The organism is Citrobacter amalonaticus, assembly GCF_002918555.1.
Taxonomy (GTDB): Bacteria; Pseudomonadota; Gammaproteobacteria; order Enterobacterales; family Enterobacteriaceae; genus Citrobacter_C; species Citrobacter_C amalonaticus_A.
In genome coordinates this window covers 1-57,671 of the sequence record NZ_PQMB01000002.1, presented here as the reverse complement: position 1 = coordinate 57,671, position 57,671 = coordinate 1, and the positions used below count along the sequence as shown (strand labels likewise).

55 protein-coding genes and 5 pseudogenes (1 of these 60 running past the window's edge) are annotated in these 57,671 nt (G+C 53.1%); 27 read left to right on the top strand and 33 right to left on the bottom strand.

Translation table 11 applies throughout. From position 1 onward, the window contains the following. On the top strand, positions 1-1,220 hold the 3' portion of the coding sequence (pntB, locus tag C3432_RS05660) for a Re/Si-specific NAD(P)(+) transhydrogenase subunit beta (protein WP_103775696.1). 169 nt of this gene lie to the left of the window's left edge; 1,220 of the gene's 1,389 nt are visible here — the last part of the coding sequence; the start codon falls outside the window, past its left edge; its stop codon occupies positions 1,218-1,220. Between the two features lie 135 nt (positions 1,221-1,355). Here the strand turns inward: pntB and C3432_RS05655 are convergent, their stop codons facing one another. Then, entirely contained in the window at positions 1,356-2,390 is a 1,035-nt protein-coding gene (locus tag C3432_RS05655) for an AI-2E family transporter (RefSeq protein WP_103775695.1), read from the bottom strand. Positions 2,391-2,525: 135 nt separating this feature from the next. Here C3432_RS05655 and C3432_RS28520 point away from each other — a divergent pair, with 135 nt between their 5' ends. The 3 genes from C3432_RS28520 (at position 2,526) to mdtI (ending at position 3,486) form a co-directional block, all read left to right on the top strand. Beyond that, positions 2,526-2,696: a protein YdgV gene (locus C3432_RS28520; RefSeq protein ID WP_103775694.1), complete on the top strand. Its 171-nt coding sequence runs from the start codon at positions 2,526-2,528 to the stop codon at positions 2,694-2,696. 108 nt (positions 2,697-2,804) lie between these two features. After that, positions 2,805-3,170, top strand: coding sequence for a multidrug/spermidine efflux SMR transporter subunit MdtJ (gene mdtJ, locus C3432_RS05645; RefSeq protein ID WP_181012908.1), 366 nt, complete (start codon positions 2,805-2,807; stop codon positions 3,168-3,170). Continuing rightward, positions 3,157-3,486, top strand: coding sequence for a multidrug/spermidine efflux SMR transporter subunit MdtI (gene mdtI / locus C3432_RS05640; RefSeq protein WP_103775692.1), 330 nt, complete (start codon positions 3,157-3,159; stop codon positions 3,484-3,486). Before mdtJ ends, mdtI begins: the two co-directional genes overlap by 14 nt. A 30-nt stretch (positions 3,487-3,516) precedes the next feature. Here mdtI and C3432_RS05635 read toward each other — a convergent pair whose 3' ends face one another. The 6 genes and pseudogenes from C3432_RS05635 to C3432_RS05605 all read right to left on the bottom strand — a co-directional run. Then, positions 3,517-4,338, bottom strand: coding sequence for a trypsin-like serine peptidase (locus C3432_RS05635; RefSeq protein ID WP_103775691.1), 822 nt, complete (start codon positions 4,336-4,338; stop codon positions 3,517-3,519). Positions 4,339-4,438: 100 nt separating this feature from the next. Further along, entirely contained in the window at positions 4,439-4,522 is an 84-nt protein-coding gene (locus C3432_RS05630) for a hypothetical protein (protein ID WP_099434124.1), read from the bottom strand. Positions 4,523-4,591: 69 nt separating this feature from the next. Continuing rightward, positions 4,592-4,903: an acid resistance repetitive basic protein Asr gene (gene asr / locus C3432_RS05625; RefSeq protein ID WP_146050877.1), complete on the bottom strand. Its 312-nt coding sequence runs from the start codon at positions 4,901-4,903 to the stop codon at positions 4,592-4,594. 149 nt (positions 4,904-5,052) lie between these two features. Continuing rightward, positions 5,053-5,601 (bottom strand): annotated as a pseudogene (locus tag C3432_RS05620) (carboxypeptidase M32); the annotation flags it as partial. 48 nt (positions 5,602-5,649) lie between these two features. Next, positions 5,650-6,858 carry an RNA-guided endonuclease InsQ/TnpB family protein gene (locus tag C3432_RS05615; RefSeq protein WP_103775689.1) on the bottom strand — a complete coding sequence of 403 codons (1,209 nt, stop codon included), beginning with the start codon at positions 6,856-6,858 and terminating at the stop codon, positions 5,650-5,652. An 85-nt stretch (positions 6,859-6,943) separates the two neighbouring features. After that, positions 6,944-7,873, bottom strand: a pseudogene (locus tag C3432_RS05605) (carboxypeptidase M32); the annotation flags it as partial. A gap of 130 nt (positions 7,874-8,003) precedes the next feature. Between C3432_RS05605 and C3432_RS28300 the strand changes: the two are divergent. After that, complete coding sequence (locus C3432_RS28300) at positions 8,004-8,111, top strand: KPN_01571 family protein (RefSeq protein WP_219816719.1); 108 nt, start codon at positions 8,004-8,006, stop codon at positions 8,109-8,111. 40 nt (positions 8,112-8,151) lie between these two features. Here C3432_RS28300 and C3432_RS05600 read toward each other — a convergent pair whose 3' ends face one another. Then, complete coding sequence (locus tag C3432_RS05600; RefSeq protein ID WP_103776912.1) at positions 8,152-9,405, bottom strand: MFS transporter; 1,254 nt, start codon at positions 9,403-9,405, stop codon at positions 8,152-8,154. A 92-nt stretch (positions 9,406-9,497) separates the two neighbouring features. On the opposite strand from C3432_RS05600, the gene C3432_RS05595 reads away from it, so the two are divergent. The 3 genes from C3432_RS05595 to bioD all read left to right on the top strand — a co-directional run bounded on the left by C3432_RS05595 (position 9,498) and on the right by bioD (position 12,566). Then, the gene (locus C3432_RS05595; protein WP_103775688.1) at positions 9,498-10,409 is read left to right on the top strand and encodes a LysR family transcriptional regulator; all 912 of its coding nucleotides are present in this window, start codon (positions 9,498-9,500) and stop codon (positions 10,407-10,409) included. 115 nt (positions 10,410-10,524) lie between these two features. Next, the gene (gene mlc, locus C3432_RS05590; RefSeq protein WP_103775687.1) at positions 10,525-11,745 is read left to right on the top strand and encodes a sugar metabolism global transcriptional regulator Mlc; all 1,221 of its coding nucleotides are present in this window, start codon (positions 10,525-10,527) and stop codon (positions 11,743-11,745) included. A gap of 125 nt (positions 11,746-11,870) precedes the next feature. Then, positions 11,871-12,566 carry a dethiobiotin synthase gene (gene bioD / locus C3432_RS05585; protein ID WP_103775686.1) on the top strand — a complete coding sequence of 232 codons (696 nt, stop codon included), beginning with the start codon at positions 11,871-11,873 and terminating at the stop codon, positions 12,564-12,566. Here the strand turns inward: bioD and clcB are convergent. The 12 genes and pseudogenes from clcB to C3432_RS05525 form a co-directional block, all read right to left on the bottom strand. After that, on the bottom strand, positions 12,522-13,811 hold the full coding sequence (gene clcB / locus C3432_RS05580; RefSeq protein ID WP_103775685.1) for a voltage-gated ClC-type chloride channel ClcB: 1,290 nt from the start codon (positions 13,809-13,811) through the stop codon (positions 12,522-12,524). The two genes, bioD and clcB, sit on opposite strands and share 45 nt — an antisense overlap. A 122-nt stretch (positions 13,812-13,933) precedes the next feature. Continuing rightward, positions 13,934-15,082 carry an osmoprotectant ABC transporter ATP-binding protein OsmV gene (gene osmV, locus C3432_RS05575; protein ID WP_103775684.1) on the bottom strand — a complete coding sequence of 383 codons (1,149 nt, stop codon included), beginning with the start codon at positions 15,080-15,082 and terminating at the stop codon, positions 13,934-13,936. Continuing rightward, the gene (gene osmW / locus C3432_RS05570) at positions 15,082-15,729 is read right to left on the bottom strand and encodes an osmoprotectant ABC transporter permease OsmW (protein ID WP_103775683.1); all 648 of its coding nucleotides are present in this window, start codon (positions 15,727-15,729) and stop codon (positions 15,082-15,084) included. Before osmW ends, osmV begins: the two co-directional genes overlap by 1 nt. 9 nt (positions 15,730-15,738) lie before the next feature. Continuing rightward, entirely contained in the window at positions 15,739-16,641 is a 903-nt protein-coding gene (gene osmX, locus C3432_RS05565; RefSeq protein WP_103775682.1) for an osmoprotectant ABC transporter substrate-binding protein OsmX, read from the bottom strand. 28 nt (positions 16,642-16,669) lie between these two features. After that, a complete protein-coding gene (gene osmY / locus C3432_RS05560) occupies positions 16,670-17,380 on the bottom strand; it encodes an osmoprotectant ABC transporter permease OsmY (protein WP_103775681.1) in 711 nt (236 codons plus the stop codon). Between the two features lie 293 nt (positions 17,381-17,673). Next, positions 17,674-18,288 carry a Tat proofreading chaperone DmsD gene (gene dmsD / locus C3432_RS05555; RefSeq protein WP_103776911.1) on the bottom strand — a complete coding sequence of 205 codons (615 nt, stop codon included), beginning with the start codon at positions 18,286-18,288 and terminating at the stop codon, positions 17,674-17,676. Between the two features lie 41 nt (positions 18,289-18,329). Next, on the bottom strand, positions 18,330-19,187 hold the full coding sequence (locus C3432_RS05550) for a dimethyl sulfoxide reductase anchor subunit family protein (protein WP_103775680.1): 858 nt from the start codon (positions 19,185-19,187) through the stop codon (positions 18,330-18,332). Between the two features lies 1 nt (position 19,188). Further along, positions 19,189-19,568: pseudogene (locus tag C3432_RS05545) on the bottom strand (4Fe-4S dicluster domain-containing protein); the annotation flags it as partial. A gap of 2 nt (positions 19,569-19,570) precedes the next feature. Continuing rightward, a pseudogene (dmsB, locus tag C3432_RS05540) lies at positions 19,571-20,071 on the bottom strand (dimethylsulfoxide reductase iron-sulfur subunit DmsB); the annotation flags it as partial. Positions 20,072-20,081: 10 nt separating this feature from the next. Then, positions 20,082-22,517, bottom strand: coding sequence for a selenate/tellurate reductase subunit YnfF (gene ynfF / locus C3432_RS05535; RefSeq protein ID WP_103775679.1), 2,436 nt, complete (start codon positions 22,515-22,517; stop codon positions 20,082-20,084). 71 nt (positions 22,518-22,588) lie between these two features. After that, positions 22,589-25,027 (bottom strand): selenate/tellurate reductase subunit YnfE, encoded by a 2,439-nt coding sequence (gene ynfE, locus C3432_RS05530; protein WP_103775678.1) that lies wholly within the window; start codon positions 25,025-25,027, stop codon positions 22,589-22,591. A 158-nt stretch (positions 25,028-25,185) separates the two neighbouring features. Beyond that, entirely contained in the window at positions 25,186-25,491 is a 306-nt protein-coding gene (locus tag C3432_RS05525) for a DUF1161 domain-containing protein (RefSeq protein WP_103775677.1), read from the bottom strand. Between the two features lie 106 nt (positions 25,492-25,597). Here C3432_RS05525 and C3432_RS05520 point away from each other — a divergent pair, with 106 nt between their 5' ends. Next, entirely contained in the window at positions 25,598-26,308 is a 711-nt protein-coding gene (locus C3432_RS05520; RefSeq protein WP_103775676.1) for a YnfC family lipoprotein, read from the top strand. 27 nt (positions 26,309-26,335) lie between these two features. Here the strand turns inward: C3432_RS05520 and speG are convergent, their stop codons facing one another. Together speG and C3432_RS05510 are read right to left on the bottom strand one after the other, a co-directional pair. Continuing rightward, positions 26,336-26,896, bottom strand: coding sequence for a spermidine N1-acetyltransferase (gene speG, locus C3432_RS05515; RefSeq protein ID WP_103775675.1), 561 nt, complete (start codon positions 26,894-26,896; stop codon positions 26,336-26,338). Positions 26,897-26,928: 32 nt separating this feature from the next. Beyond that, positions 26,929-27,270: a DUF1283 family protein gene (locus C3432_RS05510; RefSeq protein ID WP_103775674.1), complete on the bottom strand. Its 342-nt coding sequence runs from the start codon at positions 27,268-27,270 to the stop codon at positions 26,929-26,931. Between the two features lie 147 nt (positions 27,271-27,417). On the opposite strand from C3432_RS05510, the gene C3432_RS05505 reads away from it, so the two are divergent. The 4 genes from C3432_RS05505 (at position 27,418) to C3432_RS05490 (ending at position 32,277) form a co-directional block, all read left to right on the top strand. Next, on the top strand, positions 27,418-27,744 hold the full coding sequence (locus C3432_RS05505; RefSeq protein ID WP_103776910.1) for a YnfA family protein: 327 nt from the start codon (positions 27,418-27,420) through the stop codon (positions 27,742-27,744). A 110-nt stretch (positions 27,745-27,854) separates the two neighbouring features. Continuing rightward, entirely contained in the window at positions 27,855-28,874 is a 1,020-nt protein-coding gene (locus C3432_RS05500; RefSeq protein ID WP_103775673.1) for a Zn-dependent oxidoreductase, read from the top strand. 76 nt (positions 28,875-28,950) lie between these two features. After that, positions 28,951-30,330: an MFS transporter gene (locus C3432_RS05495; RefSeq protein ID WP_103775672.1), complete on the top strand. Its 1,380-nt coding sequence runs from the start codon at positions 28,951-28,953 to the stop codon at positions 30,328-30,330. Between the two features lie 480 nt (positions 30,331-30,810). After that, a complete protein-coding gene (locus C3432_RS05490; RefSeq protein WP_103775671.1) occupies positions 30,811-32,277 on the top strand; it encodes a mannitol dehydrogenase family protein in 1,467 nt (488 codons plus the stop codon). 39 nt (positions 32,278-32,316) lie between these two features. Here the strand turns inward: C3432_RS05490 and ydfZ are convergent, their stop codons facing one another. From ydfZ to ydfG, 3 genes are all read right to left on the bottom strand, one after another. Then, positions 32,317-32,520 carry a putative selenium delivery protein YdfZ gene (gene ydfZ, locus C3432_RS05485; protein ID WP_103775670.1) on the bottom strand — a complete coding sequence of 68 codons (204 nt, stop codon included), beginning with the start codon at positions 32,518-32,520 and terminating at the stop codon, positions 32,317-32,319. 177 nt (positions 32,521-32,697) lie between these two features. Beyond that, positions 32,698-33,384, bottom strand: coding sequence for a GntR family transcriptional regulator (locus tag C3432_RS05480; protein WP_103775669.1), 687 nt, complete (start codon positions 33,382-33,384; stop codon positions 32,698-32,700). A gap of 226 nt (positions 33,385-33,610) precedes the next feature. Then, on the bottom strand, positions 33,611-34,357 hold the full coding sequence (gene ydfG, locus C3432_RS05475; protein ID WP_103775668.1) for a bifunctional NADP-dependent 3-hydroxy acid dehydrogenase/3-hydroxypropionate dehydrogenase YdfG: 747 nt from the start codon (positions 34,355-34,357) through the stop codon (positions 33,611-33,613). A gap of 137 nt (positions 34,358-34,494) precedes the next feature. Here ydfG and dcp point away from each other — a divergent pair, with 137 nt between their 5' ends. From dcp to urtE, 6 genes are all read left to right on the top strand, one after another. Then, positions 34,495-36,543 carry a peptidyl-dipeptidase Dcp gene (dcp, locus tag C3432_RS05470; RefSeq protein WP_103775667.1) on the top strand — a complete coding sequence of 683 codons (2,049 nt, stop codon included), beginning with the start codon at positions 34,495-34,497 and terminating at the stop codon, positions 36,541-36,543. 509 nt (positions 36,544-37,052) lie between these two features. After that, a complete protein-coding gene (gene urtA / locus C3432_RS05465; protein WP_103775666.1) occupies positions 37,053-38,324 on the top strand; it encodes an urea ABC transporter substrate-binding protein in 1,272 nt (423 codons plus the stop codon). Between the two features lie 45 nt (positions 38,325-38,369). After that, a complete protein-coding gene (gene urtB / locus C3432_RS05460) occupies positions 38,370-39,944 on the top strand; it encodes an urea ABC transporter permease subunit UrtB (protein WP_103775665.1) in 1,575 nt (524 codons plus the stop codon). Further along, positions 39,944-41,017 (top strand): urea ABC transporter permease subunit UrtC, encoded by a 1,074-nt coding sequence (urtC, locus tag C3432_RS05455; protein ID WP_103775664.1) that lies wholly within the window; start codon positions 39,944-39,946, stop codon positions 41,015-41,017. Before urtB ends, urtC begins: the two co-directional genes overlap by 1 nt. Beyond that, positions 41,017-41,814, top strand: a complete 798-nt coding sequence (gene urtD / locus C3432_RS05450) for an urea ABC transporter ATP-binding protein UrtD (protein ID WP_103775663.1) — start codon at positions 41,017-41,019, stop codon at positions 41,812-41,814. The genes urtC and urtD overlap by 1 nt, the downstream gene beginning before the upstream one ends. A 9-nt stretch (positions 41,815-41,823) precedes the next feature. Beyond that, positions 41,824-42,522 (top strand): urea ABC transporter ATP-binding subunit UrtE, encoded by a 699-nt coding sequence (urtE, locus tag C3432_RS05445; RefSeq protein ID WP_103775662.1) that lies wholly within the window; start codon positions 41,824-41,826, stop codon positions 42,520-42,522. A gap of 42 nt (positions 42,523-42,564) precedes the next feature. On the opposite strand, the gene ydeE is transcribed toward urtE, so the two are convergent. Beyond that, positions 42,565-43,749 (bottom strand): efflux MFS transporter YdeE, encoded by a 1,185-nt coding sequence (gene ydeE, locus C3432_RS05440; RefSeq protein ID WP_103775661.1) that lies wholly within the window; start codon positions 43,747-43,749, stop codon positions 42,565-42,567. Positions 43,750-44,066: 317 nt separating this feature from the next. Between ydeE and eamA the strand changes: the two genes are divergently transcribed. Continuing rightward, positions 44,067-44,966 (top strand): O-acetylserine/cysteine exporter, encoded by a 900-nt coding sequence (gene eamA, locus C3432_RS05430; protein ID WP_103775659.1) that lies wholly within the window; start codon positions 44,067-44,069, stop codon positions 44,964-44,966. Positions 44,967-44,997: 31 nt separating this feature from the next. Here the strand turns inward: eamA and marB are convergent, their stop codons facing one another. The 3 genes from marB to marR are packed head-to-tail and all read right to left on the bottom strand — an operon-like array spanning position 44,998 to position 46,083. After that, positions 44,998-45,216, bottom strand: coding sequence for a multiple antibiotic resistance protein MarB (gene marB, locus C3432_RS05425; RefSeq protein WP_103775658.1), 219 nt, complete (start codon positions 45,214-45,216; stop codon positions 44,998-45,000). Positions 45,217-45,246: 30 nt separating this feature from the next. Beyond that, positions 45,247-45,630: an MDR efflux pump AcrAB transcriptional activator MarA gene (marA, locus tag C3432_RS05420; protein ID WP_146050914.1), complete on the bottom strand. Its 384-nt coding sequence runs from the start codon at positions 45,628-45,630 to the stop codon at positions 45,247-45,249. 18 nt (positions 45,631-45,648) lie between these two features. Beyond that, entirely contained in the window at positions 45,649-46,083 is a 435-nt protein-coding gene (gene marR, locus C3432_RS05415) for a multiple antibiotic resistance transcriptional regulator MarR (RefSeq protein WP_103775656.1), read from the bottom strand. A gap of 259 nt (positions 46,084-46,342) precedes the next feature. Here marR and C3432_RS05410 point away from each other — a divergent pair, with 259 nt between their 5' ends. Next, positions 46,343-47,008, top strand: a complete 666-nt coding sequence (locus C3432_RS05410; RefSeq protein ID WP_103775655.1) for a MarC family NAAT transporter — start codon at positions 46,343-46,345, stop codon at positions 47,006-47,008. Between the two features lie 37 nt (positions 47,009-47,045). Here the strand turns inward: C3432_RS05410 and C3432_RS05405 are convergent, their stop codons facing one another. Then, positions 47,046-48,242 (bottom strand): sugar transporter, encoded by a 1,197-nt coding sequence (locus C3432_RS05405; protein WP_103775654.1) that lies wholly within the window; start codon positions 48,240-48,242, stop codon positions 47,046-47,048. Positions 48,243-48,381: 139 nt separating this feature from the next. Then, positions 48,382-49,257, bottom strand: coding sequence for a putrescine utilization regulator PtrR (gene ptrR, locus C3432_RS05400; protein WP_103775653.1), 876 nt, complete (start codon positions 49,255-49,257; stop codon positions 48,382-48,384). A 101-nt stretch (positions 49,258-49,358) separates the two neighbouring features. Here ptrR and sad point away from each other — a divergent pair, with 101 nt between their 5' ends. The 5 genes from sad (at position 49,359) to C3432_RS05370 (ending at position 55,483) form a co-directional block, all read left to right on the top strand. Further along, positions 49,359-50,747, top strand: a complete 1,389-nt coding sequence (sad, locus tag C3432_RS05395; protein WP_103775652.1) for a succinate-semialdehyde dehydrogenase — start codon at positions 49,359-49,361, stop codon at positions 50,745-50,747. Between the two features lie 148 nt (positions 50,748-50,895). Next, the gene (gene glsB / locus C3432_RS05390) at positions 50,896-51,822 is read left to right on the top strand and encodes a glutaminase B (protein WP_103776909.1); all 927 of its coding nucleotides are present in this window, start codon (positions 50,896-50,898) and stop codon (positions 51,820-51,822) included. Next, a complete protein-coding gene (locus C3432_RS05385) occupies positions 51,822-52,181 on the top strand; it encodes a DUF4186 domain-containing protein (RefSeq protein WP_103775651.1) in 360 nt (119 codons plus the stop codon). The genes glsB and C3432_RS05385 overlap by 1 nt, the downstream gene beginning before the upstream one ends. Before the next feature lie 162 nt (positions 52,182-52,343). After that, positions 52,344-53,780, top strand: coding sequence for a GGDEF domain-containing protein (locus C3432_RS05380; RefSeq protein WP_103775650.1), 1,437 nt, complete (start codon positions 52,344-52,346; stop codon positions 53,778-53,780). A 251-nt stretch (positions 53,781-54,031) separates the two neighbouring features. Next, positions 54,032-55,483: a tagaturonate reductase gene (locus C3432_RS05370; RefSeq protein WP_103775648.1), complete on the top strand. Its 1,452-nt coding sequence runs from the start codon at positions 54,032-54,034 to the stop codon at positions 55,481-55,483. 387 nt (positions 55,484-55,870) lie between these two features. Here C3432_RS05370 and C3432_RS05365 read toward each other — a convergent pair whose 3' ends face one another. Then, entirely contained in the window at positions 55,871-56,551 is a 681-nt protein-coding gene (locus C3432_RS05365) for a hypothetical protein (protein ID WP_103775647.1), read from the bottom strand. A gap of 523 nt (positions 56,552-57,074) precedes the next feature. Then, a pseudogene (locus C3432_RS05360) lies at positions 57,075-57,291 on the bottom strand (helix-turn-helix domain-containing protein); the annotation flags it as partial. A gap of 122 nt (positions 57,292-57,413) precedes the next feature. Between C3432_RS05360 and C3432_RS05355 the strand changes: the two are divergent. Beyond that, positions 57,414-57,671: transposase (locus tag C3432_RS05355; RefSeq protein ID WP_146050985.1), on the top strand; the 258-nt coding region annotated here is incomplete at its 3' end.

The window sequence follows — 57,671 nt, the reverse complement described above, 5'->3', positions numbered from 1 at the left end:
TTGCGTGGATTCTGGTGGCGATGATCATCGGCGGCGCGATTGGTATTCGTCTGGCGAAGAAAGTTGAAATGACCGAAATGCCGGAGCTGGTGGCAATTCTGCACAGCTTCGTCGGTCTGGCTGCGGTGCTGGTAGGCTTTAACAGCTACCTGTATCACGAAGCGGGTCTGGAACCGATTCTGGTGAATATTCACCTGACAGAAGTGTTCCTGGGGATTTTCATCGGTGCGGTAACCTTCACGGGGTCCGTGGTGGCATTTGGCAAACTGCGCGGCAAGATCTCCTCGAAGCCGCTGATGCTGCCAAACCGTCACAAGATGAATCTGGCTGCGCTGGTGGTCTCCTTCCTGCTGCTGATTGTGTTTGTCCGTACCGAAAGCGTTGGTCTGCAGGTTCTGGCGCTGCTGATAATGACCGTCATCGCGCTGGCCTTCGGCTGGCATCTGGTGGCGTCTATCGGCGGGGCCGATATGCCGGTTGTCGTTTCTATGCTCAACTCCTATTCCGGTTGGGCGGCGGCGGCGGCAGGTTTCATGCTGAGCAACGATCTGCTGATTGTAACGGGGGCGCTGGTCGGTTCCTCTGGTGCGATCCTCTCTTACATTATGTGTAAGGCGATGAACCGCTCTTTTATCAGTGTAATTGCTGGCGGTTTCGGTACTGATGGCTCCTCAGGTGGGGACGATCAGGAAGCGGGCGAACACCGTGAAATTACGGCGGAAGAGACCGCTGAAATGCTGAAAAACGCCCAATCGGTGATCATCACTCCGGGTTATGGCATGGCGGTTGCCCAGGCGCAGTATCCGGTGGCGGAAATCACTGAGAAACTGCGTGCGCGCGGGATTAAGGTGCGTTTTGGTATTCACCCGGTGGCAGGGCGCTTGCCTGGTCACATGAACGTACTGCTGGCGGAAGCGAAAGTACCGTATGACATCGTGCTGGAAATGGATGAGATCAACGACGATTTTTCTGATACCGATACGGTACTGGTGATCGGCGCAAACGACACGGTTAACCCAGCGGCGCAGGACGATCCTAAGAGTCCGATTGCGGGGATGCCGGTGCTGGAAGTGTGGAAAGCGCAGAACGTTATCGTGTTCAAGCGTTCAATGAATACCGGTTACGCTGGCGTTCAGAACCCGCTGTTCTTCAAAGAGAACACGCAGATGCTGTTTGGCGACGCCAAAGCCAGTGTCGATGCGATTCTGAAATCGCTGTAACGTTTGATACAAAAAGCCAACGGCCTCTGCGGAGGCCGTTTTTTTTTGCACTTATTGCAGGGTTTTTCCGGTTTGATAAGCGTGATTGATTAACCCGCCCTTATTTCCCGGATGTGTGCCACGCGGCACGGTCTCTCAGTCTTTATTCATATCGCCCAGCAGGATGGCGATGCTTTGACCGCCATCACTGTGCTCAAGGGCAATCTTAACAATGATGGTCAGCGGCACAGAGAGCAGCATTCCTACCGGACCTAACAACCATCCCCAGAAGATTAACGATAAAAAGACCACCAGCGTGGAAAGTCCTAACCCACGTCCCATGATGCGGGGTTCGAGAATATTACCGAACACCAGATTAATGACAAGGAATCCCGCCAGTACTACCAGCGCATCGTATAAGCCGCCAAATACCAGCACCTGAGCGATAGGGGGGATGGCTGCCAGCACCGAACCAATATTCGGAATGTAGTTAAGCGCAAAGGCCAGCAATCCCCAGACGAAGGCAAACCGCACCTCCAGCGCAACCAGCATCCCCCAAACCACGACGCCGGTGACGAGGCTAATGGCGGTTTTCAGCACCAGATAGTGCGATACGCTGTCAATGGCGCGTTGGATCGCAGCCATACCTTCAGTCGGGCGCACCATTATCTGTTGCAGTTTGGTCGGTAGCTGTGGCACCTCCAGCAGCATAAAAACGACCGTCAGCAACAGAAGGAAAATCGATGACATGGCGTTTGAAAGTTGGGCCAGCAGGTTAGTGACTAAAATCATTGCAGCGTTAGGGTCGATGTATTTCACCAGTTCATCAACGGAGACGCCAATGCCCGCGCGCTGTAGCCACGGCTCAATGTTCTTCAGGGGAATGACCAGCGAGGAGCGATACTGCGGCAGCGTGCGCGCCAGCTCATTTAACGAGGTCCCCAGGTAGGCCAGTAGTAGCACCATTGCCAGCACAATAACCATAATCAGCAAGGAGATGGCTAACACGCGGGGCACGCGCAGTATGACCAGTCGCTGAACCAAAGGGTTGAGTACGACCGCGATAAATAACGCCAGAATAAACGGCACCACAATATCGGCTGCGAAACGGATGCCAGTAAGGATGATAACCAGCATCCCCAGCATAATAACGATTTTTAGGCCGTTCAGCGTGATGATTGGTTTTGCCATGCTAATTCCTGAAAAATTTGTCTTATTTCTATAATAATGTGATTTCTGTCATGTGGTCCTGGCAAAAATCAAACAGTTCAGGTAAAGAAGTGAAAAGGTTTTGAGTTAATTCTTAAGCTATGGTACAAATCAGGCGTGTTCAACTACCGAGGACAATTATCATCCGCGATGACGAGAAGCAACACTGCGGATAATTGTAATATTATGGACAATATGTTCAGAACCTTTTTTTCTACCACAACTCTGGTTTGCATCTCCTCCTCTTTCCTGCTTGCTGGCGAACAGCACTGGCGTAACGCGCTTTAGTCCCTTTCTTCTGCCCAGGCTGGCGCTTTGCGCTTAGCTAACTGATTTTATTTTCAGGTTTGCTGCTTTCGGCAAGCCCCGGAGATTATATTCTCAAGCAGGAGAAGCATCATGTTTTACTGGATTTTATTAGGCCTGGCCATTGCGGCTGAAATTACCGGAACGCTATCGATGAAGTGGGCCAGCGTGAGCAATGGCAACACCGGATTTATTTTAATGCTGGTGATGATTACGCTTTCATATATTTTCCTCTCTTTTGCCGTTAAAAAAATCGCCCTCGGCGTGGCCTATGCGCTGTGGGAAGGGATCGGTATTTTATTTATTACGCTGTTTAGCGTGTTGTTATTTGATGAAAGTTTATCCGCAATGAAAATTGCTGGTTTGATAACGCTGGTGCTGGGTATCGTGTTGATCAAATCAGGCACACGTAAACCACGAAAACAGGTGGAGGAGGTGACTCATGCAGCAGTTTGAATGGGTTCACGCTGCCTGGCTTGCCGTCGCGATCGTACTGGAGATCGCCGCCAACGTATTTTTGAAGTTCTCCGATGGTTTCCGGCGTAAATTTTACGGCATCCTGTCCCTCGTGGCGGTGCTGGCTGCCTTTAGCGCACTGTCGCAGGCGGTTAAGGGGATCGACCTCTCAGTTGCCTATGCGCTGTGGGGGGGATTTGGGATCGCCGCTACGCTTGCCGCCGGTTGGGTACTCTTCGGGCAGCGTCTGAATCACAAGGGATGGATTGGTGTGGTTCTGTTGTTGGCCGGTATGGTAATGATTAAACTGGCCTGATCCCCGTGCTGCCCGCAACAGCGGGCAGCGTCATTGCTGAGCCAGCGCTTCCAGCTTATCGCGAAAGCCGGTAACGGAAATTGCACGGTTGTCAGCGCGCCAGCGATCTTTCGCCGCCGGAGCTGAACTTTGCACCCCAATCAACTGCCAGCCGGCGTCGGTGTGCAACATCAGCGGCGAGCCGCTGTCACCGGGCAATGTATCGCACTGATGAGAGAGAACTGAATTTTGCGCCCATCCTGTTACGATACAGTCCTGGTGAGTATACAGCGCATTCAGATGGTCTTCCGGATAGCCGGACTGCGTCACTTTACGCCCGACATTTTTTAGCGCATCGGTCAGCTCGGCCTTATCACCTGCAAATAGCGGCAGCGGCGTAATACCGGATGGTGGATAGCGCAATATTATCAGACCAAAATCCCACGGCGCCGCGGCAGGGGGAACAATCCAGCCGTCGCCATCTGCTTTTAAGCGTTTACCCAGGCCAGGATCGACGCGACCTTCAATTCCGTGAATTTCGTAACGCCATAGCCCTTTTTGCGAGACAAAACGCAACGCAACCGCTTTATCAGGCTTGCCTTTTGGCGGCGTGAGCAGGCAGTGTCCGGCCGTCAGCGCCAGATGTGGTGAAATCAGGGTTGCGGTACATAAATTGCCGCTGGCCGTCTCCAGTTGTCCAATGGCATCCCACGGCGATTGCGTGGGATCGGCAACCTGAACCCGATCGTCCTGGCCAAAAAACAGCGTTTTGACTTCACTGGTTTCCGGCGTATCGCTGTCAGGCTTATCTGCATAAACAGCACCGGAAGAAAGACAAAGAGAACCCAGTATTACTGCAACGGTTTTACGCATATCACACTCTGGTGGGTAATTATGATTATTAAAAGCAAACCCTCAGTAAATACTATAGACGGGACGGTAGAAAAGTGGGAGTAAAATCAGAGAACTACAATCAGGAAAGATAAAAACGGGCGGCGATGAGCGCACATAAAATAAGCGTGATAAGAATGAACTCAAAGCGATAACGGCGCACCATGTTACCCTCCGAAAAAGACGGCGCTAAACAGGGGAAGCGTTCAGCGCCGTTGTATTACGGGTTCAGGACTTAAGCTGCCGGTTGAGCGGCTGGACTGGTGTGTTTCCTGGTGTGTTTTTTAGCGGCCTGCGCTTTTTGCTCCGGCGCTTTCTGTTCGGTAGTGGCTTTCGCTTTTTTAGCGTGTTTTTTAGCAGCCTGCGCTTTTTGTTCCGGCGCTTTCTGAGTTGCTGCTTTATGATGTTTTTTGTGATGCGTCGTTTTGGCCGGAGCGGCTTTCGCCGTCGGCGCAGCGGCCGGCGCCGTTGTGGTGGTTTCAGCAGCAAAAGCAGCAGAAGACAGACCCATAGCAGCGGCAACAACCAGAGCTAATACTTTTTTCATTCTCATACCCTCGATTTGGTTTTTCATTCAACCCCACTGCGGGGCCGTTGAGATAACTATATCGCTGTAAATTGAGGGTTTCCGTGAGTCATTGGTATCGGCGTGTAACGAGATGTACAATGCCGGGCTGAATGGCCCGGCACGGTAATTCAGAGATAGCGCGATTCGAGATGGGCGCGGAAATAGCGGCTACTCAGCGCTTCTCCGGTGGCCTGAGTAATGAGCTGTGCGGTGGTAAAACGGCTACCGTGCCGCCAGATATTTTGCCGTAACCAGTCAAACAAGGCGCTGAAATTGCCTTCTGCAATCTGGTTATTCAGATCCGGCAGCGCACGACTGGCTGCGCTGAATAACTGTGCAGCATACATGGCTCCCAGGGTATAAGAAGGGAAATAGCCAAATCCGCCATCGGTCCAGTGAATATCCTGCATACAGCCGTCCCGGTAATTACCCTCGGTGGACAGCCCCAGCCAGCTCTGCATTTTTTCATTCCACAGCGCCGGAATATCCTCCACTTCAATGTCGCCATTGATAAGCTGACGTTCAATCTCATAGCGTAAAATAACGTGGGCGGGATAGCTCACTTCATCCGCATCCACGCGAATATATCCCGGCTTCACGCGCTGGTTCCAGGCGATAAAGTTCTGCGTGTCGAAGGCGGGTTGATCACCAAAATACCGTTTTACGGCAGGGATTAAGTGCTTTGACATCCTCCACGCCCTGAAGGACGTGGATTCCTGCTACGTTCAGGCTGTCGCCTGAATCATTTCGGTGGGTTCCTGCTTCAACGGGCGGCCTGACTGCTCCATCCCTCCACAGGCAAGTACGGCGTGTCCCGCCGCTAAAATGTTACGAGCGCCGTTTACATCGGCGTTCGCTGTATATCCACACGCCTGACACCTGAATTTACTTTGTGACAGGCGATTTTCTTTCGCTGTATGACCGCAGCACGCGCAACGCTGGCTTGTGTACGCTGGCGGAACAGCCAGTACCTGACCGCCACGCCAGAGCTGCTTGTACTCAAGCTGGCGGCGCATTTCATACCAGCCCTGATCCAGTATCGAACGGTTTAAACCTGATTTTGCCCGGACATTGCGCCCCGGCTGGCTGACCGTTCCCGCTGCGGACCTGGACATGTTGCTTACCTTCAAATCCTCAATGACGATCATTGCGTGGTTTTTGCTGACGGTCGTTGTGACTTTGTGAAGGTAGTCCCTGCGGATATTTGCGATACGGGAATGCAGTCGCTGTATTTTACGTTTCTGTTTCTGCCAGTTGTTGCTGAATTTAACCTTACGGCTTAACTGACGCTGAAGTGTAGCCAGCTTTTTCTGGTTTTTCTGAAAACTGTTTACAGGCTCAAAGACTGTGCCATCTGACAGCGTGGCAAGTTTAGCCACGCCTGCATCCAGCCCGACCATCGATGTTGAAAGGTGAACAGGTTCAGATACTTCGTATTCTGTCTGAATGCTGATATACCACTTGCCACATGACTGGCTGACATTGACATTTTTTACAATGCCCGCGACCTGACGGTTGTTCCGGTAGCGCATCCAGCCAAGTTTCGGCAGAAAAATACGGCTGTTCCCCTGGTCGAGCTTAACGCCCTGAGGATAGCGGAATGCATCATTCTGTCCCCGTTTTTTGAAACGGGGGAAAGCAGCCCGCTTCTGGAAGAAATTTTTGTAGGCCCGTTCAAGGTCTTTCAGTGACTGTTGCAATGGCTGCGAGGGAGAATCTTTAAGCCATTGCGTTTCGGGTGCTTTTTTCCACTCAACCAACCACGAGGTCATTTTCGTGTAGGAAATATATTTATTCCCGGCCTCATGATTCTCATTCTGAAGTGCCAGAGCACGATTAAAAACGAAACGACATGCACCTGCGAAGCGCCTCATTTCACGCTCCTGCTGACCATTTGGTCTTAACTGGAATTTGAATGCTTGTAGTCGTTTCATGCCATTATTTTAAACAAAAACAGTTAGGTAGAAAACCGCGCCTTATATCCCCGACCTGAAGGATGGGGCTTTACGGCGCACTGAGTAAAAATGCGTGGCTGCGACCAAGCTGCATCTCAAAGAATAAGCTCTGGGATTCGTGGATAGCCGTTGAGCGGGCGAGGGCGATCGGTTGCCCCAGCCAATGACGCGGCAGGTTTTGCTCGTAGCGGGCATGGCCCGTTTCATGAATAACGCCAAACAGCGCGCTCAGTAGCTCATTCTCATCATAACGGGTGGTGATACGCACATCCTCCGGCACTCCGCCGCAGAATGGATGAGCGCTGATGTCCAGACGACCGGCATTAAAATCAAAGCCCAGCATCGACATCGTTGCCAGCCCCAGCTCACGCTGAGTCGCCGCAGGGAACGGCCCCTCCGGTGCGATAAGCGATTGCTGCGCCTGTTTATCCACGACCTTATTCAGCAGAGCAGGTAGCCAGCTTTTCAGATCGGCAAACAGAACGTCAAGCCGGGCGCTGGTCATGTCCGGTTCGTAAATATCCAGCAGGGCATCGTAAGGCGTACAGCCTTTGGCTTCGGCACGCAGTTTTGCCTCTTCGCGACTATATTTCACAACCTCTTTCAGATTTTGTGAGAATCCCTGCCAGTCATTTGCCGGGCGCTGGCTGCGCCAGGCATGTTCGCAACGACTCCCTGCCAGGGACTTCGCTTCTACCAGCGCCTCCGGCAGCAGCGCTGCCTGATGATGCAGGCGCGACATTTCCCGTAGGTTCGCCTGCTCAACATCGTTCAGATTTTCTTGTTCGGCAGCGGTTATCCAGCCTGCGACATCCGGTGCGGTAAGAATTTGATGTTCGAGAACACTCAGTTCCGCCAGCGCCTCACCCCTGGCCGCACTGCCGCCAGGCGGCATCATGGCAAACATATCCCAGCTGGCGATGGCAGAAAGATGGGAGAAACGGGAGAGACGCTGGAAGGTGCGGGTGAGCTGTTGGTAGCTTTTGTTGTTCATGGTTCCTCTTCAGCTGTTTACGCGGGTTTATCGCCTACCATAAGGGGTAGTTTTCGATCCCGGTAGCATTTTTTTAATAGGAAGAGGATAGAATTGCGCCCGCAAAATTAAAACAAGCGAAAACAGTACCATGAATCCACTTTATTGGGTTTTCTTTGCCCTTCTGGCGCTGGATGCCGTCAGGGAATTGACAGGGGGTTCTTCCATTCCGGGAGGGTGGTCATCCACTGCCGGATGAGAAACGTCCCCGGACACTCTGTCGCGTCCGGGGGCTCTGTTCAGACATGTAAACGGCGATGCAGCTGCGTTCCGACCAGAATCGCCAGCACCAGCAGCACCGTGATAAATCCGCCGACGCCGTTCCAGCCATAGCTGTGCCAGAATACGCCGCCCAGCGTACCTGCGATGCTGGATCCCAGGTAATAGCTGAACAGATACAGTGATGACGCCTGACCTTTGGCACGACGTGCCCGTGGCCCAATCCAGCTGCTCGCGACGGAGTGCGCCGCAAAGAATCCCGCAGAAAAAAGCAGCATTCCGGCAAAGATCAGCCACAGGGCGCTGAACAACGTCATCAACAGTCCCAGCAACATTATGCAGGTCGAAAATATCATGACCGGGCCACGACCGTAGCGCGTGGTCATCGCCCCTGCTTTTGGCGAACTCCAGGTACCGGTGAGATAGGCGACGGAGAGCAGCCCGACAACCGCCTGGCTTAATTCCCACGGGGAAAGCATCAGCCGGTAGCCAATGTAGTTGAACAGGGTGACAAACGACCCCATCAGTAAAAAGCCCTCCGCGAACAACAGCGGCAGACCCCGATCGCGCCAGTGCAGACGGAAGTTGATAAACAGCGTTTTAGGGCGGAGCGACGTCGGGCGGAAATGGCGGGATTCAGGGAGGATCTTCCAGAACATCAGCGCCGAGGCAAGGGCAAAACAACCTATTGCCGCCAGGGCAATACGCCAGTTAAAGAAGTCGGTAAAAACGCCGCTAATCAGACGACCGCTCATCCCGCCGATTGAGTTCCCGCTGATATACAGCCCCATGGAAAAGGCCACGAAGCTGGGATGGATCTCTTCACTCAGATAGGTCATGCCCACCGCCGCAACGCCGCTCAGGGAGAGGCCGATGAGCGCACGCATAATCAGAATGCCGTGCCAGCTGGTCATCACTGTGGAAAGGAGCGTACAGCAGGAGGCCAGCAGAAGTGCGGTAACCATCACCGGTTTACGCCCAATCGCATCGGAAAGCGGCCCGGTAAACAGCAGCCCAACCGCGAGCATCCCGGTTGAGATCGACAGTGAAATACTGCTACTGGCAGGAGAGACCCCAAATTCGTGCGACAGCACGGGCAGAATCGGCTGCACGCAGTAGAGCAGAGCAAACGTTGCCAGCCCGGCGGAGAACAATGCCAGGGTGACGCGCATAAACGGGGACGTACCGCGTTGTATAAACTGAACGGTCTGAGAAGCGGTTTGTTCGCCAACATCGCGTGTTGCAGCGTCATCGACAGTAGTAGTACGACTCACTTGAAATCCTTGCATAAACCTTTCTTGTAAGGGTAGGAAAATCCAAATATTCTGTCTAATATATTAATAGTCTCAAATAATACTTTTAAAATATGAATATTGAACTGCGTCATCTGCGTTACTTTGTGGCCGTTGCGGAGGAACTGCATTTTGGCCGCGCTGCCGCACGGTTAAACATTTCACAGCCGCCGTTAAGCCAGCAGATCCAGATTCTGGAACAGCAGATTGGCGCACGTTTGCTGGCGCGAACCAACCGCAGCGTGGCGCTCACCGCCGCCGGGAAACAATTTCTGGCTGACAGTCGGCAGATTCTTGGTCTGGTGAACGATGCAGCCGCACGCGCTGAGCGGCTACACCAGGGCGAAGCAGGGGAGCTACGGATTGGCTTTACCTCATCAGCCCCTTTTATTAAAGCGGTCTCCGACACGCTGTCGCTCTTTCGTCAGGATTTTCCCGATGTGCATATGCAGACCCGGGAGATGAATACCCGTGAACAAATCGCCCCACTGAGTGAAGGCGCGCTCGATATGGGGTTAATGCGCAATACGGTACTTCCGGACACTCTGGCCTGGGAAGTTGTTCTCCATGAACCTTTAATGGCGATGATCCCGCGGGAACATCCCCTGGCACAAAAGCCGGTGGTGACGCTGGCCGAACTGGTAAAAGAACCGTTTGTCTTCTTTGATCCTCACGTCGGGACGGGGTTGTATGATGAAATTTTGGGTCTTATGCGTCGTTACAACCTGACGCCGGTGATTGCCCAGGAGGTTGGGGAAGCGATGACGATTATCGGTCTGGTGGCGGCTGGGCTGGGGGTTTCGATATTGCCTGCATCATTTAAACGACTACAGCTCAGTGAAATGTGCTGGGTGCCCATCGCGGAAGAAGAGGCCGTCTCTGAAATGTGGCTGGTGTGGCCTAAGCACCACGAGCAAAGCCATGCCGCCCGTCGTTTTCGCCAACAGCTACTGACGGCAGTAAAAGGGCTTAATTTACTTAAATAAGGGCTAAAAATGTGCGGTAAATCACACGGCTAAGTAAAAAGTTGACGCCGTGTATTGAAGTGCTTCACCATAACCCACAGATTATTTCGGAGCGCGAAAATAAAGGGAGTCAGAGGTGGTTGCTGATAGTCAGCCTGGACATATCGATCAAATAAAGCAGACCAATGCGGGCGCGGTTTATCGCCTGATTGATCAGCTGGGTCCAGTGTCGCGTATCGATCTTTCCCGTCTTGCACAACTGGCACCGGCCAGTATTACCAAAATTGTCCGCGAAATGCTTGAGGCACATCTGGTGCAGGAGCTGGAGATCAAAGAAGCGGGTAGCCGTGGGCGTCCGGCCGTTGGGCTGGTGGTCGAAACTGAGGCCTGGCACTATCTGTCTATTCGCATCAGTCGGGGAGAGATATTCCTGGCGCTGCGCGATCTCAGCAGCAAACTGGTGGTGGAAGACTGTGAGGAATTACCGCTTAGCGCCGAAACACCGCTACTTGTACGCGTTATCACCCAGGTCGATCAGTTTTTCATTCGCCATCAGCAGAAGCTTGAGCGACTGACCTCTATTGCTATCACCTTACCGGGCATCATTGATACGGAAAATGGCGTCGTGCATCGTATGCCCTTTTATGATGACGTGAAAGAGATGCCGTTGGGTGAAGCGTTAGAAAAACATACCGGTGTTCCGGTCTATATTCAGCATGATATTAGCGCCTGGACAATGGCCGAGGCGCTTTTCGGCGCATCCCGCGGGGCGCGTGATGTGATTCAGGTGGTGATCGATCATAACGTTGGCGCAGGCGTGATCACTGACGGCCATCTGCTGCACGCGGGGAGCAGCAGCCTGGTTGAAATTGGCCATACGCAGGTTGACCCGTACGGTAAGCGGTGCTATTGCGGTAACCACGGCTGTCTGGAGACGATTGCCAGCATTGATAGCGTGCTTGAACTGACGCAACTCAGGCTTAATCAGTCAATGAGCTCCATGCTGCACGGTCAGCCGTTGACGGTTGACTCGTTGTGTCAGGCCGCATTGCAGGGCGATTTGCTGGCAAAGGACATTATCAGCGGCGTCGGGATGCACGTCGGACGCATCCTTGCCATTATGGTCAATTTATTTAATCCGCAAAAAATACTCATCGGTTCGCCATTAAGTAAGGCGGCCGATATCCTCTTTCCGGCTATTGCTGACAGCATTCGCCAACAGGCGCTACCCGCCTACAGTAAGCATATTGCTGTAGAGAGCACGCAGTTTTCGAATCAGGGAACCATGGCGGGCGCGGCGCTGGTCAAGGACGCGATGTATAACGGTTCTTTGTTGATTCGTCTATTACAGGGTTAACAATTTTAAACTGTTGTACGAAAATTTGCGCTAACTCAAGCTGATCCCCACGGGCATACCTTAGACTTTCTCCACTGTATTATTTTCCTGACTTATATTTTCGAAGCATAACGGTGGAGTTAGTGATGCTGAAGCGTTTCTTTATTACAGGTACAGACACTTCTGTGGGGAAAACCGTCGTTTCCCGCGCATTACTACAAGCGTTAGCGTCGGGTGGTAAAAGCGTGGCAGGCTATAAGCCTGTGGCGAAGGGAAGCAAAGAGACGCCGGAGGGTATGCGTAACAAAGATGCGCTGGTCCTTCAAAGCGTTTCGACCCTCGAGTTGCCTTATGAGGCGGTCAATCCCATTGCGCTTAGCGAAGACGAAAGCAGCGTGGCGCACAGTTGTCCGATCAATTACACCCTGTTATCTAACGGACTCGCCAGTCTGACGGAAAAGGTTGACCATGTTGTGGTGGAAGGCACCGGCGGCTGGCGTAGCCTGATGAACGACCTGCGTCCGCTCTCGGAATGGGTGGTGCAGGAACAGTTACCGGTATTGATGGTTGTCGGGATCCAGGAGGGATGTATCAATCATGCTTTACTGACGGCGCAGGCCATTGCCAACGACGGGCTGCCGCTGATTGGCTGGGTTGCAAACCGAATCAATCCGGGTCTTGCGCACTATGCGGAGATCATTGATGTGTTGAGTAAAAAGCTACCAGCCCCGTTGATTGGCGAGCTGCCGTATCTGCCGCGAGCAGAGCAGCGCGAGCTGGGTCAGTATATCCGTCTGTCAATGCTCGGCAGCGTGCTGTCGGTAGACAGAATCCTGGCGTAGCGTTCTCGACAATACCGACGCCACCACGCAGGCAACCAATAAGCCGGGGAGCAGACGATACTCTCCGGTCATTTCGCAAATCATCAGGGTAGACATAATCGGGGCATGAGTGGTTGCCGCCAGCAGTGTCGCCATGCCCGTTAACCCCAGCAGAATAGTTATCTCATCTGAGCCGGGGATCCAGACTCCCCAGAGTCGACCAGACACCATCCCAATCGACAGCCCCACGAACAACGTCGGCGTAAACACACCGCCCGGCGCGCCGGAACCGCTACTGGCAAGCACCGCCAGTAATTTGCACATGAAAATTCCGCTAATGGCGGCGAGCAGCGGTGGTGAAAGCAGGAACGACTGCACCACGCTATAGCCATTTCCCCATACCGTTGGCGTGAGCACCGACAGCAATCCGACAATAAGCCCGCCCAGCGCCAGCTGCCACGGCGGTGACAGTTTCAGTTTTAAAAATCCGCTATGGCTGGTGGTCATCAGCCACATCAACAGCGGGCCGCACAGGCCAGCAACCACGCCCGTGCTGACAATCATGGCATATTCCAGGGCATGCAATTCCCGCGTGAAATGAACCGTATAAAGCAGGGCATCACTGCCGCTCAGCAGATGGGTCGTCAGCAGCGCGAAGACGGCGGAAATCACCACCGGTCCCAGAGAGGCCAGCATCAGCGTGCCAAACAGGATCTCAGCAATAAACAGGCTACCCGCCAACGGTGCGTGATACGCGCCCGCCATCCCCGCCGCCGCACCGCATGCGATCCACAATTTCCATTCAGCCCGTGGGGTAAAGCGCTGAGCAAATGCAGAAGCCGCCAGCGCCGCTAATAAGATCATTGCCCCTTCACGACCAATTGCGCTGCCACTGGCGACAACCAGCAGTGAGGCTATCGATTTAACCAGGCTTGCCCCGTAGTCAAACTGACCATCAGTCTGAAGGGCTTCCATATAGTCCGTCGGCGCGTGTGGGCGCTGCTGATTGATTTTCTGCCATCCCCACAGCAGTATCCCCGCGGCCAGACCGCCGAGAGCTGGCGTGATGGCGCGTCGCCAGGGAGATAGCCCCGTAGCGGCGTTAACCAGACTGCCGGTGTCATTGCTTAAAAAGAGCCACTCCAGCACCAGCATGGCATGACGAAACCCGGCAACCGCCAGCGCGGCGAGAATGCCGATAAGCGCCGCAATCAACAGGCGACGAAACATCGCACGTAAATCAGGCCAGGAGTGCAGACGGTGCATGGGATGCCAGACTGGAAGATGAAAGATTTTGTTATTTTGCGGGGAAACCGCGGGGGAAGCAAAAGCACTGCGTGCGCAAATGTGGCAGGCCCGGCAAGCCAGCGTCGCTGCCGGGCACAACGTTAACTGTTTTCGTGAATATTTAGCGCCCGGCGCGTGCGGCCTGAACTGAGGTAATCGGCGATGTAATCCTGGGATATTTCGCCGTTATAGCGGCCTTCTTCATCAACGATAGGCATCCAGCTGGTATTACTTTCATACAGCTTAGAGAGCACGATTCGCAGGTTGTCTTCCGCTTTACCGGTGATTCGGAAAGGATGCGTCATATCGGCGCAGGTGCCGATGGCGTGACGCGCCTCGCGACGTTTAACAAATCCAAGCGGTTTACCTTCGTCATCAACCACGGTTATCGCACGGATATCGTTGTCGTCCATGATGCTAAATGCCTCGCTCAGAGAGGTGCCAGGACGCGCGGTCAGAGTAGGTTGTTTGTCAGTGACATCGCCAGCAGAGACCAGCAACAGGCGCTTTAAGGTGCGATCCTGACCGACAAATGACCCCACGAACTCGTTGGCGGGTTTGGCCAGCAGTTCGTCCGGACTGGCGCACTGCACAATCCGTCCCTGGCGGAACACGGCAATCCTGTCGCCCAGCTTCAGCGCTTCATCAATATCGTGGCTGACCAGCATCACCGTCTTTTTCAGCGCCCGCTGCATCTCGAGGAACTGGTTCTGGATCACTTCACGGTTAATCGGGTCAACGGCGCCAAACGGTTCGTCCATTAACAATACCGGTGGATCCGCCGCCAGGGCGCGAATCACGCCGATACGCTGCTGTTGTCCACCGGACATCTCTTTCGGATACCGGTGCAGAAACTTTTTCGCATCCATCGCCACCATCTCCATCAACTCTTCTGCGCGACTTTTGCAGCGTGCTTTGTCCCATCCCAGCATTCGTGGCACCACCGTGATGTTCTCTTCAATGGTCATATTCGGGAACAGACCGATTTGTTGAATCACATAGCCGATGTTGCGGCGCAGGGTTACCGTGTCCATCTCGTTGGTATTTTGCCCGTTAATGAGGATATTCCCGCTGCTCGGTTTAATCAGGCGGTTAATCATTTTCAGGGTCGTGGTTTTGCCGCAGCCGGAAGGGCCGAGCAGTACGCACATTTCGCCCTCCGGGACATTCAGGTTGACATTATCAACGGCCTTAAGCGGTTGGCCGTTTTTCTGTGAAAATTGTTTGGTGAGGTTTTCCAGTTTTATCATTATCGAATCCCCTTAGGTGTCAGCACGACCTGCAAACGATGCAGCAACCAGTCGAGCACAATGGCTAACAGACAAATCATTAAGGCACCGGCGATTAACATACGAATGTCGCTACCGCCAATACCGTTGAGTAACAGTAAACCCAGGCCACCGGCACCGATTACGGCGGCAATTGCCATTACGCCAATGTTCATCACCACGGCCGTTCGGATCCCGCCAAAAATCACCGGCAGCGCCATCGGGATCTCTACCCAGCGCAGGCGCTGCCAGAAGGTCATGCCAATTCCGCGTCCGGCTTCGCGTAATCCGGGGGGTAAACTGTCGAGCGCGGTATGGGTGTTACGCACGATTGGCAACAGCGAATAGAGAAACACGGCGGTAATGGCCGGCAGTGCGCCAATTCCGTGACCGATCAGCGAAAACAGCGGAATCATCAGCCCGAACAGGGCAATAGAAGGGATGGTCAGCAGCAACGTCGCGGCGCTCAGTACCGGCGTCGCCAGCCATTTATGACGCACAATCAGGATCCCCAACGGCACGCCAATGACAATGGCCAGGCCAACCGCCAGCGCCACCAGCCACAAATGCTGAAAAGTCAGGCTCGCCAGGTATCCGGCGTTATCAATCATATAGTGAATCGTATCCATAGGTGCTCCTTACAGCAGTTTCTGTTGTTGCAGGAATTCACGTGCAACCTGCTGAGGTGACTGGTGTTCGATATCGACCTTTGCGTTCAGCGTGCTGATAACGTCGTTATTTAAGTGACCGGAGAGGGTGTTTAGCGCCTCCTCAAGGCCCGGATTGGCATCCAGGGTGTCTTTACGGACAACCGGCGTGACAGCGTAACTTGGGAAGAATCCCTTATCGTCCTCCAGAACTTTGAGGTCAAATCCCTTCACACGGCCGTCGGTGGTGTAGATGAGACCGGCGTCGACAAAGCCGTCACGGATGGCGTTATAGACCAGCCCTGGATCCATCTGGCGGATCTGTGGGCGATCGAGCTGCATCCGGTAAGCCTGTTGTAATGGCTTCATCCCGTCGCTGCGTCCGGCAAATTCCAGGTCGAGTCCCAGTAACCAGTTTTTATCGGGACTGGTTTGACGTATCTGTTCAATTTTGGCCACCATTTCCGACATGGTGTTGATGTGTTCCGCTTCGGCTCGCTTACGCTGCATGGCAAAGGCGTATGTGTTGTTCATATCTGCGGGTTTTAGCCACACCAGACCCAGTTTGGCATCCAGACGTTTTACCGTGTCATAAGATTCCTGCGGGCTCATCCGCTTATTAATATGGTTAAAAATAATCAGTGAGGTACCGGTGTATTCCCAGGTCATATCGATTTGCTTGTTGATCATCGCATTGCGCGAAATCACCGTCGCGATATTGGTCTGTGGCTGAACCTGGAACCCTTTCTTTTGCAGGTACTGCACGGTCATCGCCGAGAGAATGTGCTGTTCGGTGAAGCTTTTGGTGGCGAGGATCAGTGGGGCAGCCTGCGCCTGGGCGCTGACAAACAGCGTTGCGGCGAGCCATCCCAGCAGATGCTTTTTCAGATTCATTTAGCGCTCCTTGTTCTTATCATTGTTTTCAGGCTGTGTGTGGACTCAGTAAGCGACCAAGCCAGGCAAGCAGACTATCGAGGATGAGGGCGAAGAGGGCTGTTGCAGTTGCGCCCAGGATAAGCGTTGGGAAATCATTCAGATAGATGCCCGGGAAAATCAGCTCACCGTAGCTGCTGGCGCCTATCAGGAAGGCCAGCGGCGCGGTGCCGACATTGATCGCCGTGGCAATGCGAATCCCCGATAACATGACCGGCCAGGCGGCGGGAAGCTCCACCTGACGCAGGCGCTGCCATTTCGTCATGCCGATCCCGTTTGCCGCCTCAATCAGTGAAGGCGGTACCGAGCAAAGGCCGGTGTAGGTGTTACGCACAATGGGCAGCAGCGAGGCCAGAAACAGCGCCACGATAGCGGGCGTATCACCGATACCGATGATCACCATCGCCAGTGCCAGCACCGCCAGCGGCGGTAATGTATTGCCGATATTAAAGATCTGCATAACGTATTCGGCAAATCCTCTGGCGGCAGGGCGGCTGAGTAAAATACCGGCTGGAATGCCGACCAGCAGAGCGAAGAACATTGAAGCAAAAACTAAAATCAGGTGTTGTTTACCCAGATAGAGCAAATCAACCTGACGTGATTTGATGGTTTCAAGTCCAATCCCCCAGACCAGAAACGCCAGTATCAGAATAATGACGAGGCTGAAGCCCAGCACGCGTTTCAACGTGGATGTATGCATTGCGATGTGTCTCCCTGTTTGCATGCGTTATGGCGGCGAATATCGTCGCATGTTGTTATGCCATGTATCGGCAGGGTCTTTTGAGCTATAGCAACAGGTTGGGAAGGATTCCAGCGAAGCCGCAAATTAGATTTCCGGACTGTTTATGCCCGGATGCGATTTGGCCTTATGCAATAACGGATAAGCGGGGTATGTAAAGAATTGTCTTAAAAACGAGAATTAAAAGTGACGTTGTCACACGAGGCTGAAAGTGCAGGTATCAGATAAGGCAGGAAAACCTGCCTTCAGGAGGATTAGCGGAATAGCGGTTTTGCCGCGACCGGGATCAGCAGCTGCGTCTGCCACTGCGCCAGAGTATGGCGAGCCAGCTCACCCAGGGCCTGGTAAAAAGGATGTCCGGCGTTGTCAGTAAAAACGTCAAGGAAACGGGATGACCACGGCAACAGATGCCACGCCAGCAGCTGTTCGCATTCGCTGTGTCGGGCGTTTTCGGCAAGCCATGCCGCCATCAGCAGTAATGAACCAAAGTGATCTTCTGGCTCATTTTGCTGCATCCCGAACTGGATGCCGTTTTCACGCATCCACTGGCGCAGCGCCAGCGTTGATTCACCAAAAAGTACGTTTTCACGATCAAGCCACACAGAGCCCCAGGGGGGAGATGGCAACGCATAAGGTCCGACAAATAAACGCTGATAAGCCCCGGCAAGAGATTCATCACTGCTGCGTTTAAACGCCGTTGCCAGCGGCGTCAGCGTCGCGGGTGACAGCGGCCACTGTGTCTGCCAGTCATCAGACGTTAATGCCGCAACCAGCGGAGAGGCCTCAGCACTCTCTGGCGCAAAGTAAAACAGGGCGCCGAGCACGCGTGCCGTCATGGAAAAATCGTCACGTTGTGTAAAATCAGTCATCAAAATCATCCTAAAAGTGCGGGTTTCCCCGCACGAATTTTTTAACCTGCAACCGCCATGCCGACGGTCATATGCAGGCCATAAAACAGGCCGCGGCCTGTTATTTCACCGGCAAGAACCAGGATAAGCCCCAGCAGTAACCCGGCGACATGAGGTTCTTTACGACGCACTAATGGGCAGATCCAGCACCCCAGTCCGGCGGCAAGGAGAACCACGCGCCAGACCTGCAAAGAGGCGTAATCCGGTACCAGCGCTGAGGCCTGCTGAACGGAGCTATGAATGGTCGCCAGCGACATTCCCTGCAATACAATCACCGCCACGCTGACCAGCAGCGCCAGTACGCTAATACTGGCAAACGTTGCTCCATTAAAGGTGACGCGGGATGCACGCAGCAGCAGCGCCGCAAACAGCGGCCCGCTTAATAATACCGTCATGAAAAACGCCAGCGTCGTATAGCCAGTATACCAGGTCGGTACGGTGTCAATCTGGTAAACGCGGGTCATTGCCCAAACGAAGACGATCCCGAGTACCATGCTGACCAGCAGCCAGAGTTTACCCAGTACCTCCGGCATTTTACCCAGTACGGCCACCAGCCACCAGAGGCCGCCCACGGCGAAAAAGATCGATCCGGCCGCAATCTCATTGCTTAATCCGGAGGCACCGATGCGGTTGAGTGAGTTAAACGCCCGCATCGGAGATCCCAGGTGCACGATCGATGCCAGAAATCCCAGCCCCATCACCACCCACAGAAAAAACATACCGCGTACGATACGCTGCCTGGCGGCGGCGTCGTCTTTTGCCGCAAACCAGCCAAGTCCGCTGACGATCAGCGCGCCAGCCACGCATTGCCCCAGTACCGTAAACAGCACCAGCGGCCATTCATGCCATCCACTACCCATCTTACACCTCCTTCGGATTCGCCAGATAACCGGTGGTATCTCCGGTCGGGCGGCTGTTGGCATTCGGTTTGATCACAATGCCCGGCTTCGTGAAGTGCGCCCCCGGTAACGGAGCAACAGCAGCCAGATCGCCATGTTTTTTGCGCAGTTCGTCGATGGGACCAAAATCCAGCGCACGCAGCGGGCAGGACTCCACGCAAATCGGTTTTTTACCTTCCGCCACGCGGTCATGGCAGCCGTCGCATTTGGTCATATGTCCCTTTGCCGCGTTGTACTGCGGCGCGCCGTACGGACAGGCCATATGGCAGTAGCGGCAGCCGATGCAGACATCTTCATCCACCACCACAAAGCCATCTTCCCGCTTGTGCATCGCGCCGCTCGNCAGCAGCCAGATCGCCATGTTTTTTGCGCAGTTCGTCGATGGGACCAAAATCCAGCGCACGCAGCGGGCAGGACTCCACGCAAATCGGTTTTTTACCTTCCGCCACGCGGTCATGGCAGCCGTCGCATTTGGTCATATGTCCCTTTGCCGCGTTGTACTGCGGCGCGCCGTACGGACAGGCCATATGGCAGTAGCGGCAGCCGATGCAGACATCTTCATCCACCACCACAAAGCCATCTTCCCGCTTGTGCATCGCGCCGCTCGGACAAACTTTGGTACAGGCCGGATCTTCACAGTGATTACACGCAATGGAGAGATAGTAAGCAAAGACGTTCTGATGCCAGACGCCGTTGTCTTCCTGCCAGTCGCCGCCCGCATACTCATAGATGCGGCGAAAGCTGACGTCCGGGGTTAAATCTTTGTAGTCCTTGCAGGCCAGTTCGCAGGTTTTGCAACCGGTGCAACGGCTGGAATCGATAAAAAATCCATACTGGGTTGTCATCGGTTACTCCTTATACCTTTTCAACCTGAACGAGATTACTGTGCGACGGATTACCTTTTGCCAGCGGTGAAGGGCGATGGGATGTCAGAATGTTGATAGAGCCGCCGTGGTCGAGCTGGTCGCCAAACATATCGGCTTTTAACCATGCCCCCTGACCAATCGCCGTTACGCCGGGCAGGATGCGCGGGGTAACTTTGGCGGGGATCAGCATTTGTCCGTTATTGTTAAACACCCGAACCGTATCGCCGTGCTGAATGCCGCGGGCTTTTGCATCAACAGGGTTAATCCAGATTTCCTGTGGACACGCCTGCTGCAAAACGTCGATATTGCCGTAGCTGGAGTGGGTGCGCGCTTTATAGTGGAATCCGGTGAGCTGCAGAGGATACGTTTTACGAATCGGATCGTCCCAGCCGTCAAAACCGGGGGTATAAGCGGGCAGAGGATGAATTATTTCATCCGGTTTCAGCTCCCAGGTATCGGCGATCGTTGCCAGACGCTCAGAGTAAATTTCAATTTTCCCGGAGGGGGTTTTCAGCGGGTGAGCGTGAGGATCTTCACGGAAAGCGCGGAAGGCAACATAATGTTCCTCCGGGCATTTTTTCTTGAAGATGCCGGTTTGTTTCATCTCTTCATAATCCGGCATCTCCGGATTACGTTCTTTGGTCTTCGTATACAGATATTTCACCCACTCATGCTGGGTGCGTCCTTCGGTGAATTTTTGATAAACATCCGGACCGAGGCGTCTGGCGATTTCACTGAGCATCCAGTAAATCGGTTTTCTTTCAAACTTCGGTGAGGTTGCTGGCTGTCCGAGGATCACATATCCCATGTTACCGGCGGATTCGTGGGAAATGAGGTCTTCCTGTTCCGTCGGCATCAGATCCGGCAGCAGGATGTCGCAGTACTTCGCCGATGCGGTCATAAAATGTTCAATGCCGACAATCATTTTGCACTTGCTGTCGTCCTGTAACACCTCATGAGTGTGGGCAATATCGCCATGCTGGTTAATCAGTGTGTTACTGGCATAGCACCACATGAACTTGATAGGAACATCGAGCTTCTCTTTGCCGCGCACGCCATCACGGGTGGCGGTCATGTCGGTGCCGTGATCGATGGCATCGGTCCAGGTAAATACCGATATCTGCGTTTTCACCGGATTGTCGAGCATGGACAACCACTCCACGCCGAGATCCCAGGAGCCTTCACGCGCACCGGAGTTACCGCCGTTGATGCCGACGTTACCCGTGAGCACCGACAGCATGGCGATAGCGCGGGCGGTCTGCTCGCCGTTGGAGTGGCGCTGCGGCCCCCAGCCCTGACAGATATAAGCCGGTTTCGCCGAGCCGATTTCACGAGCCAGTTGGATAATTTTATCCGCTGGAATGCTGGTGATACGGGAGGCCCATTGCGGTGTTTTGGCGATGCCATCCGGACCATCGCCGAGAATGTACGCCTTATAGTGCGCGTTACGCGGGGCGCTGGCTGGCAGGGTGGTTTCATCGTAGCCGACGCAATATTTATCGAGGAACGGCTTGTCGACCAGATCTTCGGTAATGAGCACCCAGGCGATGGCTGCGGCCAGCGCGCCGTCTGTACCTGGGCGAATCGGCAGCCATTCGTCTTCACGGCCTGCCGCAGTGTCGTTATATCGCGGATCGATAACGATCATCCGTGCCCTGGAACGTTCACGCGCCTGTTCGACGTAGTAGGTCACGCCACCACCGCTCATCCGCGTTTCCGCAGGGTTATTGCCGAACATCACCACCAGTTTGGTGTTGGCGATATCATCCGGGCTGTTGCCGTCGTTGCTACCAAACATGTAGCTCATGGCGGCGCTGATTTGCGCGGTGCTGTAACTGCCGTAGCGGCTAAGGTAGCCACCACATGAGTTCATCAGACGATAAGGCACGTTGGAGTTGGTGATATTTCCTCCGTCTACGCCAGTACCGTACAGCACGTGTACCGCTTCGTTGCCATAATCTTTCAGGATGCGCTTCAGGTTATCGCCAATGGTATCCAGCGCCTCGTCCCAGGAGATGCGTTCAAATTTGCCTTCGCCGCGTTTGCCGACGCGCTTCATGGGGTATTTTAGCCTGTCCGGATGGTTCATCCGTCGGCGAATTGAGCGACCGCGTAAACAGGCGCGGACCTGGTGATTGCCGTACATGTCGTTGCCCGTGGTGTCGGACTCTACCCAGTAAACGGTATCGTCTTTGACATGCAGACGCAGCAGACAGCGGCTACCGCAGTTAACGGTACAGGAACTCCAGACGGCTTTTTCATCGACCGGCGTGGGCGTTATTCCCCCTGCGGCGCGGGCGATTTGGGAGAAAGGAAGGGTGAAAGCGCTACTGGCCAAAGCAAGACTGCCGATCGCGGATGTTTTCACCAGACTACGGCGACTGATACTGGCCGCCATGATTGCCTCAGGTGTGGTGATCTTCATAGGTGCTCACTCTGCTTATATCAAAAATGTTATTTGCCTTTTTGCGCTCCCGTCATACCGGGAGCGTCTGTTTATACTTTTTCGATTTCAACCAGATTGGTGTGTTGTGGATTCCCCTTGGCCAGCGGCGAAGGACGCAGCGTCGTTAGCGTGTTGACACAGGCGCCGTGGTCAATTTTGTCTCCGGACATATCGGCATCATGCCAGGCTCCCTGGCCCATCGCGCTCACGCCGGGCAGAATGCGCGGGGTAACCTTCGCCGGAAGGCGCACTTCGCCCCGTTCGTTAAACACTCGCACCATATCGCCATTGGCAATACCGCGTTTTTGCGCATCCACGGGGTTAATCCACACTTCCTGGCGGCAAGAGGCGTTCAGCACATCAATGTTGCCGTAGCTGGAGTGGGTGCGGGATTTATAGTGAAAGCCAAAAAGCTGTAACGGGAAGGCGCTGCGTTTCGGATCGTCCCAGCCCTCAAACGTGGAGGCATAAACCGGCAATGGGCTAATCACATCGTCTTTTTCCAGTTCCCAGGTGCGGGCAATTTTGGCCAGTTCGCTGGAGTAAATTTCAATTTTTCCGGATGGCGTCTTCAGTGGATTTGCCAGCGGGTCTTCGCGGAACGCCTTATAAGCAACAAAATGACCGTTGGGATCCTTGCGTTTGTATATGCCCATCTTTTTCAGTTCATCATAAGAGGGCAGAGCAGGGTCTTTCGCCAGCATTTTGGCGTACAAATACTGTAGCCACTGCTCTTGCGTCCGGCCCTCGGTGAATTTCTGGTAGACGTCATCTCCAAGCCGTTTGGCCACCTCGCAGAGGATCCAGTAAATCGGTTTACGTTCGAATTTCGCTGACGTTGCTGGCTGAATGAAAATCAGGTAACCCATATTTCCGGCATAGTCGTTAGGAATAATGTCTTCCTGTTCTACCGTCATCAGATCCGGTAGCAGAATATCGGCATATTTCGCCGATGACGTCATGAAGTTCTCAATGACGACAATCATTTCGCACTTCGATTCATCCTGCAGAATGTCATGGGTTTTATTGATGTCTGAATGCTGGTTGACGAGGGTGTTACCCGCGTAATTCCAGATAAATTTTATCGGGACATCCAGCTTGTCCTTTCCGCGCACGCCATCGCGCAGCGCGGTCATTTCCGGACCGCGAACAATCGCATCCGTCCAGCTAAAGCAGGAAATGGAGGCCTTGACCGGATTATCCAGCATCGGCAGACGTTCAATCGTGATGGTATACGTTGACTCGCGCGCGCCGCTGTTGCCGCCGCTTAACCCTACATTCCCCGTCAGAATCGGTAGCATTGCAATGGCGCGGGAGGCCAGTTCACCGTTAGCCTGACGCTGCGGCCCCCAGCCCTGGCAAATACAGGCAGGTTTTGTGCTACCGATTTCGCGCGCCAGCTTAATGATGCGATCGGTCGGGATGCCCGTAATATGAGAGGCCCACTGCGGCGTTTTGGCGATACCGTCATCGCCCTGTCCCAGAATATAGGCTTTGTAATGCCCGTTGGCGGGGGCATCGGCGGGCAGGGTTTTCTCATCATAGCCAATGCAGTATTTATCGAGAAATGACTGATCGACCATGTTTTCGTTAATCAATACCCATGCGATACCCGCCACCAGTGCCGCGTCCGTTCCTGGTCTGATTGGGATCCACTCATCTTCACGTCCCGCCGCGGTATCGGTATAGCGCGGATCGATGACGATCATGCGGGCGCTGGAGCGTTCACGGGCCTGCTCAAGGAAGTAAGTAATGCCGCCGCCGCTCATGCGTGTCTCTGCCGGGTTGTTACCGAACATCACCACCAGTTTGCTGTTTTCGATATCGGAGGTGCTGTTTCCCTCGTTGGAGCCGTAGGTATAGGGCATGGCACAGGAGATTTGCGCGGTGCTGTAAGAACCATACTGGTTAAGCGAGCCGCCGTAACAGTTCATTAAGCGTCTGACAGGAGAAGCAGAAGGGGAAGAACGAGTCATGTTGCCGCCAACAATGCCTGATGAGTAGTTAATGTAAACCGCTTCATTACCGTATTTCTCAACGGTACTTTTCAGGCTATTGCTAATGGTATCGAGTGCTTCCTGCCAGGTGATACGTTCAAATTTCCCTTCACCGCGCTTGCCAACCCGTTTCATGGGGTAGTTAAGGCGATCCGGATGGTTAATACGGCGGCGGATAGAGCGACCGCGCAGACAGGCCCGGACCTGGTGATTACCGTAAATATCCTCGCCGGTATTGTCGGTTTCTACCCACCAGACTTCATCATCTTTAACGTGAAGCCGCAGGGCGCAGCGGCTGCCGCAGTTCACCGAGCAGGCTCCCCAGACCACCTTATCTTCACCGGGTTGCATTGTTTGGCTGATTGCCGCCGCCGCGGTACGCATCCCAAACGGTAACGTCAGGCCACCGGCGGCAAGCGCCAGTGAACTGATGGCAGTGGATTTTACTAACGTCCGGCGGCTAATGCCTCCATGTTGCTCAACTTCGGACATAACTCACTTCCTCACACAATGCGCTATATAATTTCTTTTATATCGAAATTAATAACAAGCTAATGATGTAGTGAGTTTACCCCTTTAGGGTTAAGGGGTATTAATCCATATCAAAACGTGGGTTACCCTCCGTGACCGGAGGGTAAATGAGACGAGATTTACTGTGGTTCGGCGGGGGCGTCGTCCTGAGACGACGTGCTGTTTGCCGGAGCGTTACCGTTATTCGTACGGGTATAGAGAATTTTATGCGTGTCGTTTGCACAGTGTCCCACAACCTGTGAATCAGGCTGGTCGGCCTGATCGTTGGGTACGATGCTCAGGCTAAAGCTGGACTCGGGAACACCGTTATTGATAATGCGCTGTTCGATGTCGCTCTTTACTCTTTCACATGACTCTGGGGCAGCCAACACCAGTGGCGATACGGTAACCAGCAGGCAGGCCAGGACTCCTCGGGTTAAATTCATCCTCTGCTCCTTAAATGAGAACGTTCAAATCAATAATAGCATTTGTAGTGTAAACAATTGTATTTGCTAATATGATTAAGAAACATCTCTATACCCTGAGGAATATGTGAATAAACAGCTTCTGTTTTTAACCCTCGGCGTTTTGCTGAGCGGATGTGATAACGCGAATATCCCACTTTCATTTACGGCAGAAATGGCAAGTTTTTCTAATGAGTTTGACTTCGATCCTCTGCGTGGCCCGGTGAAGGATTTCAGCCAGACGCTCATGAATGAAAACGGAGAGGTGGCGAAGCGGGTGACAGGCACGCTATCAGAGGAAGGGTGTTTCGATACTCTGGAATTGCATGACCTGGAAAATAATACCGCCGTGGCATTAGTGCTGGATGCCAATTATTATCTGGATGCGCAAACGGGGGAGAAAAAAGTGCGTTTGCAGGGAAAATGTCAGCTGGCTGAACTGCCTGCCGCAGGCGTTACCTGGGACACGGATGATAATGGTTTTGTGGTCACCGCGACGGGAAAAGAGATGAAAGTCCGGTACCGCTACGATGCACAAGGCTATCCGTTGGGTAAAACAACCACCAGCCAGGATCACACACTTTCTGTTGATGCTAAACCGTCAAACGATCCGCGTAAAAAACTGGATTATACGGCGGTCAGTCTGCTTAACAATCGTCCATTGGGAAACGTTAAGCAGACCTGTGAATACGATCGCCATGCGAATCCGGTTGACTGCCAGCTGGTAATTGTGGATGAAAGCGTCAAACCGCCCGTGGCACGTACTTATACCATAAAGAATACAATTGATTATTACTAAGAGCCTGGTGGTTCAGGCTCCCGGGGATTATTGTGCGGTTGGCTTTAACATCGTCGGAGCCTGGGGTTTGTGGTCTGCCAGATACTGGTGCTGGAAGATACACATGCGAATGGTATTGCGGTACTCACCGTTAATAAAAAACTCGTGAATAAGCTCGCCTTCCACCATAAAACCCAGCTTGCGGTAAATGTGAATAGCCTTTTCGTTTTCTTTATCGACAATCAGATACAGCTTATAGAGATTGAGAACGGTAAAACCGTAATCCATCGCCAGTTTGGCTGCCCGGGATGCCAGACCTTTTCCCTGATATTCAGGAGAGATGATGATCTGAAATTCCGCGCGGCGGTGGACATGGTTAATTTCCACCAGTTCCACCAGACCGGCTTTCTCGCCATCACACTCAACGACAAAGCGACGTTCACTCTGGTCATGAATGTGTTTGTCATAGAGATCGGATAACTCGACAAACGCTTCGTAAGGCTCCTCAAACCAGTAGCGCATCACGCTGGCGTTATTGTCGAGCTGGTGAACAAAACGTAAATCCTCACGTTCAAGCGGGCGCAGTTTGACATGATGAGCGCTCGTCATATTTAATCCTTACTTACTTTTTCTGCAAAATATTATGGGGCGATAGTGCGGCCCGTACGACGGTCCAGGCAGCGAAGGGTATTCGGCTCCCAGTACGCATTAACGTTTGCACTTTGCTCACATTTATCGCGATTATCAAAGGCTGCATCGGCCTTATCCCACTCTTTCTCAGTGCGTTTATTTACTTTTTGACGCAGGCCGCGGGTGTCGTCCCACTGTTCCTTTTCCATCGCCGCATGCTGGCGACTTTGTGCGCTGTCACCTGACTCAATCACCAGCCTGCTGGTTTCAGCCTGCACCGTGCCGGTGTACACGACGGCACCCAGCGCGAGCATTGCCGTCAGGCACAGGCGTTTGCTAAGTGTATTGTTCATGGCAAGTTCCTTTTTCTTGGATAAAAACGACGATGTAAGCCAAATTGTATACGATTCCTGATATCAGGCATACCCACGCCGGGGAGTTGAGAAGATAGTATCATTCTGTCGTATGATACCTGAACACGATCCCACTGAATGATTCTGATGCTTAAAACCACACTTCTCTTTTTTATCACTGCTCTGTGCGAGATTATTGGCTGTTTTTTACCCTGGCTCTGGCTTAAGCGGGGAGCTACGGCGTGGCTGCTCGTTCCTGCCGGGGTATCGCTGGCGCTATTTGTCTGGCTGCTCACCCTTCATCCGGCGGCAAGCGGGCGCGTATATGCTGCCTATGGTGGCGTTTATGTTTGCACGGCTTTGCTCTGGTTGCGCGTTGTCGATGGTGTCAGGCTCAGCGTGTACGACTGGTCCGGAGCGCTGATTGCGTTATGCGGGATGTTGATCATTGTTGCAGGATGGGGGCGTGCATAAGCGTTCTGATTTTTTGTGATCGACGGAAGGTTTTTCGATCGTCATACTTGTATGGTAGTATTTAAAGGAATAAATTTCCCCCATCACTAATAAGATGCAAGGAATAAAACATGGAGAGTGTAGTTGTTCGAAAACCAAATGAACTGGTTATTGAAGAACGTCCATTACCTGTCCCGGCACCTGGCGAAGTCAGAGTAAAAGTAAAACTCGCCGGTATTTGCGGTTCTGACAGTCACATTTATCGCGGGCATAATCCTTTTGCCAAATATCCTCGCGTTATTGGTCATGAATTTTTCGGTTTGATTGATGCTGTTGGGGAAGGGGTAAATCAACAGCGTATTGGCGAGCGCGTCTCCGTCGATCCGGTTATTAGCTGTGGCGAATGCTATCCTTGTTCAATAGGTAAACCAAACGTCTGTACCTCATTAGTCGTTATTGGCGTTCATCGCGACGGCGGCTTCAGCGAATATGTTACTGTTCCGGCTAAAAATGCATATCATATTCCAGATGATGTCGCGGATAAACATGCGGTAATGGTGGAACCCTTTACCATTGCGGCAAATGTGACCGGGCAAGTAGCGCCGGGCGATAAAGATATTGCGCTAATTTATGGCGCTGGTCCTATGGGGTTGACGACCGTTCAGGCGCTAAAAGGCGTATATAACGTTAAAACCGTTATCGTCGCCGACCGCATTGATGAACGCCTTGAAATGGCGAAGCGTTGCGGTGCGGACTGGGTTATTAATAATGGTCTTCAATCATTAGAAGACTTTTTAAAAGAAAAAGGAATTAAGCCGACCCTGATCGTGGATGCCGCATGCCACCCCTCCATTCTGCAAGAAGCGATTAGTCTGGCTTCACCAGCAGCGAGAATTGTGTTGATGGGCTTCTCCAGCGAACCGTGCCAGATTGTTCAGCAGGGGATTACGGGTAAGGAATTATCTATTTTCTCATCAAGACTGAATGCTAATAAATTCGCCACAGTTATAAATTGGCTGCAACAGGGACGCATTGATCCGGATAAATTGATAACACATACTTTTGATTATCATCGTGTTATCGACGCTATCGAATTATTTGAGAAAGATCAGCGTAAATGTTGCAAGGTTTTACTTACCTTTTCGGAATAACAATAAATATTTGCGAGCAAGCACCTGATAAATCGGGTGCCTGACAATACGCATTTACCTCTCAGAGATAGCCACTATGACAGACGCTAAACACGAACGAAGCACAAAAGATTTAGTCAGGGCCGCCGTATCCGGCTGGCTCGGTACTGCACTAGAGTTTATGGATTTCCAGTTATATTCATTAGGCGCGGCGCTGGTTTTTCATGAGATATTCTTCCCCGAACAATCGGCAGCGATGGCACTTATTCTTGCCATGGGAACCTACGGCGCAGGTTATATTGCGCGTATCGTCGGAGCCTTTATTTTTGGCAAGATGGGCGACAGCATTGGGCGTAAAAAGGTGCTGTTTATTACCATTACTATGATGGGGATTTGTACCACCTTAATCGGCGTATTACCTACCTATGCGCAGATTGGAATATTTGCTCCGGTACTGTTAGTCACATTACGTATTGTGCAGGGTTTAGGTGCCGGTGCGGAAATATCAGGGGCGGGAACGATGCTTGCGGAATATGCGCCGAAAGGGAAACGCGGCATTATCTCTTCGCTGGTCGCGATGGGGACTAACTGCGGTACCCTCAGCGCAACGGCTATCTGGGCAGTCATGTTCTTCGCTCTTGACAGAGAAGATCTACTGGCATGGGGATGGCGTGTCCCGTTCCTGGCAAGTGTGGTGGTGATGATTTTTGCCATCTGGCTGCGTATGAACCTCAAAGAGAGCCCGGTATTTGAGAAAGTCAATGATGGCGAAAATGCGTCAGCACAGAGTCCGTCTTCGGAGAGTTCGCTGGGCGCGATGTTCACCAGTAAATCCTTCTGGCTGGCTACCGGCTTGCGTTTTGGTCAGGCGGGCAACTCCGGCTTGATTCAGACTTTCCTCGCCGGTTATCTGGTACAGACGCTGTTGTTCAACAAATCGATCCCGACGGATGCGCTGATGATTAGCTCCATCATCGGTTTTATCACCATTCCGCTGCTGGGCTGGCTGTCCGATAAATATGGACGTCGTCTGCCATATATTCTGCTGAATATCTCTGCAATTATTCTGGCCTGGCCGATGCTGTCAATCGTGGTTGATAACTCTTACAGCCCTGGCGTCATTATGGCCGCGCTGATTGTCATTCATAACTTTGCGGTACTGGGGCTGTTCGCGCTGGAAAACATCACGATGGCCGAAATCTTTGGTTCGCGTAATCGCTTTACGCGGATGGCGATTTCGAAAGAAGCGGGTGGGCTGGTTGCCGTCGGTTTTGGTCCTGTTCTGGCAGGGATCTTCTGTAACATGACCGGCTCCTGGCTGCCGATTCTGGTCATGATTATTGTGTATTCGCTGATTGGTTTGCTTTCTGCTTTCCTGATGCCGGAAGTGAAGGATCGCGACCTGAGTCTACCGGAAGATGCCGCAGAAGTGAGTGCGCAGCAACAGCCCCTGGGGTCAGTACGTCAGGCAAATTAAGTCACCCGTGTTCCTCTGAAAGGCCGTTCCTGTGCAGGCAGGGACGGCCTTTTTATTGGTCTGATGTTGTTGCGGCGATAGATCGTTTTTTTGTGACTGGCAAGCGGTTTTAGGGTTGTTATACTTGTATGGTAGTCTGTGCGCCGGGTAAATTCTTGTCATCACATTAACGATATAAGGAACAAAAATGAAGATTGCAGCGGCTGACGTTTTTGGCACCTGTCCAGGGCGTAAAGGGTCCACGGAACAAACGCACGCCGTAAATTTTCGTCGATGAAGCCGATCGCCAGTGGTTAAAACCGTGAACCCAGCCGCCGCGACGGGCTAATCGTTGCATGTTCCTGATGTTACGTCAGAGGTGTCACATAACTTGAAAATGATGTCATACCAATTACGGCAAACTTAATTTAAGTCAACGCATACAACCATACAGGCGGTACTCTGAAGCCGTCCTGATTCCATTAAAAAGTAGGTCATACAATGCAAAATAAGCTCTTAACGGCAAAAGCGACACTTCCTGACTACGATCGCTCTAAGCTGGTACCGCGTATTGTTCATCTGGGCTTTGGTGCGTTTCATCGGGCACACCAGGGCGTCTATACCGATATTCTGGCCGCAGAGCACGGCAGTGACTGGGGATACTGCGAGGTCAATCTGATCGGAGGCGAGCAGCAAATTGCCGATCTGAAGCAGCAGGATAATCTCTATACCGTAGCGGAAATGTCGGCGGATGCGTGGACGGCGAGAGTGGTCGGCGTGGTGAAAAATGCGCTGCATGCCCAGATTGACGGTCTGGAGTCCGTGCTGAACGCAATGTGCGAGCCTCAGGTTGCCATTGTTTCCCTGACAATTACTGAAAAAGGATACTGCCACTCTCCGGCAACCGGGCAACTGATGCTGGATCATCCGATGATCGCCGCCGACCTGCTAAATCCTGAGCAACCGAAAACCGCGCCCGGCGTAGTGGTGGAAGCGCTGGCGCGTCGCAGGGCAGCAGGCTTACCGGCATTTACGGTGATGTCCTGTGACAATATGCCGGAAAACGGTCATGTGATGCGCAATGTGGTAACGGCTTATGCCCGCGCGATTGATGCTGAACTGGCAACGTGGATCGAGCAGAACGTGACCTTCCCGTCGACGATGGTTGATCGTATTGTGCCCGCTGTAACGGCAGATTCGCTCGATAAAATTGAACAACTGACCGGCGTACGCGACCCGGCGGGCGTGGCGTGCGAGCCGTTCCGTCAGTGGGTCATTGAAGATAGCTTTACCGCAGGTCGTCCGGAATGGGAAAAGGCGGGGGCCGCGCTGGTTGCCGACGTGATTCCTTTTGAGGAGATGAAGCTGCGTATGCTCAACGGCAGTCACTCTTTCCTTGCATACCTGGGTTATCTGGCGGGCTATCAGCATATCAATGACTGCATGGGGGATGAGAACTATCGTCAGACTGCTCGCGCCTTGATGTTGCAGGAGCAGGCGCCAACGCTGAAAGTGCAGGGCGTGGATCTTGAACATTATGCCGATCGGCTGACTGAGCGTTACAGTAATCCGGCGCTGCGCCACCGTACCTGGCAAATCGCCATGGACGGCAGCCAGAAGCTTCCTCAGCGTATGCTGGATTCGGTTCGCTGGCACCTGGCGCATAACGGCAGCTTTGATTTGCTGGCGTTGGGCGTTGCAGGTTGGATGCGCTACGTTGGCGGTGTTGACGAACAAGGCCATACTATCGACGTCAACGATCCGTTGCTGCCGACGATCCAGAAGGCCGTACAGGAGAGCGAAGAGGGCGAAAGCCGGGTGCTGGCACTGATGGGCATTGATGCGATTTTTGGTAACGAACTGCCGCATGTTGCGCTCTTCGTGAAGAAAGTGACTGATGCGTATCTGTTACTGCTGGCTGACGGGGCGAAAGCGACCGTAGCAAAATACGCCGCAAAGTTGAAGTAAACTGAGCAATAATGCCGCCCTTGGGCGGCATTCACACCATTAATTCATGCCGAGACGAATCAGTTCAACGGGCGCGAACTTACCTTCACAACCTTCCACTTCCACCGTTTTGCTGCGACGAATCTGCGCAGCATCAAGGCCGTCGGTACTAATCGCCTTAATGATTCCAGTGTGTCCAGTGCCGCTGACCATCACCCGGCTGCCGGTTGTGATTGCGTTACGGTTACGATCGTATGTCATCATGGTGTTTTCTCCTTTCAAACTTACCGTTCAGGCCCGTGGGCTAAGTCCCCACGTAACGGGCGTAATATAAATACGCCTCCTGGAAAGGATTTTTTTTGTTTTTGATCAAGCTCACAGCTTTTTGGCTGTGAAGATGCAGGGGTGGGAGAAACTCACCCCGTCAGAGGGAGGGCGCTATTATTCTTCGCTGAACCAGTCGCTGTTTTCCTGACGAATCAGCAGCACCGACTCGCCGATTTCCTGCAGGTGTATGGTCATTGCGCGATCGACGGCATCACCATCGTGTTTCTCAAGCGCATTAAAGATATCCAGATGCTGGCGCAATAGCATTTCCGGCGGTGAAACGTGATCCAGACTCATATAGCGCACGCGGTCAATCGTCGCTTTGATGTTTTCGATGGTATCCCATGCCAGCTGGCAATCGGCGATCGCCGCCAGCTTGTGGTGAAAATCATCATCCAGATCGAAGAAATCGTTAATCTGCTTTCGCTCAATGGCGATGCGCTGTTGATTAAGGTTTTGCTCAAGCTGATAACACTGGCTGTCGGTGATCATCGACGCAGCACGACGAGCCACCGCACATTCTATTGCCTGACGCACAAAGCAACCGTTGCGCACCTGGGATAACGAGATTTTATTCACGTAGCTGCCGCGCTGCGGGCGGATTTGGATCAGGCCGTTTTCTGCCAGTTTAATAAACGCTTCGCGTACCGGCTGGCGGGACACATTAAAGCGAACAGAAACCTCTTTTTCAGAAAGCGGCGTACCCGGCGCAATAAGGCAATGCACAATGTCGCGGCGAAGAATGCGATAAATCTGCTGATTTACGGGTTGCGTAGGATTGAGTTGCGTTTCGGCGGTCATTCGTTCTTACTTTTTAGTGGGTTAACGCTGCTATTCTACCATTCTTTTGTTACAAGCTATACCCGTCATACTTCAAGTTGCAGATGCGTTGGCTTTGTTACCCGGTTCATCCCTGGGCCTCGCCCCATCGGGGCCAGCGCAAGCGCTGTTCAAAACGACGACGCGTTTTGTCTTGCAACCCGAATTATTTAGGGGATATACCCGACCCGCAGGTCGGGTATAAAAACTAACCACGATGGACGCTAAGTCCGGCAAAAGACTGGGTAACGGGCATCATTTCGAGCGTGTTGATATTGACGTGTGCCGGGAGTGAGGCCACCCACCATACCGCTTCGGTGACGTCTTCCGGCGCCAGCGCGGTGGTGTTTTCATAGGTTTTACCCGCTTTGGCATCATCACCTTTAAAGCGCACGTTAGAAAATTCAGTACCCCCGACCAGGCCAGGTTCGATATCGGTCACGCGGACCGCCGTACCGTGCAGGTCCGTGCGCAGATTAAGGCTGAACTGACGAACAAATGCCTTCGTTGCGCCGTACACGTTGCCCCCGGCATACGGCCAGCTGCCGGCGGTGGAACCAATATTAATAATATGGCCGCGATTACGCTCAACCATTCCCGGCAGAACGGCGCGGGTCATATAAATCAGCCCTTTGTTATTGGTATCAATCATGGTTTCCCAGTCGTCAACGCTGGCTTTATGTGCCGGTTCCAGACCCAGCGCCAGCCCCGCGTTATTGACCAGGACGTCAATATCGCGCCACTGTGCAGGCAGCGACGCCAGCATCTCTTCAATCGCGGCGCGATTACGAACATCCAGTTGTGTGGTGAGCACGTTATCACCCAACGCATCTTTTAACTCCTGCAGGCGTTCCTGGCGGCGGCCAGTGGCAATGACTTTATGCCCATTCTCAACAAAACGACGTGTAATGCATTCACCAAAACCTGCAGTTGCCCCGGTTACTAAAACGATCATCTCACTGTTCCTCAACGCTTTTTGTGTGCTACTACCATAGCATGTGAACTCCGTATGGGGGTAATCCTGGTTTGCATGATTGCGGTTCAGGGAAGGGAAGCTTAATCTGATGAACAAATCGTTTTCAGGAGTGAAAGATGTCGTTAACGAATCCGTTTTTTAGTCACAGTCTGCTGCCGTATCAGGCGCCACGTTTTGATCTCATTGATATCAGTCACTATCGGCCCGCTTTCGATGAAGGGATGCGGCAAAAACGTGCGGAAATTGACGCCATAGTCAACAACAATGATGCGCCGGATTTTGCGAATACACTGCTGGCGCTGGAGCAGAGTGGCGAATTACTGACCCGGGTTACCAGCGTATTTTTTGCGATGACGGCAGCGCATACCCACGAAGCGTTGCAGAAACTGGACGAAGCTTTTTCCGCCGAGCTTGCCGCGCTGGCTAATGATATCTGGCTCAACGGTGCGCTGTTTGCGCGGGTAGAGGCTGTCTGGCAGAAGCGCGATGCGCCGGAACTTGACAGCGAATCACGTCGGCTTATTGAGGTTGTCCATCAGCGGTTCGTCCTGGCCGGAGCACGGCTCAATGAAGCGGATAAGGCGCGACTTAAGGCACTGAACACAGAATCAGCAACCCTTACCAGTCAGTTTAACCAACGGCTGCTGGCGGCGAGCAAGTCCGGTGGGCTGGTGGTGGATTCTGTCCATCAACTCGATGGACTCAGCGCGGAAGAGGTTGCTGCTGCCAGCGAGGCGGCGAAAGAGAAGGGACTGGACGGGTGTTGGCTGATTCCTCTGCTGAATACGACTCAGCAGCCTGCGTTAACCTCACTGCGGGACCGTCAGACCCGTGAAAAGTTGTTCAGTGCAGGCTGGTCGCGCGCGGAGAAAAATGATGCCAATGACACGCGGGCGATTATTCAGCGACTCGTGGAAATTCGCGCCATCCAGGCAAATTTGCTGGGTTTCCCGAACTATGCGGCATGGAAGGTAGCCGATCAGATGGCGAAAACGCCGGAAGCCGCCCTCGCGTTTATGCGCGCCATTGTTCCGGCCGCCCGTCAGCGCGTGCTCAATGAGCAGGCTGAGATTCAAAAGGTTATTGATGATGAACAGGGGGGCTTCACCGTACAAGCCTGGGACTGGTCCTGGTATGCCGGGCAGGTACGGCAGGAAAAATATGCCCTGGACGAGGCGCAGCTTAAACCGTACTTTGCCCTCGATAACGTCCTCACTGAAGGCGTTTTTTGGACGGCGAGTCAGCTCTATGGCATCAGGTTTATCGAACGTTTTGATATTCCGGTTTATCACCCTGACGTCCGGGTATGGGAGATTTTCGATCACGATGGCGTGGGGCTTGCGCTGTTTTACGGTGATTTCTATGCCCGCGATTCGAAAAGCGGCGGAGCCTGGATGGGAAATTTTATCGAGCAATCAACGCTCAATGAAACCCGTCCGGTGATTTATAACGTCTGCAATTATCAGAAACCGGCGGCGGGGCAGCCGGCGCTGCTGCTCTGGGATGACGTTATCACGCTGTTCCACGAGTTTGGTCATACCCTGCACGGACTGTTTGCTTCCCAGCGCTATGCCACGCTGTCAGGCACCAATACGCCACGAGATTTTGTTGAATTTCCGTCACAGATCAACGAACACTGGGCCAGTCATTCCACGGTTTTTGACCGGTATGCACGCCATTACGCAACGGGAGAGAAAATGCCCGCCGCGCTCCAGGCAAAAATGCGCCAGGCAAGCCTGTTCAATAAGGGGTACGACATGACGGAACTGCTCAGCGCGGCGCTGCTCGACATGCGCTGGCACAGCCTGGCGGTGGCGGAGGCCACGCAGGATGTGGACCGTTTTGAGCAGCAGTCTCTGCGTTCGGAACAGTTGGATCTTCAGGCCGTTCCCCCACGCTACCGCAGCAGTTATTTTGCGCATATTTTTGGCGGTGGCTATGCGGCAGGCTATTACGCCTATCTCTGGACGCAAATGCTCGCCGATGATGGCTACCAGTGGTTTGTTGAAAACGGCGGGCTAACCCGCGAGAACGGCCAGCGTTTTCGTGAGGCTATCTTGTCGCGGGGTAACAGCTCGGATCTGGATACGCTTTATCCGCACTGGCGCGGAAAGCGGCCGCAGATTGCCGCGATGCTGAAAAACCGCGGACTTGACGGGGAATAACGTCATGGCTGTCCGATGCCATGTCGTGCCGCTGTCAAAGCCAGCGATAAACCGTCGTTTTGTTAGTTTAGTTTTGAATCGTTTAACCTTCATTGAGATTGCCAGTGCTACGGTAATAGACGATTCGTTATCAATGCAGGGAATGCCCTGATAGCGTATAAAGCAAAACACAAATCTATCCATGCAAGCATTCACCGCTGGTTAATCCGGCGGTTTTTTTTGGATAAAAAAACGCTTTGCGCGTTATGGCTGCAAAACGAATTCTTTCGGGCCTGCTCACCGTCCCGCTCGTCACCAATATCGCGCAACTGGCACGGTCAGCGCCTCATTAATGCACAGAGCGTTGCACATCTATAATGCAGCGCTATTTCATTTTGGATCATTCCCTCTTTTTATCCCTGTCAGGATCCTGAAGTCCCCTGTTTTCAGGCCAGCATCATATCTGGCATCGTTCTTGCTCTCCTGAATTAACTCTCATTGCACAGCAAGTTAATTTCAGGAGTGAAACTATGCAGCGTCGTACACTATTAAAAGCCTTCGCCCTCTCCGCCACTGTGGTCGCGATGGGGGGGAGTTTTAGCGTTCAGGCTGCCGATACCATTAAAGTCGGCATCATGCATTCACTGTCCGGAACAATGGCCATTTCGGAAACGCCGCTGAAAGATGTGGCATTGATGACAATTGATGAAATCAATGCGAAGGGGGGCGTACTGGGAAAGAAACTGGAGCCGGTCGTTGTTGATCCCGCCTCAAACTGGCCGCTGTTTGCTGAAAAGTCCCGTCAGTTGTTAAGTCAGGATCGCGTCGCTGTGGTGTTTGGCTGCTGGACTTCCGTTTCGCGCAAATCGGTTCTGCCGGTGTTCGAGGAGCTGAACGGTCTGCTGTTCTACCCCGTGCAATATGAAGGGGAAGAAATGTCACCCAATGTGTTTTACACCGGGGCTGCGCCAAACCAGCAGGCCATACCTGCCGTGGCATATTTGCTGAGTGAAGATGGCGGCAGCGCTAAACGTTTTTACCTGCTTGGCACTGATTACGTGTATCCGCGTACCACCAACAAAATATTGCGCGCTTATCTGCATTCCAAAGGGATAGCGGATAAAGATATCGAAGAAGTCTATACCCCCTTTGGACACAGCGATTACCAGACCATCGTGGCCAGCATCAAGAAATTTGCTGCGGGGGGCAAAACGGCGGTCGTCTCCACCATCAACGGCGATTCAAACGTGCCGTTTTATAAAGAGCTGGCAAATCAGGGCCTGAAAGCAACCGATGTCCCGGTCGTGGCGTTCTCCGTTGGCGAAGAGGAGCTGCGTGGTATTGATACCAAACCGCTGGTGGGTAACCTCGCAGCATGGAACTATTTTGAGTCAGTGGATAATCCGACAAACCAGAAATTTGTCGCTGATTATCGCGCCTATGCCAAAGCACACAAGCTGCCGAATGCCGCTACCGTGGTCACCAACGATCCTATGGAGGCCACTTACGTTGGCCTGCATATGTGGGCGCAGGCGGTCAGGAAGGCGGGAACCACCGACGTCGACAAGGTTCGTGCAGCGATGGCCGGACAATCCTTTCCGGCACCTTCCGGCTATACACTCACCATGGATGCAACCAATCACCACCTGCATAAACCTGTCATGATCGGTGAAATTGAAGGGAATGGTCAGTTTAACGTGGTGTGGCAAACCGAAGAACCCGTCCGTGCTCAACCCTGGAGTCCGTTCATTGCGGGTAATGACAAAAAGACGGATCAACCGGTAAAAACGGCCAGCAACTAACAGCAGGCCCTTCTGCGGGAGGGCCACGCTTGTGGAGTACGCGTCATGAAAACCTTACGTTTTATTTGCGGTGTCATGCTGTCGCTCTGGCTTTTGCCGTGTTTTGCACAGGCTAATAGTGCAGATACTTTTGCCGCCGCCAGTCGTGCGCAGCAGGTCACCTTGCTTGAACAATGGGCCGCATCTCCTGACGCTTCGCGCCTGCCATTGCTGAGGGTTCTGAGTCAGGAGAAATTGCTTACTGATGATAAAAAACACGCCTTTACGGCGAAGGGGGCGCAGATTATCGCCCTGGGCAGTGCCGGGAACCCCGTTGGTGAGCTTAAACAAATACGCCTGACGAACAGGCTACGTAATCTGACGGCGGGCGCTCTGGCAACGCATTTGCTATTAAGTGACGTTGTCACAGAAAGGCGGGCCGCAGCCAGAACGTTACAGCGAGAGGCGTTACCTGAAATACTGCCGTTCCTGCAACAGCGTCTGGGGCAGGAGAGTGATACCGAGGCGAAGTCCAGTCTGGCGATTGCGCTCGCCAGACTGCAGCTGATGAGTCCATCCGGAGAAATTCGCAGGCAGGCGGTAACCCTGCTGGGTGAGGCCAGCGATCCTGAACTGTCGTCGCGACTGCAGCCGTTCACGGATGCGGAAACGGAACCGGACGCCAGCGTGCGAGCCGCCGCCCGTGAGAGTTTGCGTCGGATTGAACACCGTATGTGGCTGGGCGACCTGCTTGGTCAGGCGTTTATGGGGTTATCGCTGGGATCTGTGCTGTTACTTGCCGCGCTGGGGCTGGCAATTACCTACGGCTTGCTGGGGGTCATCAACATGGCGCACGGCGAAATGCTGATGCTGGGCGCTTACTGTACGTGGATGGTGCAGCAAATTATGGCGCAGTTTATGCCGCAGTGGCTGGCGCTGTATCCGGTAGTGGCGCTTCCGGTGGCCTTTCTGCTTACCGCCGGCATCGGCATGATTCTGGAGCGTGGCGTGATTCGCCATCTGTATGGCCGACCGCTGGAAACGCTGTTAGCCACGTGGGGAATCAGCCTGATGCTGATTCAACTGGTGCGGATGACGTTTGGGGCGCAAAACCTTGAGGTGGCAAACCCGGCATGGCTCTCCGGGGGTGTTCAGGTTTACGCCAATCTTATTTTGCCCTGGAACCGCCTGGTCGTGCTGGGTTTTGCCATGCTGGTGCTGATCTTCACCTGGCTGCTGCTGAATAAAACGCGGCTGGGAATGCATGTTCGCGCCGTTACGCAGAATCGCAGTATGGCGGCCTGCTGCGGGGTGCCGACAGGGCGCGTGGATATGCTGGCATTTGGTCTGGGATCCGGAATTGCCGGACTCGGGGGCGTGGCGCTGTCGCAACTGGGGAACGTTGGCCCGGAGCTTGGGCAAGGTTACATCATCGATTCTTTTCTGGTGGTGGTGCTTGGCGGCGTCGGACAACTGGCCGGAAGCGTGGCGGCGGCATTGGGCCTGGGCATTTTCAACAAAATCCTTGAGCCCCAGATGGGGGCCGTACTCGGCAAAATTGCGATCCTGGTGTTGATCATTCTGTTTATTCAGAAGCGTCCCCAGGGGCTGTTTGCACTGAAAGGAAGGGTAACCGACTGATGACTATGCCAATGACCTTAGCACTGACCCGCAAAGCGCCGCGCGTGAGTCAGGCGCTCGGCATCACCGTACTGGTGGCGCTGATTATTCTGCCATTTCTGGCTTTGCTGCCGGCCGATCATCCGCTGGCGATTTCCGTGTGGATGCTGACGCTGGCTGGCAAGATCCTCTGCTATGCCGTTGTCGCCGTGGCGCTGGACCTGGTATGGGGCTATGCCGGAATGTTATCGCTTGGACATGGTCTCTTTTTTGCGCTGGGCGGTTACGCAATGGGGATGTACCTGATGCGGCAAGCTGCCGGAGAGGGGTTACCGGCGTTTATGTCCTTTCTCTCATGGTCTGAACTTCCGTGGTTCTGGTGGGGAACACAGCATTTTGCCTGGGCTTTCGCATGGGTTGTGCTGCTTCCCGGGCTGCTGGCGCTGATATTTGGCTATTTTGCCTTCCGCTCGAAAATCAAAGGAGTCTACTTTTCGATCATGACGCAGGCGCTGACCTTTGCTGGCATGCTGCTTTTCTTTCGGAATGAGACCGGCTTTGGCGGCAATAATGGCTTTACCGGATTTACCACATTACTCGGATTCCCGATCGCCGCCACCACGACGAGGATCGCCCTGTTTCTTATGACCGTGCTATTGCTGGTTCTGGCATTGTGGCTGGGTTTTGCGCTGGCGCGCAGCAAGTTTGGCCGGATCCTTACCGCGATTCGTGATTCGGAGGACCGACTGATGTTTTGCGGCTACGACCCAAAAGGCTTCAGGCTGCTGGTCTGGACGCTCTCCGCCGTCCTCTGCGCGCTGGCCGGGGCGCTGTATGTTCCGCAGGTCGGCATTATCAACCCCAGCGAAATGTCGCCAACAAACTCGATCGAGGCCGCGATTTGGGTGGCCCTCGGCGGGCGCGGGACGCTGATTGGTCCGATCTTTGGCGCCATACTGGTGAATGGGGCAAAAAGCCTGTTTACCGTGATTTTGCCTGAGTACTGGCAGTTATTTCTTGGGTTGATCTTCATCGGCGTAACGCTGTTTTTACCCCGTGGGGTGATTGGCTTGTTTCGCAAAGGAGATAAATAATGCAGCCAGATGAAGGACTTTTTACCCGTCAGCTACCGGGGGACCGCTTCCGTGAGCAAACGGATCCGGTGCTGCAACTGGAGGACATCAACGTGAGTTTTGATGGCTTTCAGGCACTGACTAACCTGACGCTGAATATCGGCGTAGGTGAGCTGCGTTGCATTATCGGACCAAACGGTGCCGGTAAAACCACGCTGATGGATGTGATTACCGGCAAAACGCGTCCACAAAGCGGCAAAGCCATTTACGATCAGTCCACCGATCTGACCTTGCTCGACCCTGTCTCTATCGCCCGGCAGGGCATTGGTCGAAAGTTTCAGAAACCCACCGTTTTTGAGGCGTTAACGGTTGAAGAGAACATGGCGCTGGCGATGAAAAATGATAAATCGGTGTGGGCTTCTTTGCGGGCGCGTCTGACGGCTGAACAGCGCGATCGCATTGACGATATGCTTGGTCTTCTGCGTCTTCGGGCTGAGCGGGACCGTCGTGCGGGTCTGCTCTCTCACGGACAAAAACAGTTCCTGGAGATTGGGATGCTGCTGGTACAGGAGCCGCATTTACTGCTGCTGGATGAACCCGCAGCAGGCATGACGGATGCCGAAACGGAATACACCGCAGAGCTGTTTCTCACGCTGGCGGGGAAACACTCGCTGATGGTGGTGGAGCACGACATGGGGTTTGTCGAAACCATCGCCGATCGCGTCACGGTATTGCATCAGGGGCGTGTACTGGCAGAGGGCAGCCTGCGAGAAGTGCAGGCGAATGAGCAGGTTATTGACGTCTATCTGGGTCGCTAAGGAGAAGGGATGTTACAGGTGAATGAGCTGAATCAATATTACGGTGGCAGCCATATCTTGCGCGGAGTGAGTTTCAACGCCCCGATCGGGGAAGTCACCTGCCTGCTGGGACGTAATGGTGCAGGAAAAACCACATTGTTAAAGTGTCTGATGGGGCTGATCCCCACGCGTGGCGGCACGGTGATATGGCAGGATAAAAATATCACACAGCGTAAACCGCACCAGCGGGTTCAGGCGGGAGTGGCGTATGTACCACAGGGGCGAGAGATTTTTCCTCGCCTGACCGTCGAAGAGAATCTATTAATGGGCCTGTCTCGCTTTCCTGTGCGTGACGCCAAAGCGGTGCCCGATGAAATATACGCGCTTTTTCCGGTACTGAAAGAGATGAAACATCGGCGCGGTGGCGATCTCTCTGGCGGGCAGCAGCAGCAGCTGGCCATTGGACGGGCGCTGGCCAGCCGCCCCCGGTTGCTGATCCTGGATGAACCCACAGAAGGAATTCAGCCGTCGGTGATTAAGGAGATTGGACTGGTGATTGCACAACTGGCGCGCCGTGGCGACATGGCTATCCTGCTGGTTGAGCAGTTCTATGACTTTGCGGCGGAACTTGCCGACCAGTATCTGCTGATGTCGCGTGGCAGCATCATTCAGCGTGGTCGTGGTGAAAATATGGCAGCGGAAGGGGTGCGAGGATTGGTGGCTATCTGAGCGTTCCGGGCAGGTGATGAATCCGCACGGAACGCCTCTGAGTTAGCACGCTGTCGGTTGTCCCCAGGGCCTGACGCGCATTCCCTGGAGCATCAGTACCCATGCCATCACGATAGCCACAATCAGCACCACAAACAGTGTCCAGGCGGGGGAGGAGGTCAGAATGATCCCGCTTGCCAGAGGGTTCACCGCGGCACCCAACCAGCCCAGCGACTGGGCGGAGAAATAGCTGGCCTTCATGCCTGGCGGGGCGATATTGTCGATCAGCATGTATTCCCCCGGCGCGTAGATCACTTCGCCGAGGGTGAATATGGCGGCGGAGGCTCCCCAGAACAGGAGACTGTCGCCTGAGATCATAAATCCCGCTAAACCCAGGACAAAGCAAACCGTCCCCAGCGTCATTAACGGACGAATGTTACCTGGCGTAAGGCGGCGTCCGACAGAATATTGCAGGCCAACGACCACGGCGGCATTCACTGGCAAAACCACGGCGACCACTTTTTCGGCGAAATCACCATCCGCGACGACCATAACATACTGAGAGATGCACGAGGCGAACGCGCCGCCGACAAACGAGGCCAGGAAGGCGGAAAGGGTGAACCAGAACAGGGCCTTATCGTGCAGCAAAACAGCGGGGGACCACGCCACGCTGTTCTCCGCATCTCTGGCGGCAGAACGATTGACCCATGTCTGAATAAAAACCAGCGGGAATGCCGAGCAGATTGCCGCCAGCCAGAATGGCAGATTGATGCTCTGCATCACCAGCAGCGTGCCGAGCGGTGGCCCTACGGTCCAGCCGATGTTCAGCACCGTATAGTTAAGTGAGAAAATCCGGGCCTTCGCGGCGGGAGAGAGGTTGTCGGCAAACCAGGCTTTTAGCACGGTAGCGAAGACGGAATAAGCGCAGTTGATCAGGGCGAACAGCACCACCACCAGCGTCACGCTGTCTACCAGCGGTATGGCGATAAAGCCAAAGGCAAAGGCGGAGATCGCCAGCAACATGTAGCGCTTTTTGTCGAACTTGTCGGCCAGAATGCCGAACCCCAGGCTGAAGACTACGCCGATGGTCAGGGCAATGGTCATCGCATAGCCAATGAGATCCACGCTCAGATTGTACTGACGATTGAGGTAAATGGTCATGAACGGCAGCGTGGCGCCGCGTCCAATCGTTAATAACAATGATGAGGCGAGTAAAGCCAGGGTAGATCGTCTCAGTGTTGCGTTCATTTTTTGCCCGACGTTGCGTTTCGTTATGTTTTTTTAGATATGAGAACCCTAAATAATTCGAGTTGCAGGAAGGCGGCCTGGGAGTGAGTCCCCGGGCGCTGACTAAAGTCAGTGACCGGAGCGAGTGAGTGCAGCCAACGCATCTGCAACTTGAAGTATGACGGGTAAAGGAATAGCACGGCAAAAATGTGATGTACACCGGAGATGTTGTCGGGAAATGCGCGGGCCACCTACCTGAATTAATGATCTGTTAACAGACAATGATTTCCGGTAGCTTAACTTGTTTACAAAAATTTAATAATCGCAGGGGCGGTAGTATGACGCGTAAAGACGGGCTGTTAGCGTTGCTGGTGGTTGTGGTGTGGGGGCTTAATTTCGTTGTCATTAAGGTGGGGTTACATAATATGCCTCCGCTAATGCTGGCAGGTTTACGCTTTCTGCTGGTGGCGTTTCCGGCGATTTTCTTTGTGGCACGTCCGCGGATCCCGCTCCCGCTGCTGATCGGCTACGGGCTGACCATCAGCTTTGGTCAGTTTGCCTTTCTTTTCTGTGCGATCAAATTCGGTATGCCTGCAGGGCTGGCTTCGCTGGTGTTACAGGCGCAGGCCTTTTTCACCATCGTACTTGGCGCTTTTGCTTTTGGTGAGCGTCTGCAAGGGAAGCAGATGGCGGGTATTGCGCTGGCGATATTTGGCGTGCTGGTCCTGATTGAGGGCAGCCTCAACGGACAGCATGTGGCGATGACCGGCTTTATGCTTACCCTGGCCGCGGCGTTTAGCTGGGCGTGCGGCAATATTTTTAATAAGAAAATCATGCAGCACGCCTCGCGCCCGCCAGTGATGTCGCTGGTCGTCTGGAGCGCGTTGATCCCGATTATTCCGTTTCTGACGGCCTCGTTGATTCTCGATGGCTCGACGCAAATCGTACAGAGCCTCATAAACATTGATATCACAACGATCCTGTCGCTGGTCTACCTGGCCTTTATCGCCACGATTGTCGGCTACGGTATCTGGGGATCGCTGCTGGGACGCTATGAGACCTGGCGGGTCGCACCGCTGTCGTTACTGGTCCCGGTCGTGGGGCTGGCGAGTGCGGCGGTTTTGCTGGATGAAACGCTGAGTGGGTTGCAGTTTCTCGGTACGGTACTGATTATGGCAGGGCTGTATATCAATGTGTTTGGCTTGCGCCTGAGAAGAACGGCACGGGTGAGAAGTTAAAAAAAGCCCCGCAGTGGCAGGGCAAAAAGCATTACAGGCGATGTCTGTTGTAGTACGGCACGCCTAACTCGTCGGACTTGTCGCTTCCCGAACCCATATGATTCAAATCGTACGGCGACTGTTCCTGTGCCGTTGGCACGATCATCGCGTCCCGATTATTTTGTGTCGCGGGCTGGGTGGATTGCTCTGCAACGCTCTGACCTGATACAACAAGCAGCAGCGTCAGCATTGCAGAAGGGAGCAGTTTCATGATTTCCTCAATTACGTCGTGACAGGCGATTTAGTAGTTGCAATGGTTAAGGGGAAGCAAATACCGGGATTCACCATGCATTTGGGTAATGCGATACTTATGGGGCGGCACGTCAAAATAGTTCTTGAACGTCCGGGTCAGCGTCTGCTGTGACTCAAAGCCATACCGTTCCGCCAGATACAAAATCGGTTCATTGCTCTCTTTTAATTTCTGCGCAATTTCAGTCATTTTGCGGCTGCGGATGTACTGGCCTAACGAGTGGCCGGTTTCCTTTTTAAACATCCGTTGCAGGTGCCATTTGGAGTAACCCGAACGCTCTGACACTTTTTCCAGTGAGAGTGGTGATTCCAGGTTATCTTCGATCCAGTCCAAAATGCTATGAATAGTGATAGCGTCAGTATTGCGTCTGGACATCGTCATACCTCTTTTCTGTTACGGCAGAACTTTCTTAAGCAAATGCTCAAGCGTTGCCACTTCGTCCGCCGTTAAGTTTTTTGTTAATTCCTGATGCAGGTCTTGTCCTACTAATTGATGACATTGTTCACAAATTGCCGCGCCGTGTTCGGTGAGCTTCACCAGCACGCCGCGTTTGTCATTCGGGTTGGGTAACCGTTCAATCCACTCTTTGCAGACCAGACGGTCGAGCATACGCGTTAACGAGCCAGGATCGACAGAAAGCACTTTCTTCAGCTCAACCGGGGTGATGCATCCCGCACAGCGAATTGAGCAGAGCACTTTGAATTGCGATGCGGTGATATCCAGTGGCGACAGGTATTCGTTTAGCAAACGATCTTTTTTCTGATTAACCATATAGATAAGGCGACCCAGTGGGATAATCTCGTTGAATAAATCACGGGTGCTTTTCACAATGGTTGCCCTGGCAAGTAATTAATTACGGCAGATAATATTGCCCAGGCAATCATAAGTCAAATGAATGAATTGGCGGATAACACGATTTGCTAAAACGGTATAAAGTTGCACCAGATCACATTTTAATAAATTAATGATAAATAGCAGTTATGCTCAGGACGCATAACGCATGCTTACCGCCGTGGAATGGCTAACGTGATGGTTTTCCACTTATACTTGCCGTTTACATCAGGTCGAAACAGGAAGAAATGCCGTTATGATGGAATTGTTTAAAGCGATAGGGCTGGGACTGGTGGTGTTGCTGCCGCTGGCGAACCCATTAACTACCGTGGCGTTGTTCCTGGGGCTTGCGGGCAATATGAACAGCGCCGAGCGTAACCGCCAGTCTTTTATGGCTTCAGTGTATGTTTTCGCCATTATGATGGTGGCTTACTACGCCGGACAACTGGTGATGAGCACCTTTGGGATCTCAATTCCGGGCCTGCGTATTGCGGGGGGACTCATTGTTGCGTTTATCGGTTTTCGGATGCTGTTTCCGCAGCAGAAGGCGCACGAATTGCCGGAAGCAAAAAGTAAATCAGCCGAGCTGGAGGATGAGCCCGGCGCCAGTATCGCCTTTGTGCCGCTGGCGATGCCCAGTACCGCAGGGCCAGGTACGATTGCGATGATCATCAGTTCGGCTTCCACCGTTCGTCATGGCAGCGAATTTCCTGAGTGGGTGATTATGATTGCGCCGCCGATTATTTTTCTGGCGGTGGCGGTGATCCTGTGGGGATCCCTGCGTAGCTCCGGGGCGATTATGCGTCTGGTGGGCAAGGGGGGAATCGAGGCCATTTCCCGTCTGATGGGATTCCTGCTGGTCTGTATGGGCGTGCAGTTTATTATTAACGGCGTGCTGGAAATTATCCAAACGTACCCTTAGTAATATGGCCCGGTAAAACCGTTACCGGGCCGCTTTATCACGATTTCTGCGGCTGTTCTTCCAGTGAGACTGGCCATCTGCGGAAAATAATGACCGACCAGATCAGCGCGGCAAATGCCGGTACCGCGCCAACGTAGCCAATGGTTGACATCGACCAGTGTAAACTCACCTGATTCCCCACCAGCGCGCCTGCGCCGATACCGATGTTAAAAATACCTGAGAACAGCGCCATCGCGACGTCCGTGGCATCAGGCGCCAGGGCAAGAACCTTCACCTGCATACCAAGGCCAATCATCATAATCGCGATCCCCCAGAAAATGCTTAATATTGCCAAATGCAGTTCACTGTCTGCGGCGGGTAGCAGAAGTACCAGACAGGTGACCAGCAGCGCAATGGCAATGCTGATCAATCCTGAGGCATGCAGATTTCCGAGCTTGCCGAAAATCACGCTGCCGATAATCCCGGCTCCGCCCAGCACCAGCAATAACACCGTGGCGAAGTTCGCGCTCAGCCCGGCAACGGTCTGCACAAATGGCTCAATATAGCTGTACGCCGTGTAGTGCGCGGTCACGACCACTACCGTCAGCAGATAGATACTCATTAACGCCGGACGACGGAACAACAGCGGCAGGCTTTTTAAGGAGCCAGAGTGTTCGCTGGGCAGTTTCGGCAGCAGCTTGATCAGGCACATCAGGGTGAATAATGCCCCCATGCCGATGGCAAAGAAGGTGGTGCGCCAGCCAAAATATTGTCCAACAATGCGCCCGATTGGCAGTCCGAGAACCATCGCCAGCGCGGTACCGGTAGCTATCAGGCTAAGGGCCTGGGCGCGTTTACCGGCCGGAGCCAGACGAATGGCCAGCGAGGCGGTGATCGACCAGAAAATGGCGTGGGCGAAGGCGATACCGATGCGGCTAATCACCAGGACGGTAAAGCTCCAGGCAAAGAACGAAAGCACGTGGCTGGCGATAAAAACGACAAAGAGGCAAATCAGCAATTTACGCCGCTCAACCTGACTGGTCAGCAGCATAAACGGCAGGGACATCAGCGCCACAACCCAGGCGTAAATGGTCAGCATGATCCCAACCTGCGCGGTCTGCATATTAAAGCTCTGCGCGATGTCCGAAAGCAGCCCAACCGGGACAAACTCAGTGGTATTAAAGATAAAAGCGGCGATGGCAAGCGTAACGACCCGTAGCCACGCGACTTTGCGGGAAACAGCCTGTGTTGTCATAAGAATACGTCGGGTTAGTTGCGAAAAGGTGAGGAGGCGATCTTAAAACGTTTACTGATGAAAATACAACCGTTTTGTGATTCAGATCTCATTTCCAGCCAGGAAAAAAAGAATGCCCGGAAGCGGGCATTTCAGAAAATTATCCTGCGTTTAGCGGCAGTGGGGGATTGAGCAGTTCGATGAATGCCTCCAGCTGTCGCGTCATTGCTCCACGACGCCACACCAGCCAGGTATCCAGCCAGCGCCAGTCTTCTGCCAGCGGCCAGCACTCTACCTGATGATGCCCCGGCATACTCTCGAGCATCGAACGGGGGATCAGGGCGATCCCTGCTCCTGCGATAACACAGGCCAGCATTCCGTGATAAGACTCCATTTCGTGAATTGTCCCAGGCATGGCGCGATCGGCGTGAAACCAGCGCTCAAAATGACGACGATACGAACAGTTGGCGCGAAACGCGTAAATGTTGCGGCCATTGACCTCGCTGGCACGCGTTACCGGTGGATGTCCGTTTGGCGTGACAATCATCATCTCTTCACGATACACCGGCATCCCTTCCAGTCCGGGATGTGCGATCGGCCCATCGACAAATGCTGCATTGAGGTTCCCTGCAAGCACGCCGTCCAGCATAGTGCCGGATGGCCCTGTCGACAGGGCAAACTGTATTTTGGGGTAGCGTTGATTATAGTCGGCAAGCGTCACGGGAATGCGCACGGCGGCGGTACTCTCCAGCGCACCGAGGGCGAATAATCCCTGCGGTTCATCACCGGCGACCACCATTCTGGCTTCATCAACTAAGGCCAGAATCTGTTGGCTGTAGCGGAGGAAGTTATGTCCGGCGGGAGATAACCTGAGCCGCTGGCTTTCACGAATAAACAGATCCACGCCGAGATCGGCCTCAAGCTGGCGAATACGGGTTGTCAGATTGGAGGGCACACGGTGTACCTTCGCGGCTGCCTGCGTAATGCTGCCGGTTTCGGCGACCGCATTGAACATTTCCAACTGCGTCAGATCCATGGTTTTCTCTTTTTGTGAATGACTGACTTAATATTATTCATTTTTCATAAACAATAAAAGTGCTCATGATGTATCCCATTACACACGATGGAGAACACATTATGTCTGTCACTGCGACTACACACGCCATCTCGGTGGATCCGACTACCGGGCAGCAACTGACGGCCATGCCGTGGGCTACTCAGCATGAGATAGAAAATACGCTTAGCCTTGCTGCCAGCGGACTTACCGCCTGGAAATTGACCACTGTTGCCCATCGTGCGCAAAAACTACGCGACGTTGGCCAGGCGCTGCGGGCGCGCAGTGAGGAGATGGCGCAGGCAATCACACAAGAGATGGGAAAACCCATCAGGCAGGCGCGTGCTGAAGTGGTAAAATCAGCCGACCTCTGCGACTGGTACGCCGAACACGGCCCGGCAATGCTGAAACCTGAACCCACACTGGTGGAGAACAATCAGGCGGTGATTGAATACCGTCCCCTGGGGACGGTGCTGGCCGTGATGCCATGGAATTTCCCGCTGTGGCAGGTGCTGCGCGGCGCGATCCCCATTCTGCTGGCGGGCAACGGCTATTTGTTAAAGCATGCCCCCAACGTGATGGGCTGCGCGCAGCTTATTGGTCAGGTTTTTGCGGACGCTGATATTCCGCAAGGTGTTTATGGCTGGGTGAATGCGGATAACCGTGGTGTCAGTCAGATGATTGACGATCCGCGCATCGCCGCCGTTACGGTTACCGGAAGCGTGCGCGCGGGGGCCGCAATTGGCGCTCAGGCTGGTGCCGCGCTGAAAAAATGTGTCCTTGAACTCGGCGGTTCCGACCCCTTTATTGTACTGAACGATGCCGATCTGGAGCTGGCGGTTAAGGCCGCCGTCGCCGGACGTTATCAGAATACCGGGCAGGTGTGTGCGGCGGCGAAACGCTTTATTGTGGAAGAAGGGATTGCGCAGGCGTTTACTGAACGCTTTGTTGCTGCGGCCAGCGCATTAAAAATGGGCGATCCGATGCGTGATGAGACCGATCTCGGGCCGATGGCGCGGGCTGACCTGCGCGATGAACTGCATCAGCAGGTGCAGGCCACGCTTGCAGAAGGTGCCACGCTGCTGCTGGGCGGTGAAAAGCTGGCTGGCGAGGGGAATTATTACGCCGTAACCGTGCTCGGGGACGTGACGCCAGAAATGACCGCGTTTCGCCAGGAGCTTTTCGGTCCCGTCGCCGCCATTACCGTGGCAAAAAGCGCCGACCATGCGCTGGAACTGGCTAACCACAGTGATTTTGGTCTTTCCGCAACCGTCTTTACCGCCGACGAATTGCTGGCCGGGACGATGGCCGCGCGGCTTGAATGTGGCGGGGTATTCATTAATGGCTACAGCGCCAGCGACGCCCGCGTAGCGTTTGGCGGCGTGAAGAAAAGCGGTTTCGGTCGCGAACTCTCTCATTTTGGCCTGCATGAATTCTGCAATGTCCAGACGGTCTGGAAAAACCGTATCTGATCTCCAGGGCGTCAGGGGGAATATGACTCCGGTCTGTATTTCATCAACGGATGCAGGCCGTGACCCGATTTCGCCGTTCCGCCTGACGCGACATATTCGGCTCTGTTATACTCGCAGGCCTTTCAGACCTGCGGGCAAGGAGTTTGTGGTGGCCAGCGTCGTGGACAATTCAATTTTAGAGACTATTTTGCAGCAGGTTCGTCCGCTGATTGGTCAGGGGAAAGTGGCTGATTACATTCCGGCGTTAGCCTCTGTTGAGGGGGCGAAGCTGGGGATTGCCATCTGTACCGTTGACGGACAGCTCTGGCAGGCCGGCGACGCCCTTGAGCGCTTTTCTATTCAGTCCATCTCTAAAGTGCTCAGCCTGGTGGTGGCGATGCGTCACTATTCCGAAGAGGAGATCTGGCAACGCGTCGGGAAGGATCCTTCGGGTTCACCGTTTAACTCACTGGTGCAGCTGGAGATGGAGCAGGGGATCCCACGTAATCCGTTTATCAATGCCGGAGCGCTGGTGGTCTGCGATATGCTTCAGGGACGCCTGAGCGCCCCAAGACAGCGGATGCTTGAGGTGGTGCGGGCGCTGAGTGGGGTGACGGATATCAGTTATGATGGCGTGGTGGCCCGCTCTGAGTTTGAGCACTCTGCGCGCAACGCCGCGATAGCCTGGCTGATGAAGTCGTTTGGTAATTTTCATCATGATGTGACCACCGTTCTGCAAAACTATTTTCACTACTGTGCGCTAAAGATGAACTGCGTGGAGCTGGCGCGAACGTTTGTTTTTCTGGCCAATCAGGGGCAGGCGTTTCATCTTGATGAGCCGGTCGTCACGCCGCTGCAGGCGCGGCAGATCAATGCGCTGATGGCGACCAGTGGCATGTACCAGAATGCCGGGGAATTTGCGTGGCGGGTAGGGCTTCCGGCTAAATCTGGCGTCGGCGGGGGAATCGTTGCGATCGTTCCGCATGAAATGGCGATCGCGGTCTGGAGTCCGGAGCTGGATCCGACCGGCAATTCGCTGGCTGGGATCGCGGTACTGGAGCAATTAACGCAGCAAATGGGCCGGTCGGTGTATTGATGAATTCGTTTGAACCTCTTTTTACCCGCCTTTCACGCTCGCCGTTTCGCTCTCGTTTCCGGCTTGGCGTAAAGGAGCGGCAGTACTGTTGGGATAAAGGCGCGGAGGTTATCGATCAACACGCTGCCGATTTTGTGGCTAAACGTCTGGCTCCTGAATTTCCGGCGAATGATGGAAAACAGACCCCGATGCGCGGTCACCCGGTTTTTATTGCCCAGCATGCGACGGCGACGTGCTGTCGTGGCTGTCTGGCAAAATGGCATCATATTCCGCAGGGGCAGTCCCTGAGTGCAGAACAGCAGCAGTATGTGGTGGCGGTGATTCATCACTGGCTGGTGATTCAAATGAATCAGCCGTAATAACTTATTTCCATAATTTTACTCCGGGTAATGAGCTATTCGTTAAAAATGTCAGTAGTGGCAGTGTGTACTACCTTTGCAAATGAAACATGCTATCCTTTATAAGAATTAACTTATTATGTAGAGATAATTGCCATTGGCAATTATATGGATTGATATTTAATGCAAGCACACCACATAACCACTTTCCGTTTGTTTCAGGAAGGTAATCCGCTACGTAATGCCATCGCTATTTTTGCGTTAACCACGCTGTTTTACTTTATTGGCGCTGAACTTCGACTTGTTCACGAACTCTCTCTTTTCTGGCCGCTGAATGGCGTGATAGCCGGAATATTTGCCCGCTATATCTGGTTGAATCGTCTGCATTATTATACCGTGAGCTATGTTGCCATGCTGGCGTATGACGCGGTAACCACTCAGTGGGGATGGGTTTCATTGGTGATTAATTTCTCCAATATGGTGTTTATTATTACCGTAGCCCAACTGGTGCTGCGGGATAAACGTCTGGGGAAAAATAAATATGAGCCGGTCAGCGCATTACGTTTATTTAATTATTGTCTGATTGCCGCGTTGCTGTGCGCAACGATTGGGGCGATAGGTTCCGTGGGGATAGATCGTCTGACCTTCTGGCCACTGTACGCCGACTGGTTCAGTGAGCAGTTTTCGACGGGAGTCCTGATCGTTCCCTGCATGTTGACGCTGACGATGCCGGGAGCCATTAAAGGCTTAAAGCCTGAGCAACTGATGCCGGTGGTCGCGTTGATTGTTTCGGTGCTGGCGTCGGTGGTGATTGGTGGGGCGGGTAGCCTGGCTTTTCCACTGCCGGCGCTTATCTGGTGCGCGGTGCGCTATACCCCGCAAGTCACCTGCCTGTTAACCTTTCTTACCGGCGCGGTGGAGATTGTGCTGGTTGCCAATTCGGTGATTAATATTGCGGTGGCCTCACCGCTGTCGACACCGCAAATGTTTTCCGCAAGGCTTGGGATCGCGACAATGGCAATTTGTCCGATTATGGTCGCGGTTAGCGTAGCGGCGATCAATTCATTGATGAAACAGCTCTCTTTACGTGCTGATTTTGATTTTCTGACTCAGGTTTACTCTCGTTCCGGGCTGTATGAAGCGCTTAAGTCGCAGAAGTATCCGGATTCGCGGCATGTGACCGTGATGCTGCTTGATATCGATTACTTCAAAAGCATCAATGACAATTATGGTCATGAGTGCGGCGATCGGGTACTGAGCGTGTTTGCGCAGCATGTACAAGAAATTGTCGGAGACAAAGGACTGGTCGCCCGAATGGGCGGTGAAGAGTTTGTGGTGGTGGTGCCGTCAAACAATCCAGATGAAGGAATGCAGCTGGCGGAAAAAATCCGCAAGACAGTCGAACAGCGGCCTTTCAACTGGCGGCAAAAGAATATCTATCTCACCGTCAGTATTGGCCTGGGCAACGGTGTTCTGGCGTCCCTGACGCTGACGGAACTGTTTAACCGACTGATGATTGAAGCCGATGAGTGTCTGTATCGCTCGAAAAAAGAGGGGCGCAATCGCACCAGCGCCTCTGAGCGTCAACAACAGGCTCTCACGGAAAGCGATCTGGCTTAATCGTGATAACAATCTCCAGCTGCGGGGAGTGAAGCAGAGTTGTTCTACCACTCTTGCGGCTGTCTGAGAGCCGGCGTGATACCGAATTGGGCGCAACGGGTGGATGAAACGTTAACAGCACCACAATTTTCTCTGAAAGCGAGGAAATAGTTGCCACGAATTGATCAAAACAGGGTTTCAGTGTATTAAAGTTTGCTAACCTGTCGTACCAATTAAAACAGGTTGTATGACTAATCAAAAGGGAACCCATTGTGAAAACACTAAATCGTCGCGATTTTCCCGGTGCTCACTATCCTGAACGTATTATTCAGTTTGGTGAAGGAAACTTCCTGCGCGCCTTTGTTGACTGGCAAGTTGATCTGCTGAATGAACATACCGATCTGAATTCCGGTGTGGTCATTGTCAGACCTATCGAAAGTTCATTCCCTCCATCGCTCAGCACGCAGGACGGCCTTTATACCACTATCATTCGTGGTTTGAATGAGCAGGGGGAGGCGGTCAGCGACGCGCGTTTGATCCGTTCGGTGAATCGCGAAATCAGCGTATACGGTGATTACGATGAGTTCCTGAAGCTGGCTCATAACCCTGACATGCGTTTTGTCTTCTCCAACACCACTGAAGCAGGGATTAGTTATCACGCAGGTGATAAGTTTGATGATGCGCCAGCGGTAAGTTATCCGGCAAAACTGACCCGTCTGCTGTTTGAACGTTACAGCCATTTCAATGGGGCGCTGGATAAAGGTTGGATCATTATTCCTTGTGAACTGATTGATTATAACGGCGATGCATTACGTGAGCTGGTTCTGCGCTACGCACAGGAGTGGGCGCTTCCGACTGAATTCGTGCAGTGGTTGGATCAGGCGAATGCTTTCTGCTCCACGCTGGTGGACCGTATTGTAACCGGCTATCCGCGTGATGAAGTAGGGCAACTTGAAGCCGAACTCGGATACCACGACAGCTTCCTGGATACGGCTGAGCACTTCTATCTGTTTGTGATTCAGGGGCCAAAATCGCTGGGATCTGAACTGCGCCTTGATAAGTATCCGCTGAACGTGCTGATCGTTGATGACATCAAACCGTATAAAGAACGCAAAGTGGCGATCCTTAACGGTGCGCATACCGCTCTGGTACCGGTCGCGTTCCAGGCCGGTCTGGATACCGTGGGTGAAGCAATGAACGATAGCGAAATTTGCGCGTTTGTTGAAAAGGCGATCTATGAAGAGATTATCCCGGTGCTGGATCTGCCGCGTGATGAGCTGGAGTCGTTCGCCAGTGCGGTAACCGGTCGTTTCCGCAATCCGTACATCAAGCATCAGCTGCTGTCGATTGCGCTGAATGGAATGACTAAATATCGCACTCGCATTCTCCCGCAGTTACTGGCAGGGCAGAAGGCAGACGGAAAATTGCCGGCACGTCTGACGTTTGCGTTAGCGGCGCTGATTGCCTTTTATCGGGGTGAGCGTCATGGCGAAACCTATCCAGTGCAGGATGATGCACACTGGATTGAGCGTTATCAGCAACTCTGGAGCCAGCATGGCGATCGTCAGATTGACACCCGGACGCTGGTCGCTTCTGTTCTGTCGGTGAAAGAGCACTGGGAACAGGATCTGACGCAAGTTGTTGGTCTGGTAGAGCAGGTCACAGCCGACCTTGATGTCATTCTTGCAAAAGGGATGCGTGATGCGGTGAAACCGCTGTGTTAACAGGCTAACCCGGCTTCGGTCGGGTTTTTTGTATACCTCCATTAGTTACAACATACTATGCGGTTTCTACTAACATCACACGCCTGAAGCATCTGAGGCAACAGGTCACACAGAGGAAAACGAGTCAGGCAGGTGAATATTTCCGACACTTTTATTTCTTTGGATACCAGAATAACAGAGAAGGGGCCGAACCACACCAGCACAGCCCCTGCGGAATGCCATTCCGTTCACCGCCAATAGCAGCAACGCAAAGTTAATGCTGTGGTTCTCCCGCCGCTTCCATGTGTCCGCCGCCGTGAGCAGGACGCTAAATATACCGATGAATTCTGCTATTACTTTGCACTGCACTAATCATGGCGGGAGAATATATTAATTTAAGAGCTAAGATTATTCTTTTGAATAAGACCGGACCAAAAGAGGTATAAACGCATATTCTTTAGAATGAGGATGTGATTTACCGGAGGTGCCGACATCAACACGTATGGCTTTATTTGCGTCATTTATATAGGTATCCCTGCTCCAGACCATACCTCGCGACAGCCCAAGAAAGTTTTCACTATAACTCCCACACGGCCCCCATTCCTGGTAAAAATGTGGACCCGGTTTTCTTGGCGTTGGATTACCTGTCTCATCAGTTAAGGATAAAAGTGCCGCGCCGGGAAGATACATTCCATGAACATTGAGTTCGACGGCAGAAGTCCAGTCAACTGGCTGTGAGCCATAGCTTGAATCAAGATACTCCTCAAAATAATATTCCAGTACAAACGTATAAGTTATGGCTTGTCCCGTCGTTTTATGCTGTGCGGTTACAATACATTTTCCATCCGACATTGCGCCTACAAATCGATTAAATGAAACACGTCCATCCTGATTTACATTTACAGCTCCCGTCAGGTTACATTTAAGGGACCAGTTAAATTGCTGATTTAACGATGGATCATTATTGATAATCAGGTCAAAAAAAACCTTATCGTTTGATGTCACTGGAAACATATGCTCACGCATATCGTTTACTACAGAAAAAGTATGGTCTCCAGCCTTAGCTCCGGTGAAAGTAAATACGGTCATTATAAAACTCCTTTTATAAGTAATTCCAGGCGAGCATTACAACCACAGACCCTATTCGTCTTTGATATCGATCATAAAATGAATAGTAGCCTGCGGTTTGAATCTCTGAACATTCACGGGGCCCGACACTGAAAATGCTCAGGACAAACTCAACAACTTGTGCGGGGAAAATACTCTCGTAAGAGGGCGCAGCGTGCGGCTAATGTCAGGGCCAAAGTCGCTGTATTTTTCACGTAGCAGCGCCATGCCGCAAACGAAGTGAATCATCCAGTCGATTCGCGACTGACTTTCGTCGTCTGGCGTGAGTCAAACCAGCTGCACCAGAAACATGAAAGTGGTTCATTAGCCGTCGGCAATGTCTGTCAGAGATTTCAAGCCGGGTGGCTGAAAGACGTGTGGTGAGACACTGGTCGATAACGTCCTGAAGGATCCACATCATTCATGAGCAAAAAATCCGTTCCGTATACTGTCATGAGTCTCATCCTCAGAAGTGCTGCAATCGCTCAGAAGAGACTGTAAATCGGATACGCAGCTTCAGTGACTCAGGGAGTCTGTGATTACCAGGGCGGTCCACGGCGAAGGTTTGCCAGGCCAGCGGGACCTGATTCACGAGAGCGGTTCATCAGACGCTGCGTCTGACGTTCGGTCAGAGCAAGTTGGTGCGCGGCATCACGACGGCGCATACGCTTTTCGACAACTGACTGAATGACATTGATCCGGCTGAGTTCTTTATCTGACATGGTCACAAGCATCCTGATGTCTCCATAGCCTGAGGATTGGATCCTTTATGCCAGAAAAAGTGACATCACTAAATGGGTTAAAGGGGGTGCGGACGAATTCCTGGACCGTCAGGAGTTAATTTATGCATTCATACGAGGATCGTATCCGGGCCGTCGAACTCTATTACCGATACGGTAAAAAGACCTCTGCGGTTGTCAGAGAGCTGGGATATCCGTCCACAAAGCAACTCAGGCGTTGGGTTCAGATTTATGAAGAGAAGGGCGATTTACCCAGAGATTTAAAGCCAAGGGAGCGCTATTCACGTGCGCAGAAAATTGCTGCTGTTGAGCATTATCTCACTCATGGTGGATGCCTGTCGTTCACTCGTCGCGCCATCGGT

Bases quoted from the DNA above. Each gene is read 5' to 3' on its own strand.
- C3432_RS05655 (WP_103775695.1), bottom strand. From the start codon at position 2,390: ATGGCAAAACCAATCATCACGCTGAACGGCCTAAAAATCGTTATTATG.
- mdtI (WP_103775692.1), top strand. From the start codon at position 3,157: ATGCAGCAGTTTGAATGGGTTCACGCTGCCTGGCTTGCCGTCGCGATC.
- C3432_RS05635 (WP_103775691.1), bottom strand. From the start codon at position 4,338: ATGCGTAAAACCGTTGCAGTAATACTGGGTTCTCTTTGTCTTTCTTCC.
- C3432_RS05630 (WP_099434124.1), bottom strand. From the start codon at position 4,522: ATGGTGCGCCGTTATCGCTTTGAGTTCATTCTTATCACGCTTATTTTA.
- asr (WP_146050877.1), bottom strand. From the start codon at position 4,903: ATGAAAAAAGTATTAGCTCTGGTTGTTGCCGCTGCTATGGGTCTGTCT.
- C3432_RS05615 (WP_103775689.1), bottom strand. From the start codon at position 6,858: ATGAAACGACTACAAGCATTCAAATTCCAGTTAAGACCAAATGGTCAG.
- C3432_RS28300 (WP_219816719.1), top strand. From the start codon at position 8,004: ATGAATCCACTTTATTGGGTTTTCTTTGCCCTTCTGGCGCTGGATGCC.
- C3432_RS05595 (WP_103775688.1), top strand. From the start codon at position 9,498: ATGAATATTGAACTGCGTCATCTGCGTTACTTTGTGGCCGTTGCGGAG.
- bioD (WP_103775686.1), top strand. From the start codon at position 11,871: ATGCTGAAGCGTTTCTTTATTACAGGTACAGACACTTCTGTGGGGAAA.
- clcB (WP_103775685.1), bottom strand. From the start codon at position 13,811: ATGCACCGTCTGCACTCCTGGCCTGATTTACGTGCGATGTTTCGTCGC.
- osmV (WP_103775684.1), bottom strand. From the start codon at position 15,082: ATGATAAAACTGGAAAACCTCACCAAACAATTTTCACAGAAAAACGGC.
- osmW (WP_103775683.1), bottom strand. From the start codon at position 15,729: ATGGATACGATTCACTATATGATTGATAACGCCGGATACCTGGCGAGC.
- osmX (WP_103775682.1), bottom strand. From the start codon at position 16,641: ATGAATCTGAAAAAGCATCTGCTGGGATGGCTCGCCGCAACGCTGTTT.
- osmY (WP_103775681.1), bottom strand. From the start codon at position 17,380: ATGCATACATCCACGTTGAAACGCGTGCTGGGCTTCAGCCTCGTCATT.
- dmsD (WP_103776911.1), bottom strand. From the start codon at position 18,288: ATGACTGATTTTACACAACGTGACGATTTTTCCATGACGGCACGCGTG.
- C3432_RS05550 (WP_103775680.1), bottom strand. From the start codon at position 19,187: ATGGGTAGTGGATGGCATGAATGGCCGCTGGTGCTGTTTACGGTACTG.
- ynfF (WP_103775679.1), bottom strand. From the start codon at position 22,517: ATGAAGATCACCACACCTGAGGCAATCATGGCGGCCAGTATCAGTCGC.
- ynfE (WP_103775678.1), bottom strand. From the start codon at position 25,027: ATGTCCGAAGTTGAGCAACATGGAGGCATTAGCCGCCGGACGTTAGTA.
- C3432_RS05525 (WP_103775677.1), bottom strand. From the start codon at position 25,491: ATGAATTTAACCCGAGGAGTCCTGGCCTGCCTGCTGGTTACCGTATCG.
- speG (WP_103775675.1), bottom strand. From the start codon at position 26,896: ATGACGAGCGCTCATCATGTCAAACTGCGCCCGCTTGAACGTGAGGAT.
- C3432_RS05510 (WP_103775674.1), bottom strand. From the start codon at position 27,270: ATGAACAATACACTTAGCAAACGCCTGTGCCTGACGGCAATGCTCGCG.
- C3432_RS05505 (WP_103776910.1), top strand. From the start codon at position 27,418: ATGCTTAAAACCACACTTCTCTTTTTTATCACTGCTCTGTGCGAGATT.
- C3432_RS05500 (WP_103775673.1), top strand. From the start codon at position 27,855: ATGGAGAGTGTAGTTGTTCGAAAACCAAATGAACTGGTTATTGAAGAA.
- C3432_RS05495 (WP_103775672.1), top strand. From the start codon at position 28,951: ATGACAGACGCTAAACACGAACGAAGCACAAAAGATTTAGTCAGGGCC.
- C3432_RS05490 (WP_103775671.1), top strand. From the start codon at position 30,811: ATGCAAAATAAGCTCTTAACGGCAAAAGCGACACTTCCTGACTACGAT.
- ydfZ (WP_103775670.1), bottom strand. From the start codon at position 32,520: ATGATGACATACGATCGTAACCGTAACGCAATCACAACCGGCAGCCGG.
- C3432_RS05480 (WP_103775669.1), bottom strand. From the start codon at position 33,384: ATGACCGCCGAAACGCAACTCAATCCTACGCAACCCGTAAATCAGCAG.
- ydfG (WP_103775668.1), bottom strand. From the start codon at position 34,357: ATGATCGTTTTAGTAACCGGGGCAACTGCAGGTTTTGGTGAATGCATT.
- dcp (WP_103775667.1), top strand. From the start codon at position 34,495: ATGTCGTTAACGAATCCGTTTTTTAGTCACAGTCTGCTGCCGTATCAG.
- urtA (WP_103775666.1), top strand. From the start codon at position 37,053: ATGCAGCGTCGTACACTATTAAAAGCCTTCGCCCTCTCCGCCACTGTG.
- urtB (WP_103775665.1), top strand. From the start codon at position 38,370: ATGAAAACCTTACGTTTTATTTGCGGTGTCATGCTGTCGCTCTGGCTT.
- urtC (WP_103775664.1), top strand. From the start codon at position 39,944: ATGACTATGCCAATGACCTTAGCACTGACCCGCAAAGCGCCGCGCGTG.
- urtD (WP_103775663.1), top strand. From the start codon at position 41,017: ATGCAGCCAGATGAAGGACTTTTTACCCGTCAGCTACCGGGGGACCGC.
- urtE (WP_103775662.1), top strand. From the start codon at position 41,824: ATGTTACAGGTGAATGAGCTGAATCAATATTACGGTGGCAGCCATATC.
- ydeE (WP_103775661.1), bottom strand. From the start codon at position 43,749: ATGAACGCAACACTGAGACGATCTACCCTGGCTTTACTCGCCTCATCA.
- eamA (WP_103775659.1), top strand. From the start codon at position 44,067: ATGACGCGTAAAGACGGGCTGTTAGCGTTGCTGGTGGTTGTGGTGTGG.
- marB (WP_103775658.1), bottom strand. From the start codon at position 45,216: ATGAAACTGCTCCCTTCTGCAATGCTGACGCTGCTGCTTGTTGTATCA.
- marA (WP_146050914.1), bottom strand. From the start codon at position 45,630: ATGTCCAGACGCAATACTGACGCTATCACTATTCATAGCATTTTGGAC.
- C3432_RS05410 (WP_103775655.1), top strand. From the start codon at position 46,343: ATGATGGAATTGTTTAAAGCGATAGGGCTGGGACTGGTGGTGTTGCTG.
- C3432_RS05405 (WP_103775654.1), bottom strand. From the start codon at position 48,242: ATGACAACACAGGCTGTTTCCCGCAAAGTCGCGTGGCTACGGGTCGTT.
- ptrR (WP_103775653.1), bottom strand. From the start codon at position 49,257: ATGGATCTGACGCAGTTGGAAATGTTCAATGCGGTCGCCGAAACCGGC.
- sad (WP_103775652.1), top strand. From the start codon at position 49,359: ATGTCTGTCACTGCGACTACACACGCCATCTCGGTGGATCCGACTACC.
- C3432_RS05385 (WP_103775651.1), top strand. From the start codon at position 51,822: ATGAATTCGTTTGAACCTCTTTTTACCCGCCTTTCACGCTCGCCGTTT.
- C3432_RS05380 (WP_103775650.1), top strand. From the start codon at position 52,344: ATGCAAGCACACCACATAACCACTTTCCGTTTGTTTCAGGAAGGTAAT.
- C3432_RS05365 (WP_103775647.1), bottom strand. From the start codon at position 56,551: ATGACCGTATTTACTTTCACCGGAGCTAAGGCTGGAGACCATACTTTT.